Origin of the sequence: Rufibacter sp. DG15C, assembly GCF_001577755.1 — a bacterium.
Classification (GTDB): domain Bacteria; phylum Bacteroidota; class Bacteroidia; order Cytophagales; family Hymenobacteraceae; genus Nibribacter.
Genome location: NZ_CP010776.1, coordinates 4,032,860 through 4,090,530, shown reverse-complemented (window position 1 = coordinate 4,090,530; position 57,671 = coordinate 4,032,860). Strand labels below are relative to the sequence as shown.

Sequence of the window (57,671 nt, the reverse complement as noted above, 5' to 3'; positions counted from 1 at the left end):
CGCCGTAGCGCTTCAGAATGTCTTTCGCCTGGTACTCGTGTATATTCATGAGGTTAGGTTGATGTTTTTAGGTGCACGAAAGTAAGGCTTTCAGGGTTCTTTTCAAAACGAAGCCCGAACAGTCGTTAGTCAGGTGTCCTGAGTCGCGAGTCCTGGGTCTGGAAAATTGAATTGAAACTGAGTTTTTCATTAGACTAGTACATTATTTTTAGCCTGATTTCCAGAAAGCAAGCCAAAAACGAAGTGCATTCATTGCCTCACAACTCAAGACTCACAACTTGAGACTCATTTTCCCGTTTCCTGCACACAAGCGCGGTATTTGCAAATGCCAACCCTTCCGCGTTGTTTTGTACCACATGACCGACCAGAAACCAATATTGTTGGAGGCCCGCGGGCTGTTTAAGAGTTACGGCAAGCTGCCGGTGCTAAAAGGCATTGACTTGACCATCGGTGACGCCGAGGTAGTTTCCATCGTGGGGGCCTCGGGCGCCGGTAAAAGCACGCTGTTGCACCTGTTGGGCACTTTGGACTCGCCAGACGCCGGTGAGGTTTACTTGCAAGGGCAGAAAATCTCTGGCATGAGTAACAAAGAAGTGGCCCGTTTCCGGAATCAGAACATTGGCTTCATCTTCCAATTCCACAATCTCCTTCCTGAATTCACCGCGTTAGAGAATGTGTGTTTGCCCGGCTTCCTGGCCAACCGCCCAGAGAAAGAAGTAGAGCAGCGCGCCAAAGAACTGCTGGAGATGCTCAACCTAGGCGAGCGCTTGGACCATAAGCCCTCTGAGATGAGCGGCGGCGAGCAACAACGCACCGCCGTGGCCCGCGCCCTGATCAATTCTCCCAAACTCATTTTCGCCGATGAGCCTTCCGGTAACCTGGACTCCAAAAACGCCGACGAGCTGCACCATATCTTCTTTAAGCTACGCGAGGAACTGGGCCAGACCTTTGTGATTGTCACGCACAACCCGGTCTTGGCAGACATGGCAGATAGAAAACTCACCATGAAAGACGGCTACCTCCTGCAGCCCGAAGAAGCTGCTGAAGAGACTTTATAGACTATATTCTTTTGCCAAGCGCCTCGGCCCGTTTTTGGCCTGATTTCTAGAAATCAGGCCAAAAACGGGCCGAGGCGCCTTCATGTTCTCACTACCTTATTCGCTTCAGTTTCTAACAAATTGTTTGATCTAACCTGTTTATTTACAGTGGTTTACAAATTGCTAAAAATAATTTAGCAAACACTTGTAACTAATTGATTATCAGGGAGATTATTTGTGTTAAAAGTGGAATTAAAATGCACTATTCCCTTGACAGGTCTGTTATTATTCTGAACTGAAACTATAGAAAAATGCAAACAAAAGTGAATCAGGTTGCCAACGAAGAAAAAGTGGTCAAAAAGAACAAAATAGAGAGCTATGACATCTCTCGTTCTGATGAGACAATGCACTTGGCGATTGATTTAGCGAAGTTCATCAAAGAGAACAGACTTTATCAAAATATCCAAGGGAAGGAATACGTGAACGTGGAAGGCTGGCAGTATGCGGGTTCTCGCTTGGGCATTTTGCCTATAGTAGAGGAGTTAACCAGCATGACCGACAGCACCGAGATTAAGTACCTGGCTAAAGTAAACCTGTTGAACCTGCGCACTGAGCAAGTGGTGGGAGCGGGGTTTGCCATCTGCTCCAACAAAGAGCAAGGCCGCAAGTATTATCAAGAGTATGCGATCGCGTCAATGGCCCAGACCAGAGCCATTGGTAAGGCTTATAGGAACATCTTGGCTTGGATCATCAGAGCCGCTGGCTATGAGCCTACCCCAGCCGAGGAGATGGACTACCAAGGCAATGTGCAGGAGGTGAAAGCAGAGCAGCCAAGAGCGGCCGCGCCTGCCAAAACCATGAAAGCCGTGCCAGTAGAAGCCGAAGCCGTCCCAGTGCCAGTCGCATCTACGCCAGCTACAACGGAGGAAGAAGCGCCAGCAGTGAAATACGCCACGGCTAAGCAGAAAGAGGAGATTATCCGTTTGCTCAACAACCCGGTGATTACCCGTCAAGAGAAAACCAAAATGCTCTTGAACATCAACAAACTAGATGAAGAACGCGCCAAGCAATCTATCCAGAAGTTGAAAAAGGTAATTGAAGATCGGGAGCACGAACAATCTGCTGCTGCGTAAGTTAATACTTGAGTGAATGAATGATACTTGAAAGCCCGGCCCATGGTCGGGTTTTCTGTTTTTAGGGTATTTTGGAGAAACTAGGCTAAAAATGATATTAGAAGAAAGGAGCTTTTTCGTCCCCCTTTGAAGGGGGTAGGGGGATGACTACTTTATTTGATTTATCTTTCCGGCTCTACCAACCAACACCGTCCTCCCAAATCCTCCTTCCTTGCTTTCTGCCCCGGTTTGTCACTTTTCTCCTTGATGTTCAACCTAACCAAAAGAATCAAGAAGAAAAGAAACTCACTGCCGCTCAAACAGCTTTTCTTCGGATTCTGCACCTGGCAAATGCTATCTGTTTCATAGTAGGCTTGCGCCACTGCTGTTTGAAAAGCCATTACACGGTCCCTGCCCATGCTCCGGGCGCACAGCCAAGGCTGCCCTGCGCAAGGTCGGTCGGCGGGCAACTTGCTGTTGGAGACGCTGCAATGCGTTTGTGCGCTGGCGCGGTGGCAGAGGAAATGATTCAGGACCCGCGGCTCGCGACTCAGGACTCAAATTGGCTTGACCTCCCAGATTCAAAGTTGTAGCTTTGACATGGCTATGACAGACCATCACCACATCTTACAGCAATACTGGGGCTATGACAAATTCAGGCCGGGGCAGGAAGACATCATTGCATCGGTCTTAGCCGGACAAGACACCTTGGCTATCCTCCCCACTGGTGGCGGAAAATCCATTTGCTTTCAAGTGCCAGCGCTGGCGCAGGAGGGCGTGTGCTTAGTGGTGTCTCCCTTGATTGCGCTCATGAAAGACCAGGTGGAGAACCTGCGTAAACGCGGCATTGCGGCCGCTGCGCTCCACACCGGCATGCCGAAGCGCGAGATGGACATGATTCTGGACAATTGCGTGTTCGGCGCGGTTAAGTTTCTGTACGTCTCGCCGGAGCGCTTGCAGACCGAGCTGTTTCTGGAGCGGGTCAAGCGCATGAACGTTTGTCTGCTGGCCGTGGATGAGGCGCACTGTATTTCACAGTGGGGATATGACTTCCGGCCACCGTATCTGGAGATTGCCAAGCTAAGAGACATCCTGCCGAAGGTGCCCATATTGGCCTTGACTGCTTCTGCTACTACTGTGGTGAAGGCAGACATCCAGGAGAAGCTGGCCTTCAAAAAAGAGAATGTTTTTCAGCAGAGCTTCGCCAGAAAGAACTTGTCGTATTCGGTGCTGGCCGTGGAGGACAAAGAGGCCAGAATGCGCGAGATTCTACAGAAGATGAAAGGCACAGCCATCATCTATGTGCGCAACCGCCGCCGCACGCAAGAGTTAGCCGATTGGCTCCAGCGCCAGGGCATCAAAGCCGCCGCTTACCACGCCGGGCTGCCACACCAAGCCCGAACCACCGCCCAAACCGACTGGATTCAAGACAGAGTGCGCGTGATTGTGGCCACCAATGCCTTCGGGATGGGGATTGACAAGCCAGATGTGCGCCTGGTGGTGCACCTGGATTTACCTGATTCTCTGGAGGCTTATTACCAGGAAGCTGGTAGGGCAGGGCGCGATGGCAAGTACAGCTATGCCACAGTTTTGCTGGGCCCTGAGGACACGTCACTGCTCCTCAAGAAAACCACGGAGGCCTATCCTCCCATGGAAACCTTAAAGCGCGTGTACCAGGCCCTGGCCAACTTCTACCAGCTGGCCACGGGCAGCGGCGCCTTCCAGTCCTTTGACTTTGACATAGCAGAGTTTTGTCGGACTTACCAGCTTTCTGCCGTAGAAGTGCACCATTCGCTCAAGCAATTGGAGTCAGAGGGGCTACTGGTCTTGAACGAAGGCTTTTACAGTCCGTCCAAAGTATTCTTCCTGCTGGAGCACACGGCCTTGTATGAGTTCCAGATTATGAACGAGACGCTGGAGCCGGTCATCAAAGGCTTGCTGCGGTTGTACGGCGGCGAGATGTACCGCGATTTCGTGAAAATCTCGGAGGCGGGGCTGGCCATACATCTGGAACTACCAGAGAAAACCGTTCGGCAGCAATTGCAACATCTTCACCAACGCCAAGTATTGGTGTACGAGGCCCAGCACGACGGACCCCAAGTGCAATTCATTCAACCTAGGGCAGATGCCGCCAAAATGCCTCTGGACCAGAAGCGCTTAAATCAGTTCCGGGACCAGGCGCTGGCCAAAGCTAAATCGGTGATTGGGTATTTGGAGAATGGCAAGCAATGTAGGACGCAGCAGATATTGAAATACTTCGGGGAGGAGAGTAAGGAAAACTGCCGCATCTGTGATTACTGTCTTGCGCAAAAGAAGAGACTCCGGTTGGAAGAAAACAAACTGCACCTAGAAGCCAAGGTGTTGAGCCACCTGAAAGAAATGCCTTTGCATCCCAAGTCCATCGCCACGCATTTTAGTTCATCTGAGCAGGAGCTACTAGGTGATTTGCTGCAGGAAATGCTGGAGAATCAATTGCTACAGTATACCCCAGAAGGAAATCTAGAGCGGTTGAAGTAATATGTGTCTTTGGTTGAAAAAATATGTTAAATAGTTATTTGAATAGGGACTCCCGGGTGGATTCTTAGTACCAAGTATACACCGTTTTTGGGCTAGTTTTTAGAAAACAGGCTAAAAACAGAAGCGGCGGCCCCAGTAATGAGGCCGCCGCTTCTGTTGTATAGAAATAGAAGATACTAGGTCAAAGGAGTCTCATCCAGTTGCAAGGCCAGGACGCCGGGTAGTTGCTTGCCTTCCATGTACTCTAGCAGAGCACCACCGCCGGTTGAGACATACGATACATCATGCGTGTGGCCCATCTGTGCTACCGCGGCGGCAGAGTCGCCTCCGCCAATGAGTGAGTAGGCACCGTCCTTAGTAGCTTCCACTACAGCTTCGGCAATGGCTTTGGTACCACCGGCAAAGTTGGGCATCTCAAACACACCCATGGGGCCGTTCCAGAGAATGGTCTTTGAATTTCTAACCACCTCCGCGAAGGTAGCCTGGCTTTCTGGTCCTATGTCTAAGCCCATCCAGCCGTCAGGAATAGAGCCACTTCCTACTTTATCTGTGTTGGCGTTGTTGTTAAAAGCATCGGCTATGATGGAGTCTGTAGGTAGATAGATTTTCACGCCTTTTTCCTCAGCTTTCTTCATAAGCTCCAGCGTCAAATCCATTTTATCAGCCTCCAGCAGGGAGTTGCCAATGTGACCGCCTTGGGCTCTGGCGAAGGTGTAGCTCATGCCACCGCCAATGATCAGGTTGTCTACGCGGTCCAGCAATTGCTCAATCACCAGGATCTTATCTGATATTTTAGCGCCACCCATAATAGCGGTGTACGGACGATCAGCGTAGCTCAATACTTTCTGGGCGTTCTCCAATTCGGCTTGCATTACGGTGCCGCACACCTTGTCATGCGGGAAATAATCCGCCACGATAGAGGTAGAGGCGTGGGCGCGGTGGGCCGTCCCGAAGGCGTCGTTCACGTACACATCTCCCAAGAGGCTTAATTTCTCGGCGAAGATCTGGTTACCCGATTCCTCTTCTTTGTGAAAACGCAGGTTCTCCAGCAGCAGGATTTCGCCGGGTTGCAACGCGTTGGCCATTTCTACGGCCTCAGAGCCAATGCAATCACGCGAGAATTTGACCTGGGTCTGGAAAATATCTTCCAGCGGCTGAATCAAATGCTTCAAAGAATACTTCTCCTCTGGGCCACCCTTTGGTCTTCCCAAATGCGACATCAGGACCACAGAACCGCCGTCGTTCAAAATTTTTCTGATGGTGGGCACGGCCGCCTTGATGCGGGTGTCATCTGTAATCTCAAAGCTGCCGTTCAGGGGCACGTTGAAGTCTACGCGCACCAGTGCACGCTTGCCCTGGAAGTTGTATTGGTCAATGGTTATCATAGTCTCAGTGAAGGTTAGGTTCTTGCTACGGAAATAGACCTGAAACAGGTGCAAAGCAAATATAGTAATTCTATTTATAACCCTTGAGAAGGCGCATGGCCCAATCCCTCTCCTAAGAGTGGAGCTGTTTTTGGCCTGTTTTCTCAAAATCAGGCCAAAAACGGCTCTACAGGTATTTTAACCAGCGGAGTATTCTTACTCTGTAACTATAAATCTCAAGTTTCTAATTGGGTCCTTGCCGTAGGTAGAAATGAAATACATGCCGCTGGGGAGTTGCTTGGTCTCAATGTTAGCGGTCCCCGAAAATTTTCCAGTCAACATGACACGGCCTGTTACGTCCTTCACTACCATTTCAGTGGGTTCTGTCAAGGTAGTGTTAAGCGTAAGCACGCTTCCCCGCTTGGCTGGGTTTGGATACAGTAGTGGTTGTCTAACGGAAGGATTTTCTAGGCTTAGGCTTTGGGTGCTGGTGGCTTGCACTAATGACGCAGACAGGTTATTGCCAATGGGTTTCATGGTCTCATAAGTAGAGGCCGCGTTCCCAAGCTTTACCTCGTCCACGTACCATACCCGTTTAATAGACTGGGTGGAGTTGCCGCTGTTCCAGGTGCTTTTGTAGATGCCCAGCTTCCATTGGCCATACGGCCCGTTGAACATGGTAGGCACGCCTTGCAGGTTCAGTTTCTGCACGCCGTTTATCCAAACCTGTACAATGCCAGCGGTAAGATGCTGTTTGATATGGACCACCACTTCTGCCCATTGATCATAAGGGATGGCGCCCAGGTCATGGGCAAGGAGCGTGTTTCCGTCTGGAGTACGCCTCCTGATGATAAAGCGCCCGTTCTCTGTCCTGAGGCTGATCATGGGTGACCCGAAGCCGCTTCCCTGGTGCCATTGGTTAATAGCCTCATCGTCTGAGTCTAGTTTATAGTCTGCCGCTGGAAAGTAGCCGGCAAAGGAATGCCAGGTCTCCTGCTGGGCCAACGTTTCTGGGAAGCTAACCTCGGCGCGGGTACCGTCTGCTACGGGCGCGTCTCCGGCCCTAAGCTCCCAGCGGCCTACTTTCGCGCCGTTGAAGCAAGGGGCACTTGCCACCCCAAAGCCGTAGGTGGTGCTGGTCTGCAGGTGCAGGCTGGAAAACCCGGTGCCGCTCTCAAAACCTTCGTAGTACAACACCTTGGGCTCATAATGGGTGGAGGTGAGTTCCAGGTCAAAAGCCATGTCTGAAGTGTTGACCTTGGACTGGTGCACTTCCACGGCAATCACGTTGGTACCCGTCACAAACGCCGAAGCCGGGATGGTGAGTGTTTGCGTCTTAGTGCCGTCGTCGCTGGCGCTCAGGGTAGCTATCGTGGTATTGGTGATGGTGCCGGTGGGCATGTTGTGCCGAAAGACCTCTTTGCCGTTTAGATACACTACTGCGGCATCATCTAACCGGAGGTTGGCCGTAATCGTGCCATAGAGGGCCGGGTCTGCAATGGAAAAGGTCTTTCTAAAGTAAGTAGTGATGTATTTATTGCTGCCGTCAGGCCCGAAGCCTACTAGGGTAGCCGCATCCGTTATTCCGTATCCAAACTTGCCATTCCCAGATTTCCAGGACCCGTCGTTGAAGGCAAGGGTAGACCAGGTGGTGCCTGGGTTGGTGCCGTTATCCAGGTATTTCCAGGTAGAGCCAAATGAGAATAGCCCGGTAATGGGTGCTTGCTGCACGGTGGTGGTTTCTGTTGAAGACGCCAAGGTATAGGATTGGCCGACCGTGTAGCCCGCAGACAAGCCGGCACTGTTCACGTCCTGGATATTGGTGCCCGTTGCTTTTACATCCAACCGTAGGGTGCCTTGGCCGGTGGCGTTGGAAACGGTCACTTCATACGTTGAAGAACTAACGGCCCTCACCGCGCTCACCTGGCCCAACGCGGTGCCCGAGGAGGTAAGTGCAAAGTCTGCCGCATCCACGCCCGTGACCGCCTCTGAGAAAACAGTCCGGTAGGTGAGAAAGGTCGCCGTGGTGGACTCGGTTAAGGGATTCAACCTGGTAACACTGGCCACGGCAGGCGGCGTATTGGGCGCCGGGGCGGCCAATGTGCTGGCCTGTCCGGTTAACTCCAGGTCAAAGGCCATGTCTGAGGTGGAGATTTTTTGCTGGTGCACTTCTACAGCCAACACGTTGGTACCTGCCACAAACCCAGAAACGGGAAGGCTCACCGTGAGGATGTTGGTCCCGTTGTCTGAGGCCCCGTCTGCGGCCAGTGTGGAATACAGGATGCTGCCGGTGGGCATGTTGTTGCGGTGCACTTCCTTCCCGTTCAGGTAGATGACCACGCCATCGTCCCGTTTCATTTTTAGGGTAAAGCTGGTAAATGCCCCTGGGTCAGTGAGAGAAAAAGCCTTCCGGAAGTAGGTGGTGATGAACTTGCTCTTGGCGTTTGAACCGTAACTGACGCTGGTTCTAGCGTCACTGATACCGTAGCCAAACTTGCCGGTACCCGTTTTCCAAGCGCCGTCAGAGAAGGAGGGAGCGCTCCAGGCAGTGCCCTGGTTGGTGCCGTTGTCCAGATACCTCCAGGAGGAGCCAAACGGGATGAGGGATGTCTGCGCCGAAGCGCTGTGTGTAACTACAAATAAGAAATACATAAAGAATAGAATCCTGACCATATAGAATATAAATTGTTTGCATTAGATATGAGATAATAGAACCCAGGAGTTAGAATCCTACTTCACCGAGTCCTTTAGATTATTCAATACTTTTATTGAAATACTTATATATAAATTATAATTGAGGCCAACAGCCTAGGTAGCCACATAGTTCAAAATCATCTTAAATAAATGATTGATTTAGTGATAGTTATCAAGATTGTGATGGCCAGTTAGAAAAGAAAAAAGCCGTTTTTGGCCTGATTTCTAAGAATCAGGCCAAAAACGGCTTTTCAAAAAAAAAGTAATCGTTACTTGCCTGCTACAAAGGCTTTTACAACTTGCGCGAAGCGGGTAGACTCTTCAATGTCAGGGAAATGCGCGCTGCGTTCGTAAATCTTATGCGTGCTGTTAGGCAGTATTTGCTTTAAGCCAAGGGCTGTGTGCAAGCCCCCATTTTTGTCATGCAGACCGCTTATCAGCAGGGTAGGGGTAGTATGATTCTGGGCATGGTTTAGTAAGTCTGCCTTGTTGTTTTTAAGGTAGACCTTGGCCATGAGCCCGGTGTTGGTAAGCTTGCTTTCCTGCCACATTTGGCGGTTCAGCTGGGCCTTAGCCTGGTCTACAAACAGGAACTTGTCTACCGTGGCTGAATTTGCCAAGCCCCATACGCGGTTGTATTTGTTGGTCAAATCTGTGGTGTCTTTCAATACTTTTTCAATACCGGCCCTTAGCGTTGGGTCACCCACGGCATAGAAACCTTGGATCTGCACCAACATGTTGGCCGGAGAGAGCTCAGCGGGCGAGGAGAGGATCAGCTTTGCTACCTTGTCTGGATAAGCCACCGCATAGCGCAAAGACAATTCGGCCCCGAAAGAATACCCTAGCAGGGTGATTTTGGGGACGCCTAAAGAATCCTGTAAAGCTCTTAAATCACTGATCAACATGGCCAGGGCGTAATCTTCCGAATTTTTTGGCGCCTGGCTTCGGCCAGAGCCTCTTTGCTCATAGTAGATGACGGTGGCAAACTTCTCTAATTCTGGACCTGCGGTGCGTTCAAAGACATACTGGTTGCCACCGGGACCGCCATGAACCACCACAATGGGAATTGTTTGGTGCTGACTTCCTTGCACGTTTACCCAGTGCTTTATTCCGTTGAGGGTAATGAACCGTTCGCCGTCTTGCAGGGTATGCTTAGGCAAGGATTGGCTGGCGCTTTTAGGTTGAGCGCAGGAGGCAAACAGCACTAAAAGAAGGAGGCAGTTTAGGAGTTTCTTCATGACAAGTTTCATCATCTGTTAAAAGACCTTAATGACAAGTGACAAACCAAGATTAGCAATAAAAACAGGGATTTCTCTGCCTTTGCTCTATTCGAAATTTGCCAACCGCAGCTTGCAAAGAAAGGAACAATACAGGTAAATATAGAGAAAGTTGATTATTTCAACGAGTAGATTTTTTTGGCGGGAATACAAGTTCACCAATCCGTTTTTGGTCTATTTTACAGGAGATTGGCCAAAAACGGATTGGTGAACAGGGTGGAAGGTTTTACCTTGATTACTTAGGTGTTGAAAGTAAAGTTTTAATGCAGCAGCAGCAGCAGCACTCCTCGGCGTTTACTTGAAGAAGAGCAGCCGTAAGTGGTTTTCTTTATAAAATATGACTCAAGCTTACACCGCTTCCTCAGCCACAAATTCTAGTAAGTCGCCGGGTTGGCAGGCCAGCGCCTTGCAGATGGCCTCAAGGGTAGAAAACCGAATAGCCTTGGCCTTACCGGTTTTTAAAATGGACAGGTTAGAAAGGGTTAAATCTACTTTTTCTGAAAGCTCATTCAAGGACATCTTACGCTTAGCCATCATCACGTCCAAATTCACAACAATGGGCATGGCTATACGGTTAGGTCGTTTTCGTTCTGAAGGTCTACTCCCTTTTGGAAAATAGTAGCAATAATGTAAAGGACGGCGGCCATCAAGATAAACGCCTGGCTGTCGGCCCAGAACTGGTCTAGGTTGTCAACCACATACCTACGGCGTTCAAGAGATTGAGCGGTTTCTCTGGCAACGTAACTCAATAGGCCAATGGAGAAGGTAAAGTAGCTGATCTGCATGATCTGCCCAGATGCCAAGCTGTTGAAGGGTTTGGATAAGTTAAGTTCAGTAACAAGCTTCACCACTACATAAAACAAGTAGGCTTTGAGAACGGCAATCACCAGGATGAAGCTATACATGGCAAAAAAGACCCATTTGCTGCGGCTATACAAGTCGCTCAAGTCTAGCTTCTGGTAAAGGTTTTGGACAAACTCTGGTTGGAAGAGGCTGAAGATAAAATTCACCATCAGGCCTCCGGCTTCAATGCTCAAGCCCACGAAGATGACCCAAGCCACTATTTTTAAGCCAATGAATAGGTATTTTTTGGTTTCTGACATAACTGATAATTTTTTAATTCGACTTTAAAGTAATAAAAAAATTATTGATAAACAATAAAAATACATTAAATTAAGCTAAATACTAGATTAGAGATAAGCTTTGGATTAGGGTCCGTTCAACTAGATGTTCCCTAAAATGAAAAAGCCGTTTTTGGCCCGATTTCTAGAAATCAGGTTAAAAACGGCTTAAATGGTGTTAGGTAGTATTTGGCCTCTGAGGGCTATAAGAGATTACCGCTTCGGGAAGACGCCAGAGAACGTGATGCCAATGCTGTTGGCCGAGTAAGACATGTTGTATTCGTCTTTGTAAGTCATAGCCGTGTAAGACAGCCCTATAAAGCTGTAGGCCGCTTCAAAGATGAGGCCGTTGGCTCCCTTAAAATCGAAGTCGCCGCCCAGACCATCGGTTTTGAAGGTGATGCTTTGGTGGGAGGCCAAGCCTGCGCCAAGGCGTATTTTATCTGTGACCATGTAGTTACCGGTCAAATGTAAAGGAATGCGGCTTAAGCGTATGTGCGCATTGTCTGCCTGCGTGGTCACGTACTTAAAGCCTACCGTGGCCCGTAGTAAGAACTTATCCAATTTAGGGAATTCAAACTGCCCGCCTGCGTGGATGGAAACCCCCTGGCCCGCCGGGATTGACTGAGACTCACCGTTGGTAAACTGCACCTCGGCTACCTTGTCACCGCCAAACTCAAAGGCCCCTGCCAATAAGAAACGAACGGGTTTGTAGGTTCTTACCTGCATAGAATCTGAGGAAGTTTGGGCAAAAGAAGTGCCGAGTGCTACCAAGAGTAGAACTGGTAGAAGTAGAAGTTTTTTCATCGGGTATAGTTTGAAAGGTTTGGGTTGACGGGGGAAGAGCAAATATACTGTTTTTGAGATGTTGAAGTCAATGGCACGGCAGGTTCCAAAAAAATAATTTGGGTGCTATTTACTGGTAAGGCATACAAGCTGGATTATTTAACCTTAATTCCTTGGTGGGTGTCATATAGCATCTTGGTAATCTGCCCGCGTTCATCTGCCACAAAGGTGATGGAAGACCAGTAAGTTCTTAAGATGAATTCCTTGAAGTGTTTGTCTCCCTTGTCAATTGGAATTAGGCCGCCCCATTCAGACGTTAGTTGGCCGTTCTCATACGTGAGGTGTAATTCATAGTCTGGGCGGTAGAAGTTCTTGTCAAACTTATAGGTGCCAGCCAGCTTCTGGCCATAATCTGCCGGGACAGGTTTAGTGGTTAGGTTCAAGCGCTCAAAAGGTTCATTAAACACTATGGCCGCCATGGATTTGCCTACATCTGCTGGCAGCGAAATGTAATTGTTGGAGAGCACGATGACGCTGAGTTTTTCCTTCGGGTATAAGGCCGCATAGGCAGAATAGCCAGGAGCACGGCCGTTCATTTGGAACCTGTCACGGTTAAGGTGTTTAGAGACAAACCAGCCGTAGCCTACATTGTCTCCATAATTGGTGAAGAGGGCATTCCAGGACGCAGGACTCAACAGTTTCCCGTCTAAGGCTGCTTGGGTAAACTTTTGCAAGTCTGTGGTGGTGGAGTAGATGGAGGCGTGGCCAGTTTTAGAGGACCAACTGATGGAATAAGCAGATTCTACCTCATACAAGCCCGTTGGAGCATAGCCCTTGGCTACGTTTGGAATGATTTCTTTCTCACTTGAAGAATGGCCCGTGTTCTGCATACCAAGCGGCGAAAAGATGGCCTCCTTTAAGTACTCACCGAAGCCCTTGCCCGTCACCTTTTCAATAATAGCCGCCAGCAGAATATAATCTGACCGGCCATGGTTGTATTGGGTGCCGGGAGTGAACAGCAGTTCCTCATTTTTGAAGTAGGTGTACAGTTGTTCAATGGAGTGGTCAAACTTTGTGAGGCTGTCATAGTCTACCTTGCCATTCACACCAATGGCCGGTATACCTGAGCGCTGCGCCAGCAGATCATGGACCGTCAGCTTACTGCCGTAGACGTAGTCTGGCAAGAATTTAGAAACAGGATCCTTTATTGAAAGCTTTCCGGCTTCCTGCAGTTTATGAATGGCCACGGCCGTGAACGGCATAGACACAGACGCTAGAAAGAATTTTGTGTCTGGGGTGTTGGCCAGTTTGTATTCCCGGCTCATTGGGCCGTAAGCTTTGGAGAAGAGTATTTTCCCATCTTTGGAGATGAGGACCGTTCCGCTATAGTTGTTGGTCTGGACCAATGGCATCATCAAACTATCCACCCGCGCCTGCAAGGCTGTGCTCTTTTTCTGAGAAAATGCCGGATTTAGAATCAACAACACTGAAAATAGGAACGCTACTTGTTTCAGTTTCATCAGAAGAGAAGGATTGAGGTTTTGAAGGATTACAAGCCGGTAGTAGGACTGTGCCGAGCTTAAAATGACTTAAGTCTAAAGCAATCGGCCGACGTTTGAATATTATAGGGGGCCCAGAAACCGAAATTCCTTTTGAGGAAAATAAGGAATGAGGGCTTGCTTTTAATTTGCCAGCAGGTCCTCATTCCTATTAATTAATTGGAAAAGAATAGCCTTACCGATGTTGGTCTAGTAGGATGACATTGCCGTCTGGATCTGTGAGCATGATGCTAGCTGGCCCAGAGGTGGTTGAGTCTGCTTCGCTGAGTAAGTCAACTCCTTCGTTCTTTAGGTGCTGCTGGATTTCACGCACGTCTTCAAAGGACTCCACGTTTTGGGCGTTTTCATCCCAGCCTGGATTGAAAGTGAGAATGTTGCCTTCAAACATGCCTTGGAACAGGCCAATAAGGGCGTTTCCGTTTTTCATGATGAGGTACTTCTGCGCCATGCCGCCCGCAAAAACAACAAAGCCTAGCTTTTCATAGAACTGTCTGGACACCTCAAGGTTCTTGACGTTGAGACTCATAGAAAATGCTCCTAGATTCATAGTATAATATGTTTAAGCAAGGCTCATGACCTTGCTCAAGTTAAAAAGAAAAAGCTCTCTGTGATTTAAACTGGTTTCAAAACCATGACAGCGATGGACCTACTCCGTTGTTTTCCGGTGGCCTGAAATGGACATGACTTGGGCGTTGGGTTTTAGGTTGATCATGTCCAGCTTCCGGATAGACCAATCATGAACTCCGGTTGCGTTGCGCATGGACCAATCAAAGCCTCTATAGCCTTTTTGAAGGACAATTCCGGGCTCATTGGCCAAGGCCTTCCACTTGCCGATGAATACCTTGCCGTCTATCTGCCAGCGGTACGTTTTGTTGGCAAACACCTGAAGCTTTTCGGTGGCTTTGTTAAAATAATAGGAATCCGTTTCCTTGCCAGATTTTACCTCATTGTGATGGGCCTGTACTTCGCCGGTAAGCCAGTTGCCAATAAACCAGTTGGTCCAGAACAGTTGTCGTCTGGGTGTGACCACGCCGCTCCATTCATACCAATCATTGCCTAAGGCCTGGGCATTGGGATCAATGAGGTATTTTTTGTGCGAGTAGTCTACAGATACTTTTCCAGTGGCTTTTTGGACGCCTATTTCTTTTACTACGCCGGGCCTCCAGCCTACAGGAGTCCAGTAAAGCACCGAGTCGCCTACCGCGTAAGTACCAAATGCTGGCCATCTGTTGGGACCCGCGGGCGCAGGAGTAGGCTTGGGTTTGGGCGCTACCACCCCCGAATCTTTTTTAGGTGCGTCTGGCTTGGGTTGAGGGTCTACTGCCGGTGTAGGTTGCTTGCCCGCCATGGCCGTTTGCAGCAGGGCTTCAATGTCTTTGGCGCCGGCAAATTTAGCTTTGTCTAGGGCAGTGTAATTCCACCAGTCTTTTAAGGATGGATCAGCGCCTTGGTCTAATAGATACTTCACCACTTCAATCTTCCCGCTGCCGGCGGCGGCCATTAGAATGGAGGATTTAGTCTGTGGCGCTAGGTAGTGGATGTTGCCGCCGCCCGCCACAATGCTTTTCACTTCTTCCAGATTTCCGGCGCTGGCTTCACGGTACAAAGCCTCGTCTTTCATTTCTTGGTCATACTTAGCCCAAGGTCCCGTTTGCGCAAATAGTGGTTGCGTCAGGAACAAGACCGCAAAAAGTAGAAAAATTCCCCTTGTAGTTTTCATGGAGGAAATATAACTTTTTGACTTGAAAAATGAAATAAGCTGAGATTGATTTGACAGTTACCTCTTTGACTCTCAGCTTTTGGTAATTAGCTTGTCACCTTTTTTGATGCTCAAGCCTTGCAGAATGGTGACACTATTTATTTGACCGTCTTTCCCTGAGAACCTAAAGCTGAGGTCTTCCTTCTTATCAAAGAAAGAATGCTCTTTGTCTGCAAAGATTTCAACAGGCATACCGTTGTTGACGGAGAAGAAGAGCTGATGATTTGTACGGCTAATCTGCACCTGATAGGTAGGATTCACATCATAGTGATCCAGGTAGTTTTCCAAAGTTTCTACAGGAAGCTGCACCTCATTCAAAAACTGGTAAGGCTTGTTTAATAGGATGGAAAAGATGGCTTGGCCAAGGGATTCTATCTCGCGGTTATAGATGTTGTTGAGCAGAATCACGCTCATATCTTCTTCCTGTATACTCCCGAAATAGCTGGTAAAGCCTTCAATGTTTCCGCCGTGCGATACAACTTTTCTTTGATGCAATGAGTCTATCCAGCACCCAAGCCATAGCCATTTAATACAGGGTAGAAGCCAGTTGCAAGCTAGCTTTAGAGATGATTTGTTTTTATGTAAGCCTTAGTGCCACAAGAATAAATCATGCGCGGTGCTGTACATGGCCCCAGCTAAATAGGTGGCCGTAGAGTCCCAGGCAGCCGTGGGCATTTGGTTGTCTTTGGCGAACTTGCTGTACCCAGTGGCTTCGTGTGCGTTGTTCAATTGCGTGAAGGCAAAGCCTGAGTGGTTCATTTTTAAAGGTTCTAATACCAACTCCCGCACCACGCGCTCATAAGGTTTACCGGTTACCTTCTCAATAATCTGCCCCAGCAGGTGATAACCCGAATTGCAGTAATTGAACTGCGTGCCCGGCGCAAAATCAAGAGGTCTGGTGAGGTAGAAAGACATCAACTTCTCTTTACTAACCGGCATGCTCTTGTCTAGCTGATAGAAATCCGGGCTTCTGAAAATCTCATAGATGCCCGAGGTATGGCTGAGCAATTGCTGAATGGTGATGGTATGACTGGCTTTAAAATTAGGGAAGTAATGGCTTAGTTTATCTTGTAAAGAAAGCTTCTTCTGCTCGGCTAATTTGAGGACTACTACGGCGGTGAACTGCTTGGTAGTTGAGCCAATCTGATAGACCGTATTTGATGTATTTGGAATTTTCTCGGCCACATTCTGGTAACCGTATGCTTTCTCAAACAAGACCTTCCCCTTTTTAGTGACCAGCGCCGTGCCATTAAACTGATGCAAGGTTACCGCCTTGTCCAGCAAGGCCTCAATCTTGTTGGATTGGTCTTGCTGCGCCTCACAATTTACAATGATGGCAAAACAGGCGAGAAAGAGAAGAAATAAGGGTTTGGTGCAGAGGGGCTTTTGTATTGAGAACACGTAGTCCAATAGCTGAGATAAATGTCAAGAGCAGCTGTGCGCCAAATATGGCGTAAAAGACCCAGCTTTACACGTAAGTTGCAGAGCTATATTAGCAGGGTTCTATATACTTGAAGAAAAACCTTACAGGAGTATCTTTAATACACTTATGGACCTATAAAAAGCAGAAGCTATTATTGCTCAGGTTAGAACCGAACGTTCTATAAACCAAGGCCATAAGAATGGGGAACAATATTATTTCCACCGCAAGATCGGCACAGTATTTAAAAAAGGACTGCTTTACCTTTACATCAAGAATTAAACGCCATGCTTCACGCCATCTTAGCTTATATCAACCATCACCTGGAAGAGGAGATTTCGCTGGAACAACTGGCGCAGTTCTCTGGGTATTCTTCTTTCCATTTGCATCACAAACTAAGAGAAGAGATGGAAGAACCTATTGGAAGCTTCATTGAGCGGCAACGTATTCAAAAAGCCGGGTATCTGCTGTCTTTAACCAAAATTCCGGTGGCTGAAATTAAGATGCTGGTGGGCTATGACAATGACAGCGCTTTTAGCAGGGCATTTAAGAAAATCTACCAAGTGTCACCAAGTGCCTATCGCAAACAACAACGGCATCTGACGGGTCATCAAGAGACCTACGTTTCTTTGAAGGCCGAAGTAGTAAGATTGCCTGAGCAGAAAGCGATTGTATTTCCAACGCTTACCAATTACCTGACCAAAGACAGTTATTTAGTCTGGGATAATGTGGCCAGCTATCTACAAGACCACGGATTGAAGGAAGAAGACTTTGACTACTACAGCGTCTTGCATGATTGCCAGAATATAAATGAAGACAGTTTGTCTAGGTATGATGCAGTCCTTGTCTGTAAGAAGGATAGTAAGCAGGTAAACAGCAAATACTTCAGCACTGTCTTGCCCTCCGGAAAATTTGTAAAGTACAAGTTTTGTTGCCCTGTTTCAGAATACAAAAATATGGGGATGCACGTGAACCGACATCTACTAGAAGAATCTGGAATGGAGCATGTGCACGGTGCTTCCTATTTTAAATTTCAACAATTACCGCTCTCCCAACATTCAGATCATCTTTTAATAGAATGGTTTATCCCAGTTAAATAAAATTCAAAAATCATGGAAAAGAGAACAAGTAACTGCCTGATAGTTATCGGGCTGGCAGGGATGCTTTTTGCCTTCGGCGACCTGCTTATTCCCCAAGAGAATGTGTTGTTTGAAGCAACAAAAAGGCCTGACGCTTTCGCTGAACTCGTTACCTCTTCCAATTACAAGTGGTGGGGACTGCGCGGTTTTGTAGGGGTACTCATGGAGATGATAGGAACGGTGGGCCTATACTTGTACCTGCAAAAGTCTAAGGCAGAACGGCTCGCTTTTTACGGTTTGTTGCTGACCCTTACGCATCATATACTAGGGGTGGGGGTATTTGCAGTTGCCTTCTTCATGTTTCCGGCCTTGGCAGAGTTGCATTTGAACGGCGATGCCAATGCCTTAGCTTTTGCCGCCATTGAAGGTCCCTTAGGCGCGTACTTCGCTCTTTCACTAGCGTTTACTTTGATTGGATTGGGGGTAATGGCCGTAGCCGTGTACCGCAGTGGCCATTTGCCCCGGTGGAGCGGGTGGCTGGCTTTTGTTGGCTTTTTACTGATACCAGTACCCGGTGTAGTCGTTCAATTTGCTGCCAATTTTACATGGGGGATGGCGTATTGGTGGATGGCCTATCACATCAGAAAAAATGAACAGCCGGTGACCCAGAAGGAAATGAGAGGAGCAGACCAATCTATGCCTGCTTTACCAGAAATGGTTAGTTAATTAGCTTCACTCCTCTTAACCGAAATACCAGGCATAGAAGCTAAAATTTTATGCCTGGTATATGCCTGGTATTTTAATGGAAGAGCGCTACAACCGTTTAAAAAAACATTTTTGGGGCAGGAAATCTCCTCTTACAAGTAGATAAAGGATTAACTAGCCACAAAAAGGCTTGATAATCAATACCTGTTGATTATCTTCTCAAGCAACTACTATCTCATAAAGATTGGCTGGTGTTATTGTTGCTATTTCTTCAAGATGCCTTTTTCTACGCTTTCATTAATCAGTCCTTCCGCATAGTTCCAAATGGTGTCTGAGCCTTCCTTGATGACGCTCTTCTTCTCATACACTTTCGCATATTCCACCCCAAACTCCTGCCAGGTACCACCGTTGTTGGAGGTGTTCTGAAGCAAAGGCGCTAAACGGTCCATGGCTCTGGCAAATTTGGCCTCGTCTGTTTCTCCTGCCTCAAATTCCTCCCAGACGGCAAAAAACTCTTCTGCCTGCTCTTTGGGCAACAGCCCGAAAATGCGGTTGGCCGCCAGCCGTTCCTCGTCTGTATTGGAATGGCTTTTTTGGGTGTCATAAATGAACGTGTCCCCGGCGTCAATCTCCACAATATCATGGATTAACACCATCTTCAATACCTTTAGCACGTCTATGGGTTGGTTGGAGTGCTCTGCCAGTACTAGGACCATGAGCGCCAGATGCCAGCTGTGTTCGGCATCGTTCTCATTGCGGTCACTGTTGAACAGCTTAGTTTTGCGTTGAATGTACTTGACCTTGTCTATCTCTTTGATAAACTCAATCTGCTTTAATAACCTTTCATTAAGCATGGTAAAACCGGAATATAAGCTGGGATTAAATCGAGGAAAACGGTTAGTATAAACGGCGGGCGAGGCCGTTGGCAGAAGGGTAACGTTTATACTTTGTTAGGTGCAGCTATTTCTTTTTAAAGTATTCCCTTACTACTGAAAGATAATCAATATCTGTCCTTAATCCGTAGTCAAGCGTTGGCTCTTTTATCCCGTCGAAAAGGAGAATCCCTACTTTCCCTTCTTTCAAGTCCCTATTGATGAACTTCTTTTCTCCATTGCTATTTATCACTGCGAAGGTCTGGCTCGTTGTAATCACTGTGTTAAATCCTGCCTTTTCCAGAGTGTCCTTTATTTCATAAGCATAGTATTCAAAGTCGCTGATGACTTCATTGATGCCAGAGTCTTCTCCTTTCTCTTTTACTATTTTGTCGTATTCTGTCTGGGAGAGGGTGAAAAACACCACGCTTTTCCCCTTGATTACCAAGGTGTCGCTTATCATGTTGGTGTCCTTTTTGGCAGGTTCAACTGAGGTAGTCTATACAGCTTCTTGATTTTTATCAGCGGCAAATTGTGAAACTGACCGCTTGCAACTTAAAAGGGGAACGAAGAGAGCAGCTATCAATAATCTTTTCATGCAATTCTTTACAGTTGTACATAACGTAAACATCAAGCGGTAGGGATTCTCACTTGTGTCAAATGTAGCTCTTCCTAAAGCCAGCTTTGAAAAATCACTATAGGGTTCACTGCCAATCTGCTCGGTTTAAGATGTAGCTGCTTTCTTGCTTTACAAATCCAACTTTAGGATAATATTCCATAGCCGTAGGAACAGACAAGAGTAAGACCATTGATTTTTCTCCAACCCTATCTTTTGTTAACTGTATTAATTTTTTACCGATTCCTGCCTTTTTATATTCTTGCCTAACTGCAAGGTCTGCTAAATAGCAACTCCATACCCAATCTGTTATAGAACGCGAAACGCCAACCAATAAGTCATTGTGCCACGCTGTTACAATTAGATTGGAGTTATCAAACATCTTTTGAATTCTTTCTTTGTCTTGTGTCGGGCGAGGCAAGCCGCAGTTGTCATAAAGTTCAATAACCTGTTCTGCAGTAGGTTTATCATCGAAGCTGTATTTTATATCCATTGTAGTTAAATAATTTAAAACGTTTTAGTGCTTGCAGCTAACGGATAGTGCATGAGTCGTGCAAGGCCGTAGGCAGAAGACTAATGTTTAGTTGCGGGTGTTCTTATCTAGGTGTGCGTTCTGCGCTTCTGTCCTGGCCAATCTTCGCCTCTTCCCACTCCCGTCTCAACATGGCATACTGGAACTCGCTCCCCCATTTTCCTTTGAAATATATGTTTTCTACGAAATGCCCCTCCTGTCTAAACCTTAAGCTTTTCAATAGATTAACTGAAGCAATGTTGTCAGCGTCTACAATCTCAACCACTCGGTGTATTTCTTTATCGTCAAAAAGAAAACTCAGTACACCAAGCATCACTTCTTTGGCATAGCCCTTTTTCTGTTCAAGGTGTGAAATGGTAATACCGATTTCTGCAATCCTTGTATCATAGGAGTCGAGTTTGATGGCGCAATCGCCGATAAGTTGGCTTGTTTCACTATTTTCGATTCCATATTGTACCCATTCTCCAGCTTTCCCAAAATGCTTCGTGGAGTTGTCTTCAATAAACTCCTGAGCTTGCTCAATCGTCATCACATCGAAACCTTGGTATTTGGTGATTTCTGGGTTTGAGCGATATAGATGAAAGTCGGAAAGGTCTGCTAAAGCGATGTGCCGAATGTTAAGCCGTTCTGTTTGGATATTTAATTTTTTCACTGTCTGAGTTTCTGTAGGTGATGATTTGTTGGTTCGTTTTAAAAACGGCTGCTAACGTCTGGATAAACGCCACAGTGGCGTTTATTTCTACTACTTTTTAATTCATAGTGGCGTTTATCCGCCAAATATGGCAGATAAACGCCACTCAACTGCCGAATATACTATATAGCCTGCTTCTAATAAAGAAATTTCCGTTTTTGACCTACCTCCCCCAAAACAGGCCAAAAACGCTTCTTTGCTAACCCAGCCAATCTATTCCCGTTTCCTGCAAAGAAGCATTCTCTACCACTAGCGCCAAACACGCAAAAACCAGTATCTTTGCTGTAATGAAAATTGGAATCATCTTTGGTGGCCCGTCCCGGGAGCGCGAAATCTCTTTCGCCGGCGGTCGCACCGTCTACGATAACTTAGATAAGTCCCTGTTTGAGGCCGTTCCGGTGTTCGCCGACAGCCTGGGGAACTTCATTTTGCTGGATTGGAACTTCATCTACAAAGGCACCATCCGTGATTTTTACCCACCGGTAGAAGTGGTTCCGGCCACCGAGCACGGCTTGCAGATGTACCTGGAGTCCTTGGGCCAGTTGTCTGAGGAAGAAATCAACGACATCGCCAACCGGGTAGGCCAGCGCATGCATCCGCACCAGTTCAAGGAGCTGTTTGACTTCGCGTTCCTGACCCTGCACGGACCGTACGGCGAGGACGGAAGCATCCAGGGCTTGCTGGAGTGGTACGGGATTCCGTATTCGGGTTCTGGTATTCTGCCGTCGGCCATTGGTATTGACAAGATTGCCCAGAAAGCCCTGTTGAAACAGCACGGCTTCGCGACGCCAGATTACCGTATTCTGTCACAGACCGAGTGGCATGCCACCCAGGACAAAGCCGCGTTGCTAGATAGCCTGGTGGCAGACTTGGGCTTGCCCTTGGTGATGAAAGCCCCGCACCAGGGTTCTTCCATTGGCGTGTCTATCATCAAAGAGAAAAACCTGCAATTGTTTGAAGAAGCCATTGCGCGTAGCCTGTTCTCGCTCACCATCCAGAAAAAGGATTGGCTGAGCAAGTCTGAAGCCCAACAATTGAACTTCGTAAAAACGCTCACAGATATTAGAGAAGGTATAGGCTTGCCGGTGCAAACCGAAACCGGTGAACTCATCTATGCCCCTGAGGAACTGCTGAGCTTACTTTCAGGCTATTTTACAGAAAACGGCCCAGAATCGCTTACCCTCACCAATGTGGAGAGCGAAACGCAGGTGCTCATTGAAGCCTTCATCAACGGCCGTGAGTTCTCCTGCATTGTGGTACAAGACCAAACCGGTAAACCCATCGCCCTTCCGCCCACAGAGATTAGAAAAGGCGGTGAGGTATTTGATTACCGTTCTAAATACCTGCCGGGCCTAAGCCGGAAGATTACGCCTATTGACCTGCCTACTGAGCAGATACAAGAAATACGCCAGCAGTGCGAGCGCCTGTACACCAGCCTGGGCTTTAACGTCTATGCACGTCTGGACGGCTTTATCACAGAGTCTGGCGAGATTTTTCTGAACGACCCCAACACTACCTCGGGTATGTTGCCGTCGTCGTTCTTCTTCCACCAGGCCGCCGAGATTGGCTTAAACCCGTCTCAGTTCCTGACCTATATTATCAGAACATCTCTAGCAGAGCGCATCAAGTCGGGCAAGAACACCGCCGCTTTGACTCGCACCTTGCAAGGTCTGGAGAAGCAGATGCATGATGAGCGCGCGCACCGCCATGACAAACTGCGCGTGGGCGTGATTATGGGCGGTTACTCCAGTGAGCGACATATCTCTGTGGAGAGTGGTCGTAACATCTATGAGAAGCTGTCTTCGTCTACCAAGTATGAGCCCATTCCCATTTTCTTGACCGGTGATGACCAGACGCACCAGCTGTACCAGATTCCTATCAACATCATGTTGAAGGACAACGCCGATGACATTAAGGAAAAGATTGATGCCTCTGAGGCGGGCGTGCCTGCGCACCAAGTTCTGGCCCAGATAGCCGAGTCTGCCTCTAGCATTACTAGCCTGTACGCCGGCAATACCTTAAAGAAACCCCAGCGCCTGACTTATGAGCAATTGGCCGGTCTGGTAGACGCGGTGTTCATTGCCCTGCACGGCAGACCAGGCGAGGACGGCGTGTTGCAGTCTGAACTGGAGAAATTCCATATCCCATACAACGGGTCTGGGATTCAGTCTAGCCAGGTGACCATCAATAAGTTTGAGACCAACAAGATTCTTCGTCAGAACGGCGTGCCGGTGGCAGACCACATGCTGGCCTTCAAGAAGGATTACCAGGAGAATCCAGAAGCCTTCTTCAACCAGATTGAGCAAAGCTTCCGGTATCCGTTTATTGCCAAGCCCGCAGATGATGGCTGTTCATCGGCGGTGAAGAAAATAAAGACCAGAGAAGAGCTGGAAGCCTTTGCCGAGCTCATATTTCGGAGCAACGTGGAGATTCCGGAAAGCCCGGCGCGGGTGCTGAACTTGAGCTTCAAGGAAGAAGTGCCCATGAAAGGCTATTTCTTAATTGAGAACCTCATCTCCAGAGAAGGCGCGAAGCATTTCCTGGAAATTACCGGCGGTCTGTTGACCAGTTACGGCCCAGACGGACGCGTGCAGTATGAGGTGTTTGAGGCTTCTGAGGCCCTGGCCGAAGGGGAGGTGTTGAGCCTGGAAGAAAAATTCCTGGCTGGCGAAGGTCAAAACATCACCCCGGCGCGTTATGCCAGAGACCCAGAGGAACGCCAGCGTATCTCTGATCAGGTAAAACAGGATTTGAAGCGGGTGGCTGAGATTCTCAGGATTGAAGGTTACGCCCGGATAGATGCCTTTGTGCGCGTGCACCCAGACAACAGCGTGGAGACCATCATCATTGAGGTGAACTCCCTGCCAGGTATGACGCCGGCCACGTGCATCTTCCACCAGACCGCTATCAACGGCTATAAACCTTATGATTTCATTGACCGCATCCTGCAGTTTGGCATGGAGCGAACCAAAAAAGTAATCTCTTAGATGGCTAATTTCCTCAAAGCCCAGACCGCGGGCGATCTAGTGAAGCACCTGTTCATCATGTTGGTGTTGGTGCTGTTGCTGTTGTTCTTGTTTTTCTTTGTGTACCTGCCCAGCACCACCAACCACGGCGACACCATCACTGTGCCTAAAATCACGGGAATGACCGTTGACGAGCTGGAAGATTTCCTGGGCGACAAAGACCTGCGCTATTTTGTGAGCGACTCAACTTACCAGCAGGGCGTGGCCCCGTTCTCGGTGGTGACTCAAGACCCCAAGCCAGGTGAGAAGGTGAAGTCGGGCCGCAAGATTTACATCAGCATCAACATGAAGAACCCGCCACTCATCAAAATGCCGAAGCTGATTGACGGCTCGGTGAAGAACGCGGAGATGATTCTGAAAAGCTATGACTTGCTTCTGGGCGAAATCAAATACGTGCCAGACTTGGCTGAAAACGCCGTCTTGAAGCAGTTTGTGAACGGCCGCGAGATTAAGCCCGGCGAGCCCGTGGCCAAAGGCTCCCGCGTGGACCTGGAAGTAGGAAACGGCCTGGGCAACGAAGAACTGGAAGTACCTGACTTATTAGGTATGCCACTAGACGAAGCAACAATCCTGATAACCGGTCAGAACCTGCAGATGGGAACCGTTATTTACATGGCAGCCCCTAACGGAGAACCAGACGGCACCGTATTGAAGCAACGCCCTGTACCCGGCGAAGGCGCCATGATTAGAACGGGCCAACTGATTGACCTCTGGGTAGCTGGTCCGCAACCGGTAGCGCCAGTGCAGTAGTAGACACAAGACGCAAGACACAAGATACAAGACTTTTGCGTTACCCGTTTTTGGCTTGTTTTCTGGAAAATAGGCCAAAAACGAATAGTTGACTCAGAAAGTATTAGGCTGGGAATGACGGTGTTGTAGAGGATTATATCATAGTAATCTGAGTATTTACCGCCGCCATTGTTGGTGTTATCATCAACAATCCAGATTCTAAAACGCTAGCAAACTTGTTGGCAAAATAAGGCATATTACCAAAGCGTTAGAGAAAGCAGACATACTTAAAGAAACCTATGCGTAGAGGACTGATGCTTGTGGTGGGAATGTGTCTAGGGTGGCAAACTCAGGCACAAGTTTTAACTCCCCTCACGCAGCAGTCCTCTCGTGTTTCAAGTCCTCCTAGTAAGGGCGGGGCAGGAGCCATCCCGCTGCCTTTGGCCTCAGGTGACACGCTTGCATTGCCGTTCTTTGACGATTTCTCCAAAGGCGAAGGCGCTCCAGATCCCGCCCTCTGGGTAAACCGCGGCGGCGTGGCCGGCACCAACCGATACGCGAAGAACGCGCCCACCATCTTCTCCGCCACCTTTGACGGACTTAAAGCCGACGGCCAATCCTACGGGGGCACCAATGCCGTAGGCCCCACGGACACGCTCATTTCCAAACCACTTTACTTAGGCAAGCTAGCTCCTAAAGATTCATTATATCTGAGTTTCTTCTGGCAGGCGGGTGGCTTACTGGATGCGCCTAATTTCTCCAGTGGTACGCTCTATTCTCTGCAATTGGAATTCAAGCAAGCCAACGGCACCTGGACTACCGTCTGGTCGCAGAAAGGCAACGGCCGCAGCACTGACTTTGCCGCAGTCATGCAGGCCATCAAGGAGCCAGCTTACTTCTTTGACGGATTCCAGTTCAGGTGGGTGAGCAGTGGCAGTCAAGGCGGCTTGCGCGATGTCTGGCACCTGGACTATGTGCAACTAAACCAGAACCGCCGCAACGGCGATTTGAGTAACTTGGACGTGGCGTTGACGCAGCAGATGCCTTCATTGCTGAGACGCTATACGGCCATGCCCATCTGGCAATTCTTGGTGAACCCGGCAGGGGAGACCAGAACGGAAGTGGGTTCTATCATCAGAAACCTGAGCGCCTTGCCCGTAGCCATCAGTTGGCGGGGATTAACCAAGAACTTAACCACCCAGGCAGTAGACACGTTTTTGAAAGCCAGTGCGCCCATCAACGCCAATGCCACGCTGGCCATTCAAGGCGCGCCCTCGGCATCCTTTCTAAGTAGCCAGAGCCTACCTTACTCGATGCAAACCACGCTCTTCCTGACCACCAAGGAGCCCAACCGGTTGACGCTGTACAATGACACCCTGCGCCGCGAGACGCACTTGCAGAATTACTACGCCTATGATGATGGCACAGCAGAAGCGGGGTTCAGTTTTCCGTCCAGCAATGCCGTCCAGATTGCCTATCAGTTTGAACTGAACAAACCCGACAGGCTGGATGCCGTCCGGATATACTTCACCGGCAACAATTCGCCTGGGACGGTTTTGTCTTTGCGCCTCTGGCGCGATGTGAATGGCAAGCCTTCTGAGCAGTCCTTCTATGAGCAGACGTTTACCGTGCCGGCCGCTTCGGGGTTGAACCAGTGGCTGGAGATTGCCTTGACGCAGCAACAGCAAGTAAACGGCCGGTTTTATGTGGGTTACCGCCAGCCCACCGGATCTACCTTCGTGAACGTGGGCTTCGACCTGAATGAGACCGCCGAGGGCAAAATCTACTTTACCAATGGCACCTCGGCCTGGGAAGGCTTGACCAATTTTAATGGAGCCTTGCTCATACGTCCAGTAGTTTCTGGCACGGTGACCAGTAGTTTAGAAGAAGAGCAGTTGGTGTCTACCAACTGGGTGTACCCGAACCCAAGCGCCGGGCAGCTTACCTTTGCCCAGCACTTTGAGCGGGTGGAAATCTATTCCCTGGCAGGTCAGAAACTGCATACCCTGCAGCAAGTGAGGCAAGGCCAGCCATTGCATATACAACATTTGTCTAATGGCGTATATTTGTTGAAAGGCTACACAAAAGATAAAATCAAGACCACTAAAATCATCCTACAGCTATGATAGTAACAGACATAACCGCCGCCGAATTAAAACAACGCCTGGCTAACAATGAAACTCCTATTCTCTTGGACGTACGCGAGCCTTGGGAACATGAAGAGCAAAGCATTGCCGGTTCTCAGTTGATTCCGCTTGGCACCTTGCCAGAGCGAATTTCTGACCTAGAAGAGTACAAAGACCAGGAGATCCTGATCCATTGCCGCTCTGGCGCTCGTTCGGCCACTGCCCAAGCCATGCTCAAGCAACAAGGCTTCACCAACGTACGCAACGTGTTAGGAGGCATCATCGCCTATAACGAAGCCAAGTAAGTGTAGTTAAGTTTTATAAGACGAATCCCCGTTTTCGCCTGTTTTCTAGAAAATAGGCGAAAACGGGGATTTCTTGTTTGGGATTTTCGTCAAATCCAAACCAGGAGAAGACCCTATTGTCACGTGATAAAACGGTAAAAATGACTGAATGGAATTCTAAAAGATTGAATATTACTTCTATGGTAATCTCTCTTAGAAACTGATCCCATCCCCTAGAAGATAAGTGAATCCATTTGGGCTCGAACCAAATTCCTACCGTATGTAAACCATTTGATAAGAATCCGTTTTTGGCCTGTTTTCCAGAAAAGAGTTAAAAACGGCTGCCTTCCCAATCTCATTCCTCTCTGAAAAATAGCACATCAGCATATTACCCGATTAGCACATTAAATCAGTCAATCAGAAAAGGCGCGGGGCTAAAGCAAAGAACAAAGATGATTAAGGCTAGCCAGCCCAGCCATTTCCTGGAAGTGCTCAAAGGGCGTTCGTCGGGGCAGGGGGGATGGAAGACGCCCATGAACTTTGCCAAAATCAGCCCGAAGACCAACCAACCGTTGTAGCCCTGCGCCTCAGGCATAAAGATGGCCAGCGTCACATGCCCTAGGAACACGCCGGCCACCAGGAAGAGACTTTGCCTGAATTCGGGGAAGAGGGGCTTGAACACAATCATCAGATACGCCAGATAGGCTCCCCACATCCAATAGCTTTCCTCCAAGGGAATGGCCGCTGGAATCAAGCCTATCCCCGCATAGAAGATAAAAATAGCGAAGAGCAGGGGTGATAGCCTATTAAAACGCTCATAGCCCAGCATTCCGTACATGATGTGCCCGCCATCCAATTGCCCGATGGGGAGTAGGTTCAAAGCCGTGAAAAACATAGCCAGGAACCCTGCAAACAGATAGGGGTAGTGCATGAGCTCATACCGGTTGGGCAAGAGGGCCGGGTCAGCCACTACGCGCTCAAAAAAGATAAACAGGAGGTTGCGCCCCAAGGACATGTTACCGCCCTGCTGATACACATAGTCGGCGTACTTGCTGCCATATACCATGTACTCTGGATGGATGGAGTAGATATGCTCTGGCGGCGGAAGGTGCGTAAACCCATACCACAGCAACGGTAAGGCCACTGCAAAGCCCGCTAAAGGCCCGGCAATGCCAATGTCAAAAAACTCCTTTCTAGAGAAGATGCGGTCCTTAATCTTAATGAACGCACCCATAGTACCAATACTGGACGCAATGCCTAGCCACAGGGGTATGTAATAGGGCAGCGTGACCTTTACCTTGTAGTACCTGGCCGTGAAGTAGTGACCAAACTCATGCACCGTCAAGACGCCTAGGAAGGGTAATGAAAAGGCTAAGCCTTGCAGCAATTGCGCGCGCGTAAAAGCGCCGCCCCAGCTAAAGCCAGTGGCGTCAAACAAGAATAGCCTACCCGTTTGCCATTCCGCGCCTGCCAAGGTGGTAGTGACTAGCGTGGTAATGAACAGTAGGATTTGTAAGGCTACCTTACCCTTCATGGGTGGGCAAGGCTTCGGTCAAGGCTTGGTTAATGGTCAAAGGAGGTGCCAAATGCAGCGTCTTGATACCCAACCGCTGCGCACTCTCAATGTGCTGAATGCTATCGTCAATGAACAGGGTCTCTTCGCGCTTTAGGTCATTTTCTTCTAGGATCTGTTCAAAGACGGCCGCGTCTGGCTTGCGCTTGCCCACCAAATGCGAGTAGTACACCTGGTCAAACAAACTATCTAAACTTGGCATCTCAAAGCTCTGGGCAATGATTTCATTGAAGGCCAACATGTGGATAGCGTTGGTATTGCTGAGGAGATACAGCTTATATTTCTTGCCCAACTCACGTAACAAGTCAATTCTTTCTGATGGGATGTCCAACAGCATGGCGTTCCAGGCTTCGTCAATCTGGGCGTCGGTGGCCTCAATGTTGTACTCCTGCCGTAGCATCTGCCGGAAGGCCTCTGAAGAAATCTGGCCCATCTCATATTGGTCAAAGAGTTCAGACTGAGATTTTTGGCTGAAGGCTACCTGGTCGTTTACCTTGCTGAAGGCACGCAAGGCGTCGGTGCTTTTAGCATAGTCCAGGTTGATGATGACTCCGCCCAAGTCGAAGATGATATTTTTTATTGAAGAAAAGTCCACGGAGAGAGTACGTTTTGTTTTGATTTCTAACGTACAAATTTGTAAAATTGCACTCCCAAATCAAAGAAACGGTTTGGACGGGCCTATAGCTCATTCGGTTAGAGCAACTGACTCATAATCAGTAGGTGCTTGGTTCGATTCCAAGTGGGCCCACCTGATAATCAGCCACTTACGAGGTAAAACTTGTAGGTGGCTTTTTTATTTGCAAGTATTTTCCAAGTAATTGGTTAAATCTGCTTCGGAAACCTGCTAAGTTGAAACGGTAAGGTTTTTCGAAGCAGAGTCTAATAAACCCTAAGACACTGCACTTGGATCTCATTGTTTTCAAAATCAGTCTCAGTAAACCTACTAGCACAAACTAGGTATTAAGTGGCGCATCATGGTTTATACAGAGTGCATGAAGAACATTTAGGTATATCAATACAGGAGAAACAAGATAGTCCGCCTTTTGATAGATTGCCGGCACCTTGTAAAGATTCCCCTACCCGGTCAAATTGAAAGCATTTCGGGACCGGGCCGCGCATCCTGGATTTATATAGTAGGTGCAACTACATAGGTCCCTAAGTGAGATTCATATTTACCCTAACTATTGTATTTTCCCCTCACATTGCGCTTACCTTTATATTGGAAAAGCTATTAACTTCACAAGCATTTATATGAGCCAACCTAAAGGATTACTCATTTGCCTGCAAGTATTCTCCCTTATCCAGTAAGCACGCCAATGAGAAAACCATTACTTTATCGCCTAGGGATCTCATTCCCCTTGTTCCTAGTTTTGCTTGCATCCTTGTGTGCAGGGGCAACCCCCCGTACCGCCGGGCCTGCCAATTTCTCACCCATTAAGAATGGCGTCTATACAAACCAATTTTGGGGTATTGCTTTTTTGACAGGCCCTCCTCAGAAACCTGGTAACATAGTAGCGAGCGCTATGTTGTGCTCGGATGGGATAGTCTACTTCAGCGTACCTATCCAAGTTGGCGTATATGGTTTTATCTGGTCACTCCCAAACGGCTGGGCCATACTCTCTGGGCAGGGCACAAACAGGATCCAAGTGCAGTTGCGGGCTAATACTTTCGGGGTAATATCCGTCTATGCGCCCAACGAATTGGGCGACAGCCCGCCCGCCACCCTGGCATGGCCCAGTGACATGGGGCCAGCCATTGGGAATACCGTAACAGGAGAGCAGGAGGTTTGTGCCGGAGCTACAGCCTCTTTATTGACTGGCGGGATACCTGCCGGAGGACCCTACACATACCGCTGGGAGAGAAGTACCGCAGGAAGTTCCAGCGGATACACCCCGGCTGCGGGAGTCAACAACTCTAAGGACTACTCACCCGGCGCACTTGCGGTCACCATCTGGTTCCGGCGGAAGATCATCACCACAGACGGCTGCGAGGCGGCAAGCAACACAGTGAAAGTAGCGGTTTCGGCTCCGCCTATCAAGCCTTCAATTGTCAGGGAGGGGAATACACTCACCTCCAGCGTAGCCGGCGCCTCTTATCAGTGGATCTTAAATGGCAACAACCTTTCCGCCACGACGAAGGAATTGGTCATTGCTGCAAGCGGGTCCTATCAGGTTCGAGTAGTTTCTGAAAAAGGCTGTCTCTCTGCTATCTCTAACCCTCAACAGTTCAACTTACAACCGACAGGCATTAAAAGTGATAGTGAATGGAAAGCTTTTCACCTTGTGCCGAACCCAAGTGGAGGAAGGGTGGGCTTAGAGACGGACAGGCCGTGGTTCAAGGCAGAACTGATGGTGATTGACGCCATGGGCAAGGTCATTTACAAAGAGTTTTTCCAATCTATAAGTACTAAAGAGGAGATTGACTTGGGCAATCTGCCAATTGGCTCTTATTCCGTCCAAATCCGCTCGGGAGAAGCAATGATCTCAAGACGCCTTCTCATCGCCAGGTAATAACTTTACCTAGAGGCACATCTAATGCCTGACCGGTAGTCCTATATTATATTTAATATTCAATGCAGCATTTTAACACAAAGCAGAAATTTAGATTCAGCCTTATCACCCTCTTGTTTTTGGCTTTAACAACAAGAGGGTCGTTGGCACAGATTGCCGTGGTTGAGAAGTGGGACAAGACGTTCGGCGGCGAGGCAGATGAGTTGTTATCCTCCATGATAGCAACCCCGGACGGTGGGTATGTGCTTGCCGGGCACACTTTGTCAGGTGCCGGGGGAGACCTGACGACGGGAAGTGACCCTGGAGTAGAAAGCTGCTGGCTAGTGAAAATCCGAGCTGACGGCTCAAAAGTATGGGATAGGACATATAAATCGGGCGGAAGCCTCCTAAAGCCCGTTGTTATAGCTACCAGTGATGGGGGATTTCTCATTGGTGGGACATTGGATGGTGGTGTAGCTTCTCATTACAGGTCGGAGGATGCTAAAGGTTCGCGGGATTACTGGGTTCTGAAGCTCGACGGCAACGGAAACAAGGAATGGGACCGGACCCTTGGAGGTTCAAATATAGATGACTTTAAGACCTTGGCGCTTGCCCCAGACGGGGGCTACCTGGTGGGCGGAGTTTCTTGGTCGGGCGTCTCCGGTGACAAGACGTCTGGATTGAGGGGAGGGGTTGACTACTGGGTCGTCAAACTGGACAACAAAGGGAAAACCGTCTGGGACAAAACGTTTGGTGGGGCGGGCAGTGATGAACCGGGAAGCATAACTCCAATCCCAGGCGGAGGGTATTTGTTAGGCGGATCTTCTGCCTCAAACGTGGGTGGAGAGAAATCCGAGCCTGTCAAAGGGTGGCGCGGGATGTCTGACTTTTGGATTGTCAAAATCGACGAGGACGGCAATAGGATATGGGACAGAACCATTGGGGGAACAGGGTCTGATTTCTTCGCCTCTCTAAGGCTATTGCCAAGTGGCGAAATGTTGCTAGGCGGAACTTCCAACTCTCTGAAAGGGGAGGACAAGAGCGAGGATTCCCCAGGGAACTACCAGAATGGGGAGCCTGGGAATGATTATTGGGTTATTAAGCTATCGGCCAATGGCGACAAGCTGTGGGACAAGACGATCGCAGGTGATAACAGCGATAACCTAATCTCACTGGACTTGACGGCTGACGGGGGGATATTGTTGAGTGGCCGTTCCTACTCGGGTGCATCCTTTGACAAAATGGAATTGAACCGCGGGGATTTTGACTATTGGGTGGTCCAACTAAACCCGCAGGGCGTCAAAATGTGGGAAAAGGCATTCGGCGGTCCGAAGAAGGATTTCGCCACAGCGGCACTTGTCACCCCGGACGGAGGGTTCCTGGTCGGGGGGTACTCCAACTCCTCCAAAGGCGGTGAAAAATCAGAAAACGCAAGGTATGGGTACGGCCTTCACGACATGTGGGTGGTGAAGGCAAATGTCACTGGCCTCATTTCAACCTTGGTGCCTGTCACAAAGGTGTGGGACAGAAGATTCGGCGGCAGCCAGTCAGAAATCATGTCCTCAATGGTAATGACGCATGAGGGTGGATTTATGCTCGGCGGCTCTTCTCCCTCCCCTGTGAGCGGTGATAAAACTTCTTTCATACAAGATAGGGATATATGGATAGTTAAAACTGACAGGAGCGGCAATAAAATATGGGACAAGACATTTGGGACGGGTACACACGATGACTTAACCACGATTGTCAAAACACCTGACGGTGGGTACCTTCTGGGCGGGACGTCATCGGGCCCAGCGGGAAGTGGTAATAAGACCGCACCTTATAGAGGCTTTACCCATTTTTGGATGATCAAAATTGATGGCGATGGTAATAAGATATGGGAGAATTCATACGGCCCTTGCACGTTGAAAAGTCTGATCATGACTCCAGACGGAGGATATCTCCTAGGTGGCAGCGCATATAGGGGTGTTGAGTACGATAAGACGGATCCAGGTAAGGGAGGGTTTGATTATTGGATTGTTAAAACAGACAGCAAGGGCGTAAAGCAGTGGGACAGGACATTCGGCGGTTCCGGTGAAGAGGAACTCAGGGCTATAGTACCTACGGTTGACGGGGGATTTCTCCTAGGGGGGAGCTCTAATTCTATGGCTGGGCTGGACAAGTCCCAGTCATCTAACAAATGGGATTTATGGTTAGTAAAGCTTACAGCTGACGGGAATAAGGTTTGGGATAGAACCTTCTATGCCGAAGGTGACAATAAGCTGACGGCGCTAACCGCAACCTCCGATGGGAATTTCCTGCTTGGGGGGACCAAGCCCTTTGACAATTCTGACTCTCAGGATTACTGGGTTCTGAAAGTGAATGAGAATGGAAACACTGTATGGGATAAAACCTTCGGAGGGCCCTCGTTTGATAACCTGGGAAGCATTATTGAAACGAGCGACGGGCGCTACCTGATAGGCGGGAGATCAGAGTCTCAGGGGCACCGCGACAAGACAGAAGCTAAAAAAGCATACATCGCTTCAAACTTTTGGGTCTTGATGCTGGACGCGTCGGGGAAGAAACAGTGGGATAAAACACTGGGGAGTGACGGCGGTCAAAATTTGAGCTGTATGTTGGAACTGCCAAACAAGAATTTTTTACTCGGCGGAGTATCTCATTCAATTGTAGGTGGGGACATAACGCAGGATGGTCGGGGGTTTGACGACTTTTGGATCGTTGAAATAAGCGAGGATTATAAATCCGTTACTGGTACGCCTGATTTTGATATCCAAAGTACCAGCCAATTAATAGTTTATCCCAATCCCTCGCGAGGGGAATTCCATGTGAGGCTTGCAGACCCGACAGGCAGGGCCGGTGCCGTCACACTCGTCTTGTATGATGAGGTGGGCAGGATGGTGCTGACCCAGAAGGCGTCCGGGGCGCTACTGTGCGAGGGGGTAGGCATTAATGCCCGTGGGCTAGGCAGAGGGATGTATTACCTGAAAGTCATCGGCCTGGACGAGACCATGACAAAGAAGGTGTTGATCAACTGACACAATATATTCTTAAAACAACTGGGAACCAAGGGTGTTAATAAAAATTAAGCCACGGTTCCCATAATATTACCTAACGAGCTCCACCCATCCTTTTTTCAGTTCGCCTGCGATTTCAATGTTGTAAAAGTATAAGCCCTCTGCACTGTTGTAGGCTTCCCAGCCTTTCGTTCCATCCTTCAGGTCTGCCACCAGCGTGCCCCATCGGCTATAGATCCTCATCCGGACAGGGGAGTCTTTGGGCAGGTTGGCAACCGTGAAAACGTCGTTCACACCGTCACCGTTGGGGGTGAAGATGTTGGGGATGGAGACCTGCGTCACACTGACGGGGAGTTTCATCCTGGCGACAACCATGTCTATCGTGTAAAAGTCCTTCGTCTCAGGTCGGGAGGCGGCCTTGGTACGGACCTGTAGGTCGTCAAACGAAATATCACCTCTGAACTCCCCCAGGACGTAGGCGCTTCCGGCACCGTCCAGCTGGATGTCGGTCCCCATCACGAAACCAGGCCCCCCGGCCTGTCTCACCCACTCCAGCCTGCCCTCCCTGTCCTGGCAGATGACGACAGCCTCCGCTTCGCCGGTACTCAGATTCAGCACCTGGTCCCCCACTTTTGCCGTACCGGAGATGTAGCCGGTGGCATATACCCGGCCATTCCCGTCGATGGCGATGGCGGGACAAAATCCTTCCTCGATAATGGAGGAGACCTGATAGGGTTTGCCGGAGCCGTCAAACTTGGCCACATAGGTACCCGCCCCGTTGTTCGCCCGTATGCCACCCACCTCCGGGTCAACGGCATATAAAAGGAGGTGGGGATTCCCTTTTACGTCGACCTCCACGTCCATGGAGGTCTCCCCCAAATATCCTGAGACCACCCTGTGCCAGGCCTGCCGGCCATCCGGGTCCAGCTTCACTAGGTACACGTCCTGTGCCTTGCTCCTTACCTGCTCTCCCTTGAAGCTCAGGGTCCCCCGGAAGATGCCGGTGTAGTAGATATTGCCGGATGCGTCGGTAGTAAGGCCGGCAGCCTCCACGAAGTCCCGGGTCAGCTGGTCCGGCCCTTCCAGGAAGTTGATGCTAGCCACCTGCGTGTTGCCCCAGAGCACCTCTCCGGCAGGGCTCAGCTTCACCACGAAAAGGCCGACGCTCCTTCCGTCGTTCTTGAGTACCGTGCTCCCGATCCGCATCTCCCCCTTGAACGTTCCCTGGAAGATGACGTTTCCCAGTGGATCCACGGCGATCTGCGGCCAGTCGGGCCTGGCAAGGCCGCTGTCGTAGCTCTGTCTGAGCCAGACGAGGTCCCCGGACGGGCTGAGTTTTGCCAGGAAGAACTCACGGTCGCTGCCGTCAAGGTGCAGGCTGGCCCCGCCTATCTCATGGTTGTCGCCCGGGTTCGCCTTGGTGAAGAACCCGACGATGTATACGTTCCCCTGCGGGTCGAGCGCGAAGTCGATGGCGTCCTCGCCCCCCTTTCCGCCGTATCTTCTCACCCAGGAGAGCCTTCCGCCCTTGTCGTACTTGGCCAGGTAGACGTCTGGGTTCCCTAGCGGGGAGGTGGACTCGAATTCCCTCCCATCGAATATCACGTTGTGCAAGAAGTTGCCCACTACGTAGGTGTTTCCAGCCGCGTCGACCTGTATCTTCCGGGCTAAGGCACCAGCGTATTGCATGGTTGTGCCCGCCGTCTGCACCCACTCAAAACTCTGGGCGGTGGCGTGTAAGGCAGAGAGGGAAAGCATGAGCGCTGAAATAAGGATTGCTTTCCTTATGTAAGGTTGAATGGACATGTGCTGGGCAAAGGGCGTTTTCGGAAGAAGTTGTTTGATAAGCTGGTTCTAAGATAAGGAACTTTAGCGGAGTGCATTTATAATGGCAGGGTATGTTTTGGAATTAAAGCCATAGGCAGCTAACCAGTAATTATCCTTAATACTTTGAAGTATTGATGTTTAGCTCATCTTAGGGAATTTCACCTTTGAAGGTTTGGGTGAACTATCCTGAATGGAATCGGTAAATATACCACCGTGCCAACTGTTTTATTGCAGCCATTAAGAAATCCCATATCTACATAGTCCTATTTTTACTCTTAGCTATTAGCTGTAAAGAGACAGAGGTCGTCCCACAAAGACTTCAGACATCACACCACTGAGTGGGCACCTCACCCTGGGAGACCCCAGCAACGCCACCACAGACCTTAGCAACTTCAATAACTATCTAATGGAGAAGCCTCAGTAAACGCTCTCCTACAGCCGGGACAGAAGCAGGCCCAACTGGGTGGGCTGGCACCTGACTAGGGACTGGATTGGCGATGCCACAAGGCAGGACGACTTCCGGCCCGACAAGAGCCTGCCGACTAGATAGTATAGGATGATGGTCATTACACCGGCAGCGGCTTTGACATGGGCCATAACACGCCCTCAGCAGACAGAACCAAGACCCTGGAAGACAACTCGGCCACCTTCCTGATAACCGACATGGTCCCGCAGGTCCCCAGCAACAACCAACAGACGTGGGCGGGGCTGGAGGACCACACGCGGAACTTGGCACAGGCAGGGAACGAGGTGTATGTGATCATGGGAAGCTACGGGGTGGAAGGCGCAGGTAGCGACGGCACGAAGAACACCATTGACAACGGTAGGGTGACGGTGCCTAGCATGATCTGGAAGGTGATAATGGTTATTCCGTTAGGGGACAATTACGTGAGTCGGGTGACCGAGAATACCAGGGTCATATCGGTGAACACGCCCAACATCAACACGGTCAACTCTTCATGGGGCGGCTACAGGACGATGGTGGATGCCATAGAGGCGGTGAATGGGTATGATCTGCTCACTGAACTGCCAGACGACATAGAGGCGAGGCTGGAGTCAAAGACAGAAAAGGGACCAACCTTCTGACTTTCCACGATTAGCCCCAAACAGGAGAATTTGTGATTTAGATGCCTACCTATTTTCGTACACTACGGTAAAGACGCGTTCGTTGACCTTCATCTCTATCGGGTCACCCTCCCCGTCGTACCTGTAAACCACGTTGATAGGGTTGATCACACCGTTTCCATTTGTGTATTTGATGCTCACGGCGTTGTTGGGGCTGAGGAAGGAGATCAGCGACCGCCGCCCTCTCTGCGCCCCGGTGAGGACGTCAAAGATGTTCTCTTCTGTCGGTCCGCCGTTTGTGTGGAAGTGGTGATGACCGAAGTTGGGGGAGCCCACGACGCGCAGCGGGTTCCTGTGGCCGTCGAAGACCGCCTCCATCGTGCCATAGAGCCCGCCCAGTTCCTCTAGGGAGGTCGACCTATACAGATCCTGCCGGATGACGTTCCCCGAAGCGTCATAGGTGAGAAGGTAATGTGTGGCGAAAGTGTGCGGCTCAGGCCAGTCCATCCGCTCCAGCACGCTCATCCGCTCCATCCTGCCGGTTGCGTCATAGAAGAAGACGCCGGTCTCTATCACCGTGTCGTGCAGCCCCAGCGTGGTGGAGGTCGCCAGCCTTCCGGCGGCGTCATACGTGTACTTTTCTTGCTTGGAACCCACCTGCACCTTTATGAGCCTGCCTGCCGGGTTGTATTCATGGCTCAAAGGCGCGTAATGCCTATACTCCTTCAGCAGCCCCGACTCGTCGTAGGTGAAGGTGCGGGGGGCGTCCGGCTGCCCGTCCTGTCTCAGCGTGTTGATCTCGGTGATGACCTTCTTTGTCGGCTTTGGATCCTCCTCGGTACACGACACAGCCGAAATTAACAAAAGCAGGAAGGGTAGTACTCTTTTCATGTGAGTGGTTGTAATCCATCGCAAAGGTACTTCTTTTGCAAGACAACTGAACACGCCGACCTAGGTTAAATGGCTGATGGGGCGTACTTTTGCAGTCTGGCACTGAGTACATGGTGCTTTTCACAGTCATGCCCACCTTATGAAGAGCAGACTCTATTTTGTACTTGCGTCACTACTAATCTTTTCAGGCTGTGAGTTGACGGACGAAGGACCCACTCTCCCAGTTCCCAAGGTATTCGGTCCGACGGGCAACGTCATCCTTTATCCGACCCACACTGGTTACACCATCAGGTGGGAGGTGCCGGATTCCACACAGTATGTGGAGATGCAGATGATTGCCACGACCGATAGTATGCTTTATAAGAAGGGTGCAAAGGCCTTCGACGGGTATCCCGTCACCTGGCGTGGCGCCAACACTTCTAGGACCCAGGGAGCTTCCATCGGGGTCACGAACGACCCTCAGAGATTCTACGTCGCCTACCGCCTGCGGTACGCCATCATCAAGAACCCCTACCAGGCTGACGAGACCAGACAGGAGAGCGCATGGTCCGACATCCACTACTACCGTCTCTATCCCTTCACTTCGCTTCCCTACCTGTCACTGGACTTTACAGGTAATTTTGATTTCATTACCCAGCCGCAGGGTAATGACCTCAGCGGTCCTGTTAGAAGCGCAAACACCATTAACCTGGACTCACTCATAATGTCGAAGGGCTACGATCTTAGAAAACTGAAGATGGTCAAGCCGACCGGAGGCACCGTGAAGACCCTAGAGGGTGGTTTTAGCAAGTACCACTCCATTGGGGTAGGTTTCAAAGACATAGGGCTTTCCGCCGACCCCGTCGCCTCCTGGCTGGCCGCCTATCAGCCACAACAGAACCCCAGCCTTACGGTGTCTACCAATCATCACCCAAACCGGAACCTGTACGACGACATAGGTGGTAAGAAGTCTCACATGTACATTTCCTACTGGCTCGGGTCAAATGGGGAAAGGGTGCCATCAGGAGAGAGGCAGAAGCTCGCTGTGAGCGTGAAGATGAACTGCTATTTTGAGGAGTAGCCTGCGGGTTTCAAATAATCGGCGGAAGCAATTGGGCATGCAGGCTACACTCCTTACCAGAAAACACTATACCAAAAATGAGTCATAGCAAAAGAAGGGCTACGGGGACAAGGATGAGGACATTTCCCCAAGGAGGTTAAAAAGCGACTTCTCATTTCTCATAGGCCGATGGGTGTTTCAATCCGATAAGAAAGACATAATCGAGAACAACAGATGGGCCAAATTCACCGAATATATCGAGCCGTTTGACTGCTAATTCATAGAGGGGAAGGTTGTTATACTATACCAAGCAGGCATGGCCAATAGGAAGTTTGAATATGACCTGGTTGAGCGGTATGGCTGGCTATATGTCGAAATCCGCTATGGTAATTCGGTAACCCCGCATGAGATGTTTTCTGCTGCAAGGACGATAGAGGTATCCTCCGCTACTAAAACATGGCTGGTGTTACGGGTTTTAGAGGGCGACCGAACCAAGGAAGAAGTTAAAACTGATGCCACCATGAACTTCTCTAGAAGATAGTATTGGGTACTGCTTAATTTTAAGAGCAAGCAAATATCGATTGTGTTTATTAAACACTATTTCCCTGCCTAATTATCCATCCAGACTCCTTTGTTTAATCATTAGCTCGTTTATCTGTTTAAGAAAAAATTGCATCACATCAATGGAGAAGGTCCATATATTGGAGTCTTCCCAATTTATAGTAAGGATTTCTTATCCTGCACCCAACTCTATATTTAAATATTACTTCTTGGCTGGACCAACAAATCCGGACTGACAAGCGTGATCCCACCGTTGGATTACCTGCACAAAGCGGTTACGGTGCGCGTGCACTTGGATGATACAGATGAGAAGAACGGGGCCCTGCGGGTCATTCCTAAAACCCATTTCAGCATTCTAGCGCATGATGAAATAAACACCCTGCGGGAGGCTGCTGAAAGCAAGTGCTGCAAAGTATTGAAAGGAGGTGCACACCTAATGAAACCACTTACCCTGCATGCATCCTCCAAGACTGTAAATGAAAAGCACCGCCGCGTGATCCACCTGGAGTTCAACTGCTTGGATCTGCCGGAAGGATTGGAGTGGTTAGAACGGGAGAGAATCTAACAGCATAAAATCTGAGGGTCCCTCAAAACGAAAGCTTGACGAATCCTCAGATTCATTCTTCTTATTTGGAATTGGCCATGGCTATAATCTCAGCCAGATCTACTTGTATAAAGTTTGATATTTCCCTGTCTGCGTCCACCAGATAATGAGCCACTTACGAGGTAAAACTTGTGAGTGGCTTTTTTGTTTCCCTTTCGTTTAGAAGCTAAATTCGAGGAATTCGCAATTTTTCTGCAAAAAAAACGCCTTTTGCCTCATTAATCCTGCTTCAAAATTGGCCTAATCAGTATTCTTCACTAAGCGAATGGTCTTAGTGCCAGACTCTGTTGTCATTCTAACAAAATAAAGTCCTGCTGTCAAGTCAGTTCCGTCAATTTCAAGGTGAACCATTGCGCTCTTGTTGACCTTGCCTTTGCCTATTGTGCGAATGTGGTTACCCCTACCATCGAAGAGGTCAGCCGAGAATTCAGAATCCCATTGGAGAGAAAAACGAAGATTGGTGTTGCGAGTGAAAGGATTGGGGAAAGCTTCTGGCGCTTTGATAAGCTCATTACTAACAACAACTGCCTGGCTAGAGGCGGCCATAGTTCCTGCGTCAGAAACCAGAAAGCCCACTGCCTTCAAGGCAGAACTGCTCACGTCCGTGGCAACCAATACAGTCTCTGAGGAGAAGCGGTTTTTAGTGCTGCTAACATAGTTGTACAAACCGCTGAGCAAGGTGATGGGTGAGCTGAAAGTGATGTTGGCAAGCGAAGACTCCCGGTAGAGCAGATCGCCCCCGTTTTCCTTGGAGGTATAGGCTACCCTTATTTTCCCAACAGCCTCGTTCAGCAAGGCGATGGGCCTGGTGCCTTCATATTCTGAGACTTCATACAAAGGATCCCATGCCCCAGACGGGCGGCGCACCAGCAGGGCTAGCTTCGTAAAGTCCGGCGCATCATACCCGGTCTTCACCGCGCAATAGAGGGTGCCGTCCCCAGCTATGGCTATGTTAAGGTGATCATCAGCCATGCCAGCGCCCATGTTCAAAGCCGAGGCGGCAGCGGGACTTTCGTCCGCCGACCAAGAGGAAGGAGACGCCCCATCTGCGTGAGTCCTAAATCCGAACCGCTTAGTGTTTTGATTAGACCAAAGAACGCCTACTTTCCCAGGCATGGCAACCAAGCTTGTGATGTCATCTGGTTTGGTACCGGTGGCCACCACTATGGGTAGGTTCCAATTGGAATAGGGAGCGTCGGACCACCGTATGTTTACATTTCCTGCATCATCGTCAGAAGCGATCCACATGCGGCCAATGCCGTCAATGTCCATGGTGGCGGTCTCCGCGCCGTCCTCAAACTCAATGGATGCTCTGGCGGTCCGCTGGGTCCAGAGTTGGTAGGTGCCCAAGGAGGCATTGTACTCCAGAGAAACAAGGTAAGAAGTATTGTCACCCCGGAAGAGGAGCACATGGGTCAGGCTGCCCACCGCCTTGCAGTCGGCGCGGGCCTTGGTGCTAGAGGAAAGGCGTAGCAGGCGCGTCCAAGAGGTTCCGTCTAGCCGCCAAAGATAGATGCCATCTGAGGTGGTTAGGACCGTCCAATACTTGCCAGCGTAAGACCATACTTTGGACTGCGGTTTGTCTGCAGTATTAGTAGTGATGGATGTGGGAGTGAGATGAGTCACTGCTGCAAATCCAGTGCCTCCAGAAGTAGGAGCCTGAAGGGTGTAGCTCTCGCCTGAGGAAAAGCCGCCAGAGATAGCATTGGAAGAGGCGTCTGTAATGCCATTGCCTGACGTTTTAAGGTCCAGCCTCAAACTGCCTGCTCCTGCGGTGTTCATCCCCACGTCATACTGCGACCCCGCCGTGCCTACACTGGTAATTCCTGTGATTGTGCCGGAGGCGGTGTTGGTGGTGGCAAGGCTGAAGTCACCGGTAGATACCCCTGTAACTCTTTCTGAGAAGGTGACTCTGAAGGTTACCGGACCAGGAGGTGTCACGGAAGAGGTAGGATTCTGACGTAAAATACTTACCACGTAAGGAGGGGTGACATCTCCTCCGCCAGATCCAGTCTGGCTAGAGGACAATTGCAGGTCAAAGGCCATGTCTGAAGTATTGATCTTGGACTGATGGACCTCAACGGCGATTACATTAGTGCCACTCACAAACGCTGAAGAGTTGATGGTAAATGTGAGGGTTTTGGAGCCGTCCCCACTGGAGCTGATAGCGGTTAGGGTATTATAGGTGATAGTGCCAGTGGGCATGTTAATGCGGTGCATCTCTACGCCGTTTACGTATATGACGGCGCCATCATCCAGTCTTATATTAGCAGAGATGGATCCCAGCGTGCCTGGGTCTGGGAGGGAGATGGTTTTTCTGAAATAGGTGGTAATGTATTTATTGCTAGCATCAGGACCATAGCCTACCAGAGTGGCCGCGTCCACGATGCCATACCCAAACTTGCCCACTCCTGTTTTCCAGGCTGAGCTGTTGAAGGTAGGGGATTGCCAGGCGGTTCCTTGGTTGGAGCCATCGTCTAGGTACTGCCAAGACGATCCAAACGGTACCATGGTATTCTGAGCTTTCGCATTTGAAACAAAAAGTGCTATCAATGCGACAAGGATAAAGAAGCCTTTTCTCATATCAATTTCACTTAGTCAACCAAACACATATCAATCAAGGGGCAACATCCGAAGAGAACGGATCAAAGAGGAGATTCCTGCGCAAAGCGCCTATTTTAAAGGTTATTGGTGCTAGGAAGGGGCTTGCGTAGGCCTCGCCATGGGCGCAATGTGGCGGTAAATTTAACCCAGTAAATAGCAGGCTTAGATGGACTGCAAACTGTAGAGGAGCTAGTGGCAATTAGCTAATAGTCTATACGAAATGCCATTGCTCCGGTTAATGAATACCTACTGAATTGATAATAAGGCTTTTCAGAACTGGGGGTTGACTACTTGTCTTGGTTAGAGGAGCTTGGATTGGTTACTCAGGTTCCTCGCCTGAGAACAGATAATGTTAGAGTGATTGTGTCTTTAATGGTATAGTGCAATAATGGGTGTGTAAAGGCTTCTCTTGGCACTCAATAAAACAATAATTAATAAGTTTTTCTGGCAATTATAATAAATCCTTGGTCAGGCGTCCTTGGCAACGAAACTACTATCTAAATTATTGTAAGTAATTAAACTTCAATTACTTGATATACAAAGCACTTCAAAAAAGGTTATGGTGGATTTAAAGAAAGTGTTGTGTCTAATAAAGAAAATTAACCTGTTTTTGTAATGTTTTAATGCAAAATAGCAGGAATAGGTGGTCTTTGAAAAATGTATAAATTTTGTTCCTAACTTTGCCACTACGGAACTGATAATAAGATTGTTGCAGGTTTTCAGGTAATAATTTTTGACTAAGTTGAAGGTTAGAATGCAAATACATGTAGAATGCTCAAGACAGTCAATATGAGTTTAGTGCAGAATTAATAATAGTAAAACTAAAATAGATAGGCGTATATGAGGCACTTTTAGAAGGAAGTAGTGAGGTCAGCTTTCGCTGACTGATTTTTAAACGCTCGGGTCACCCCAATATTACACGATGCCCGGGAGTCAAACCAAACCTTTTACGAAAACCCCTTTATTAACCGAGTTAAACATGAAGTTCAACACCAAATATATCGTATTGCCTTTACTAGTAGGTTTCATCTCAACTTCTTGTGAAAAAGACGAGCTAGAAGAAATGAGCCCAACCTCAGAAGTGTCTTCCACTTCAAATCTTTCTGCCAATTTGATTTATGAAGAGACCATGGAAGGTTCTTCACCTTTCTCTACCGCTCATGGTATGGAGGTAGGCACCATGGATTATGCCTTGCAATTTGTAAACACTCCCGTATGGAGAGGCACCAAGGCGGCCCGCTTTGAGATCAGAAAGGACCAGCCGTTGGTGAATGATGGCAAGAGATCTGAGATTACCATCGTGAAAGGCGCTGAAGGTGACATAACTAAAAATACCTGGTATTCATTTGCCGCTTACTTCCCATCTAAAGGGTACGAGTACGACACGGAGCGTGAGATTATCAACCAGTGGTACCAGAGCGGAAGCCCCTCTACTACGATCAGAACCCAGAAAGACAGAATTACTTTTGAGGTGGGCAACACGCCAGAGACTAGAGTAATCCACGACCTGGGCGCCATCAAAAAAGATACATGGACTGAGTTTGTCCTGCACTTCATCCACTCTCATGGTTCTGACGGACTAGTAGAGATCTGGTTGAATGGCGTGAAGGTGAAGACCATTACCGGTGGTAACATGTATGATGATGTTCTACCTAAGTGGAAAGTGGGTCTTTACAAGTCGGCGTTTAAATACGACGAGACAATCGTGACCAACCGTGTGCTTTACCTAGACAACATCAGAGTGGGTAACGGCAACGCCACCTTCGCTGACATGACTTCTGGTACTGGCTCAGGAACTACTGCTACAACCGGCGGTACTACTACCACTGGCGGCACTACCACTACAACAGGAGGTACCACCACCACTACTGGCGGAACGACTACTACCGGTGGCACAACTACCACCACTACCACTGATGTGCAGAAAGTAGTAAGCTTTACTCTTGTGAATGCCTCTACTAACAAAGACATCATCACTATCCCGAATGGCGGCGTGATAGACATCAGTAACATAGGCACCAACAAATTCAACATCAGAGCCAACACGGCCAAGGCTGGCGGCGTGGTGAAGTTTGTAATGTCTGGTGCTGATAGCGAGACAAGATTAGATGACGCAGTTCCTTATGCCTTATTTGGCGATGACAGAGCTGGCGATTACTACTCTTGGAGCGCTCCAACCGGAAGCTATACTTTGACAGGTACTACCTACACAGGCACCAAGTCTAATTTAGGAACGGTCACTGCACCGGCGTATAGCATTAAGTTCACAATTCAGAAGTAACAAAAATTAATAATGTGATTTCCACTAAGGGGCGGCTGTTTCAGTCGCCCCTTTTTATGTATTCTATTTTGCAGCCAATGGTTAGTTGTATCACCAGTTCAGGCATTTAATCTGATTGAAAAGCATACTGAGAACAATTTTTTGAGCAGAGTAGGGCCGTTTCCAGCTAGGCATACTCCAGCATAGAATTTCCGCATAATCCTGCTCAACAGGGCTAGAATTCGCTTTAAAACCAATCCCTTCGTTTTTGGCCTGTTTCCCAGAATACAGGCCAAAAACGAAGGGATTCTCTATAAATGATTGATGCCTCTTACAATAACCCCACGCTTAATTCAGGCTTGGCCTCAACGCTTTCTTAGAAAAGATAATTCAAATTGACCATGGCGCGTTTGTTGGCGGTGCTGGCGTGATGGCCTTCGGTGTGGGTTATGGGCAATTGCAGGGTTGCCTCAAGGCCTACCTTTTTCACATACACGTTCAGACCCAAATTGGCAAAGAAGGCGTCTCCGGGTTTAGAGTCATGCAGGTCACTAAATTTATCTGCCAGCGCGTGTTCATAATAAAGGCCCGCGCTCGGTAACAGAGTTAGCACGTTTTCTAGCTTGTACCAATAGAAGAGGTTACTAGAGCCGCTAAATCGGTCCCCAAAGCTGTAGCCGTCACTGTTCTCAGAATTAAAGCGGTAAGTGAAATCATTGTTGAGACCCATTTTGCCGTAGCGGACCGTGTAAATGACGTTCACCAAAAAGTCTGTACTACCTGTTCCGGGCTGTAGACTGGTGCTATAACTTTCTTCGCTTCGGTGTAAGGAATGCGTGCCAGTAGGCAGTTTTACCCCGCCTCCCAATTGTAGGGAATGTTTAAATGCATGCCGAGCACTGTCACCAGTATTAAACAGGGAATAGTTGACCAATAGGGTGATATCTCCTAAGCCAGAATACTTAGTGGTGCCCCTAGAGCTGCGCTCTTCATTGAAGGCATACGGCACAAAGGCCAGCACCTGCACATCTTTCATGGGCACGTATCGGCCCCAAACTTCAGCGGTAGAATACACTTCCTCAATTATGTCTTGATGCGTCATGGGCACGCCGTCATGTTCATGGGTGTGCATGGTCTGGATGGTATAGCTACGGGTAGTAAAGCGGGTGCCTACAAAGTTTTTGTGGAACTGGGGCAGTATGCCCAAATAATTGCCGCCCATGGTGCAGCCACCGTCACAGGCGTAGCTGCTAAAACTAAAGGTGAACAAGAAAAGGCTAAGGAGTAAAATCTTTTTCATGACTTGGGATGGCTAAAGAGTTAATGACAATAAGCTGGTAAAAGGTGCTAGCAGTAGAGGAGAATGCCGCTAACGCTATGCCCTTGGTTTTTCTGGTTATCAAATGGAGTCCTTGCCACAGTATCGCTTATGACCTTATGGTTTGCCAAATGTCTGCGCAAGCCTAGACCCAGAATATGACGAATGTCATTATTAAAAGAGATTTAGGTCTTCTATTGAAAGTCTTTACAAGTTTACCTTTGGCTTACTAATCAACCCAAATAATTAGCCTTACTCTAAAGACCATCCTTATGAAAAAGAACTATTTACATTTAAAATCCAGCCTTAAGCGGCTTGCTCCCCTGTTTATAGGCGGCGTGTTGCTCTTAAGCTGTTCGTCAGAAAAGTCTGAAGGCTACGCTGACCAATACAAGAAAGAACAGGAAGCCACCGCTGATGCTGCTGCACCTGCTGAAGAAGTGGTGGAAGACAATGGCATGGGCATTGGCCCTGTGTCTACGGTACAAGTAGGGGCAGACATTGATCAGGCATTGGCCACCAGCGGCAAGTCTCTGTTTGAAGGCAAATGCTCTGCTTGTCACCAATTATCTGATCAGAAAATAGTGGGTCCAGGCTTAGCGGGTGTTACAGACCGTCGCAAGCCAGAATGGGTAATGAACATGATCATCAACCCAGAGGAGATGACCAAAAAAGACCCGACCGCTAAAAAGCTACTAGCCGAGCACCTAACCCAGATGACCAACCAGAATGTGAACGAGCAGGATGCCCGCGCCCTTCTAGAGTATCTGAGACAGAACGATAAAGCTAACTAAGGCATTTTTCCCAACCCATATCCATATGGAAACTCGATTCAACCAAATTTGTAAATCAGCCCCTAAGGCAGCAGTGCTAGCTGCCGTGGCCATGGGCTCCCTGTTCCAGGGCTGTAGTAAGACACAAGGTTCTGAGGGGGGCGCCACTGCCTCGGCACTATCCTCAGATGCGGCTTCACAAGTGTATGTGGCGCCCGGTAAGCATGATGAGCTGTATTCGTTCTTGTCAGGTGGTTTCAACGGGCAGGTGTCTGTGTACGGGCTTCCGTCTGGCAGGCTCTTAAAGATCATCCCGGTTTTTTCTCAGCACGCAGAAAATGGCTACGGCTACAATGAAGAGTCTAAGGCTATGTTGCAAACCTCACATGGCTTTGTGCCTTGGGATGACTTGCACCACCCTAAACTCTCCCGCGCCAACGGCACCACAGATGGGCGCTGGCTATTTGTAAACGGCAACAACACGCCTCGGGTAGCCCGCGTGGACCTCACCACCTTTGAGACGGTGGAGATCATGGAAATTCCTAACAGTGCCGGTAACCACTGCTCGCCATACCCTACCAACAACAATGAGTATGTGATAGCGGGGACTCGCTTTAGTGTGCCCCTGGACATGAAAGGCGGTACCAAAGACGTAAGTTTGAAGGACTATGAGAAGGAGTTTAGAGGTTCTATCTCCTTCATTAAAGTAGACCAGGAGAAAGGCGACATGGACCTGGACTTCCAGATTCTGGTACCGGGTTTTGACTATGATTTGGCCAACGGCGGCAAAGGTCCTTCTGAGGAATGGGTGTTCTTTACTACCTACAACTCTGAGAAGTCTGGTACCTTAAAAGAGGTAGGCGCGTCACAGAATGACAAAGACTACTTAGCGGCTATAAACTGGAAACTGGCGGCTAAATACGCGAAAGAAGGCAAAGCCCGCGAAATGCCCGCGTACTACTATCACAACAAGATGGACAAAGGCACCCACATGGCCAAGTCAACCATCAAGAGAAAAGTGCGGTACCTGCTGCCCGAAGACTGCCCAGGTATGATGTACCTTTTGCCAGCGCCTAAGTCGCCTCACGGTATTGACGTAGACCCAACCGGTGAGCACATGGTAGTAAGTGGAAAATTAGCCTCTGCCATTCCTGTGTTCTCCTTCTCAAAAATGCAGGCTGCCATTAAAAACAAGCAGTTTGACGGCGAGAAAAACGGCATTCCAGTGCTTAAGTATGAGTCTGTTTTGGCCGCCGAAGTGAAAGAGCCAGGCCTTGGACCGTTGCACACAGAGTTTGACGGAAAAGGAAACGCTTATACCTCTATGTTTGTGTCTTCTGAGATTGTGAAATGGAGATTAAAGGACTTTAAAGTAGTAGACAGAATACCAGTGTATTATTCTGTGGGCCACTTGATGATTCCGGGTGGTGACACCAAAGAACCGTATGGCAAATACTTGGTGGCCATGAACAAAATCACCAAAGACCGCTATTTGCCAACCGGTCCAGAACTAGCCCACGCCGCGCAATTGATTGACATTAGCGGTGAGAAGATGAAAATGCTCTTAGACTTCCCAACGGTGGCAGAACCACACTATGCACAGGCCATCAAAGCAGATATGATTGCGCCTAAGAGTGTGAAATTCCACAAGCTGGATGAGAACAGACACCCGCACGCTGTCAAAAAAGAGGCAGACGTAAGTGTGAAGCGCCAAGGCAACGTGGTACATGTGAACATGACCGCCATCAGAAGCCACATGACCCCAGACAACATTGAAGGCATCCAAACGGGTGACACGGTTTACTTCCACGTGACCAACCTAGAGCAAGACTGGGACGTGCCGCATGGTTTTGCCCTAATGGGTGCCAATACTTCTGAAACTCTGATTATGCCAGGCGCTACGCAAACCCTTAAATGGGTAGCCAAGAAAGAAGGGGTGTTCCCGTTCTATTGCACTGACTTCTGCTCTGCCCTGCACCAGGAAATGCAAGGGTACGTGAGGGTTTCTCCTAAAGGATCTAACGTTCCCATTGCGTTCTCTACCGGCAAGAAAAAACCTGCCACGGTAGCTGCTAAATAAGTAAAAGATGGAGGTGGAAACGCAAGTGACCACCTCCAAAACTTATGATTGATTTTGGCCTGTTTTCTAGAAAATAAGCCGAAATCAACCCGCATGTAGAAGAAGGATGCCTCTGGGAATGTCGTTTTAGGCTATTTTCTAGAAAACAGGCCAAAAATGGCACTACCCAAGGGCATCCTTTCTACTTTTTCCCTTCATCTAACCGCAACAAGATGAGAACCTCTTTTAGAGTCCTAATGGCTGTAGCCGCCTTATCGCTAGGTTTATTGTTCCTCTTTCCTATGTGGAAGATTTACCTGACCGCCCCTCAATACCCAGAAGGGCTGGAACTGCACATCTGGGTGAACAAGCTCTCTGGCAACTCAGAAGGAGTTCTGCAAAACTTCAACATCCTCAATCATTACATCGGGATGGAGCCCATCCACGCTGAATCCTTTGCTGAGCTAAAGTATATGCCCTACATAGTCATTGGGTTTATGGTGACCGGCCTCTTGGTCGCTTTGCTGGGGAAACCTAAACTGGTCCTTACCTGGTCACTACTACTTACGGTGGCGGGTTGTGCCGGTCTTCTTGACTTCTACCTTTGGCTCAATAGATTTGGCACCAACCTTAGTCCCATGGCCCCCATTAAAGTGCCAGGCATGACCTACGTGCCGCCTTTCTTGGGCAGTAAACAGCTGCTTAATTTTAGTGCTTTTTCTATGCCTTCTTGGGGTGGTTTTGGGATTGGTCTGGCCATTGCCCTTTCTCTGGCGGTGTATTTTTTCACAAGAAACTCTAATCAAAAAACTATCATCTCCCCTAAGAAATCTGTTCTGGTATGAGAGTGTTTCTTCAAGTACTTGCGTTGTTGGCAATGAGTGTAGCTTTGGCTAGTTGTTCCAAAGAGCCGCAAGCCATTCCTTATGGATCGGCTAACTGTGTTCACTGTAACATGACGGTGGCAGATAATCGGTTTGGAGCTGAACTGGTGAACGACAAAGGCAAGCCTTACTTCTTTGACTCTTCTGAATGCCTGATGGCCTATGTAAACGAGCATGCAGCAGAGGGTGATAAAGCTGCTCATTTATTGGTTACAGATTACACGCAAACACCTACTTTAATCAATGCCCAAGAGGCGCTTTTTTTACAGTCAAAGGCAATTGCCAGCCCAATGGGCATGCACTTGGTGGCCATTAAGAGCAAAGCGGTGGCTGCCCAAATGCAGCAAGAGCAAGACGGTAGAATCCTTACCTGGAACCAGGCCTTAGAGGCGGTGCAAAAAAATGAGAGACCTGAGTAAGCCAACATATTTTTATCTGTGCGTTTTGCTTCTGCTGGTTGGGGGGCAGAACGTGTTTGGTGGTACCCTCCAAGTATGCGCGTCCTGTCCTATTAAATCTGTGAAGCAGGCCGTCAACCTAGCCAAGCCAGGCGACCGAATTGTGGTTAACGGAGGTATTTACAAAGAAGCGGGCATTGTGATTGCAAAATCCATTCAACTAATAGGGCAGAACAATCCCGTAATTGACGGAAACTTCAAAGGACAGATAATTACCATTTTGGCAGATGGGGTAGTAGTGCAGGGTTTTACCTTAAAAAACGTGGCTACCAGCTATACCCGTGATGATGCCGCCATCAGGGTCATTGAAAGAAGCAATACCAAGATTCTGCAGAATACCATTGTAAACACCTACTTCGGGATTTACCTGCAGAACGCAGACCACAGTGAGATACGCGGCAATGTTGTTGTTGGCAAGGATGTGACAGGATTAAACGAGTCTTCTCTGGGCAATGCCATCCACTTGTGGCAAAGCAACAATGCCGTCATTACCGGCAACAAGGTGCGCGGTCACCGTGACGGCATTTATCTGGAATTCGTGAAAAACAGCCGCGTCAAAGACAACCTTAGCCAGCATAATCTGCGCTACGGTCTGCATTTTATGTTCTCAGATGGCAACGTGTACACGCATAATACCTTTAAAAGAAACGGTGCCGGCGTGGCGGTCATGTACACTAGCAACATTGTCATGGAGCGCAATACGTTTGAGGGCAACTGGGGACCTGCGTCTTATGGTTTGTTGTTGAAGGACATCAGGGATAGTAAAATTCATCACAACACCTTTAGGGAGAATACCACCGGTATTTACATGGAGGGATCTAACCGCCTAGACGTGCGCAGCAATACGTTTGACCGAAACGGCTGGGCCTTGCGCCTCCTCAACAGTTGCATGGATGACGTCTTCCAATACAACAACTTTACAGGAAACTCTTTTGATGTAGGCACCAACGGCAACTCAGCCCTCAATCGCTTTGAGAATAACTATTGGGACAAGTACACTGGCTATGACTTGGACAAAGACAAAGTAGGCGACGTGCCTTACAGGCCCGTGAGCCTCTACAGCATGTTGGTAGAAAAAGTACCTTCTTCTGTAATGTTCATGCGTAGTTTCATGGTAGACCTAATGGACAATGTAGAAAAGGTGTTACCCAGTTTTATACCGGACCAATTGATAGACAAGCGGCCCATGATGAGGAAGATTGACCATGATGACAATAGAAAACTTACGCAAAAGCTACGGTAAGCTGCCCGTGCTCAAGGAGGTGAGCGTGCAGTTTGAGGCAGGGCGCGTGATCTCTATCATTGGCCCTAACGGATCTGGCAAGACTACCATGATTAAATGCATCTTGGGCATGGTGCTGCCAGACGGCGGTGACATTAAAATAAATGGCCAGAGTGTCCTGCACCAGCATGCCTATAGAAGCCAGATGGGATACATGCCCCAGATTGGCCGCTATCCAGAGAATATGAAGATCAGGCAGATCATCTCCATGATAAAAGATATACGGAAGGACGCCCCAGAGATTGACGAAGAGCTGGTTGGCTTGTACGGGCTGGAAGAAATGTATGACAAGCGCATGGGCTCGCTATCTGGTGGTACCAAGCAAAAGGTGAGCGCCGCTCTTTCTTTTCTATTTAACCCCCAGATTCTGATTTTAGATGAGCCCACCGCCGGTTTAGACCCAGTCTCCTCTGAAATCCTGAAAGCCAAAATCCTGAAGGAGAAAAAGAAAGGTAAGCTCATTCTCATCACCTCTCACATCATGAGCGAGGTAGAAGAAGTAGCCGATGAGGTCATGTGCCTCATGGACGGCCAACTGAAGTTCCATGAAACCATTCTGGCCTTAAAAGCCCAGACCCAAGAAGAACGGTTGAGCCGGGCCATTGCCAAAATTATGAACGGAGAGGACTAAGCCATGGGAAAGATCATTAAATACGTCTTCTATGACATTGTGCGCAACAAAGTAGTGCTAGCTTACACAGCCTTTCTGTTGCTGCTTACCATAGGGTTATTCAGTTTGGGTGGCCAGCCAGACAAAGCAGTGCTTAGCCTTTTGAACTTGGTTCTGCTCACGGTGCCCCTCATAAGCATTGTCTTTGCCACCAGCCACTTCTACAATTCATATGAGTTTATGGAGCTGTTAGTCGCGCAGCCTATTCACCGCAGTAAGATATTTATGAGCGAATACCTGGGTGTGGCGTGTTCCTTGTCTGGGGCCTTTGTGCTGGGCGTGGGTTTACCCTTGCTTTTGCTAGGCGCCTCCGTGACTGGATTTTACTTATTATTAACGGGCGTTCTCATTACGTTTATCTTTGTGGCCATGGCCTTTTTGGCATCTGTAATCACACGCGACAAAGCCAAGGGAATAGGGGTGGCATTATTACTGTGGTTTTACTTTGCCTTGATTTATGACGGCATCGTGTTATTTATCCTCTTCTCTTTTAGTGATTACCCATTAGAGAACCCTACCCTGGCGCTTACCGCGCTTAACCCAATTGACCTAGGCCGAATCATAGTGTTGTTGAACCTGGATGTGTCTGCCCTGATGGGATACACCGGTGCACTCTACAAAAGTATCCTTGGCAGCCTCTGGGGAATATCACTGGCCTTCGGGTTGATGCTGCTCTGGATTTTGGTGCCGGTGTTTGCGTCAAAAAGAATTTTCTCTAAAAGAGATATTTAGGGGATTGTTGGTTGTCAAAATGAATGAATATTGGTTTGGGGTAAGGGAGCGTATACCGAAAGGTCTGCGCTCTTTTATTTAGTGGATAAGGTTAGTGCCGTTTTTGGGCTCTTTTTTGGGAAACAGGCCAAAAACGGAAGGCAATCTGCACGTTATTATGGTATGTAAAAGATTGCTTGATGTACGTTTATCCTGATAGCCTACTTTAGCGAAAGTCTAATTGATTAGTGACATTCACATTTCCTCAAGGTTTAAACCTCACGCTTGTCCATGGCTTTTTTGAACCCTCATAATAAACGTAATTGGCTTTTGGTAGCACTGCTTCACTTACTGGTGGTAGCTTCTTTAGGCTTGGTATTGCGGTACATGATGGTGGGTACTGTGCCTGGGGTGAACTACAAATATTTGTTGCATGCGCACTCGCATGTGGCGTTACTGGGGTGGCTGTATTCTGCGGTGACCGTTGCCTTGCAAGTAGTGTTTTTGCCGCCAGAAGTGCATTCAAAAAGAACCTATTCCTGGCAGTTTTGGCTGTCACAAGTGGCCGTGCTGGGCATGCTGTTTAGTTTTCCGGTGCAGGGCTATGCTGCCGTTTCCATCACGTTTAGCACCGCACACATTCTGCTGAGTTATTGGTTTATCTACCAATTTTTAAAAGATGCCAAAGTAGAAGGTATAGCAAAGGGTCAGCATCAAGTTTCGTTTCTGTTTGTACAGGCGAGTTTGTTCTTTTTAACTATTTCCTCTTTGGGGCCTTGGTCCTTGGGGCCAATTATGGCCACTGGTCACAGCGGAAGCTCTTTGTACTACAATGCCATCTATTTTTACCTACACTTCCAGTACAATGGCTGGTTCACCTTTGCTGTGCTGGGCCTGGTCTTTTGGCTTTTAGAGTACAGGCAAATTCCCTTCAGTTTGGGAAAGGGAAGGGCTATTTTTTGGATGCTGTTCTGGGCATGTTTGCCCGAGTACCTGCTGTCTATATTGTGGACCAAGCCCGCAGGCTGGGTATATGTGCTAAGTGGGATTGCGGCCGTCGGTCAGCTGGTAGCTTTAACTCAATTAATCATGCTGCTCTGGCCACAGCGTAAAACTTTGCTTCTGCTTTTTGCCCCGTGGTCCCGTTTTCTAATTACAGGTGCTTTGGCGGCTTTGGCGCTTAAAACCTGTATGCAGGTGGCTACCGCCTTCCCGTACTTTGCAGACCTCGCTTACCAAATCAGGAATTTCATAATTGGGTACCTGCACTTGGTGTTGATTGGGTTCATCAGCTTTTTTCTCTTCGCTTTTTTTGAGGTAGGAGGTTGGCTGATGATTAAAACCAAACTCTCCAAATGGGGCATTGGGCTATTTGTGCTGTCATTCTTAACCACTGAAGGACTGCTCTTTCTTCAAGGGATTTTCTCTTGGGTACAATTTGGTTCACTCCCTCAATACCACCTTCTCTTGTTCATTGCCAGCATCTTCCTGCTCGTAGGAATGCTGTTGTTCTTTTTGAGTCAACTAAGAAAAACTCCACTGGATTAATCTTTCTAAAAAGCAGAACGCACCAGCTTCGGGAAAACTTGATAAGTGTCTTTTCCTTTCCATTTTCTCACTTTTTTGCTTAATCATTTTAGGCCTGTTTTTACCAAATCAGGCCTAAAATGAGACTACACGCTTGACTCTATTCTTTGTCTTGATCTTGATGGTAAAATGCTTTATGCAGTTACTATGCAAGTGGACCAAGTGATGACAACTGTCACTTGCTGGGCTAACTTCTGTCATATGCCTTCAGGCCAGATCTAGGTAAACTTGAATCATCAGTTAAGGCAAGGTTCAGAAGATTTAAAATAATTAAAAACGTCAATTGCAGTTAGTAAGGAGGCTTTTTAAAACCAATGTTCTAATAAAATAATAAAATACCTTTTTGTCTTTTAATTGATAATTTTGCTTTTTACCTTTAGCTCAATGATTTAAAAGACTTAACCAATTACTACCATGAGTACTACAGAAACCATAGACATTTTAGACGTCACTGCAATTGAACCTCGTTTAAAACACCCTACCATTTTTGAGTGGTTTGACCAGTTGTCTGGGGGAGAGGCATTCATTATTCACAATGACCACGACCCTAAGCCGCTCTACTACCAATTGCTTGGGGAGCGGGGCAATGTGTTTAAATGGGAGTACCTAGAACAGGGCCCCGAATTGTGGGAGGTTAAGATCTCAAAACTCACGCCCGTGGAGGAAGAGAGCATTGGAGAACTGGTCGCGAAGGACTTTAGAAAGGCCCAGGTTTTCAAAAAGTACGGGATTGACTTCTGCTGCGGAGGAAAGAAATCCATCACCCAGGTCTGTGAAGAAAAAGGTCTGGACGCTGCCACCATAGAAGAGGAGTTAAACGCCCTAACAGATTCTCCCTCCGTCTCAGAAACCGATTTCCAAAGCTGGGACTTGTCTTTTCTGGCAGATTATATTGTCAATATTCATCACAAGTACGTGCGGGAAGCCATTCCGGCACTATATGAGTACACCGCCAAGATTGCCCGCGTGCACGGTGGCCGGCATCCAGAACTGATAGAAGTAGCCAAGCATTTTACCAATGTGGCTAATGAACTGGAAGCCCACATGCCCAAAGAAGAGCGCGTCTTGTTCCCTTTTATCAAGCAGGTCAATGAGGCCAAGCAAAAAGGCGAGAAGCTGGACCGGCCGGCCTTTGGCACGCTGCAAAACCCCATCAACATGATGGAGATGGAGCATGAGGCCGCTGGCACTGAACTGGAAGCTATCAGGACCCTTACCCATAACTATGCCTTGCCCGAGGATGCTTGTGCCACGTACCAAGTGGCCTTTGCCAAGTTGCAAGAGTTTGAGGATGATTTGTTCCGTCACATCCACTTAGAGAACAACATCTTGTTCCCTAAGGCGCTGGAAATGGAAAAAGAAGTTTTGAAATAGAGGGAAAAGGGCGGGCTAAAGGGGCCTGCCCACTTTCCTGTAACTTTAAAGGGTCAAGGCCCGCCCAAGCCATGGACACACCTATAAAACCTCAAAAAAGAGCCAAAAGCCTGGTCCCGCTTAGTAGGGAGCATCACTTTGGTCTGCTGTTCTGCTGGAAATTAAGACAAGGCTTAAAACTCAATACCCAACTGGAAGTGATGCGTGCCTACGTGCGCTATTTCTGGGATACTGTTCTAAAAAGCCATTGCCTGGAGGAAGAATGGCTTTTAGCCCGCCTGCTGCCCCAAGACCACGAAGTCCTGCAACGACTCAAAGAAGAACACCGCTTGATTGAGGAATTAATACGCCTTATCCAAGAAGGAAGCCCCAAGAACAAAGAGTTGTTCAAAGTACTGGAGAAAGACCTTACTGACCACATCCGGTGGGAGGAACGCGAGCTGTTCCCTCATTTGCAAGCTTTAGTACCCGCAGATGAGTTGGAACTGGCCACCAAAGTACTGGACCACCAACATGCTCCTAGGGAAGATGCCTTTTCCCCTGAGTTCTGGATTCCAAAAGCCAAAGCCGCTTAGCCATGGAAATTGCACCCACTACCAAAATCTCTGCCCTCATCAAGGAGAACCCAGCCGCCATTGACGCCATTGCCTCCATCAACCGGCATTTTGAGAAATTGCGCAACCCAATGTTGCGCAAGATTTTGGCGTCAAGGGTGACCATCTCAGATGCGGCGCGCATAGGTGGTTGCCAAGTAGAGGATTTCTTTAAAAAGCTGGTGCCTTTGGGCTTTGAAGTGAAAATGGAGCCTGTTCAAGAAGTAACCATAGAAAACCCCTCAAAAGGAGCTTACCCTCAATTTTTAAAGAGGCTTTCTGCAGATGGTTTCCTGTATTTAGACGTGCGGGAAGACATAGCCACCGGCAATGATCCCTTTCAGCGCATTATGGCAGCGGTTGAAAAAGTGAATGGGCAAAATGCATTGGTGCTCCAAAACACGTTTGAGCCAACACCTCTCCTTCAAATCCTGCAAAAACGCGGGTTTAAAAGCTATTCAGAAGCCAAAGGTTCTGATCTGGTATACACGTATTTTTGGCGCGAGAGTGAAGAGGCAGTTGTTGTTACGGCAAACAAAAAAGAGGAAGAAACAAACTTTGCCCAACTACTGGCACAGTTTGCCGGCAACCTAAAGGAGATAGACGTGCGCCAATTAGAGATGCCATTGCCTATGGTCACCATACTTCATGAGTTGGAATGGTTGCCTACGGGGCACGCCTTGTATGTCAGGCATAAACGGGTTCCGCAGTTTCTATTGCCACAGC

At 48.7% G+C, this 57,671-nt stretch carries 49 protein-coding genes and 1 tRNA gene (2 of these 50 running past the window's edge); 28 read left to right on the top strand and 22 right to left on the bottom strand.

What is annotated here, in order from left to right; all coding sequences use genetic code 11:
* Nucleotides 1-49 carry the 5' end (the start) of an ADP-forming succinate--CoA ligase subunit beta gene (sucC, locus tag TH61_RS17520; protein WP_066512246.1) on the bottom strand. Its footprint begins 1,148 nt before the window's first position, so 49 of the gene's 1,197 nt are visible here — the first part of the coding sequence; it begins with the start codon at nt 47-49; the stop codon falls past the left edge of the window.
* A gap of 307 nt (nt 50-356) precedes the next feature.
* Between sucC and TH61_RS17515 the strand changes: the two genes are divergently transcribed.
* The 3 genes from TH61_RS17515 to TH61_RS17500 all read left to right on the top strand — a co-directional run bounded on the left by TH61_RS17515 (nt 357) and on the right by TH61_RS17500 (nt 4,666).
* Nucleotides 357-1,058, top strand: a complete 702-nt coding sequence (locus TH61_RS17515; protein WP_197464069.1) for an ABC transporter ATP-binding protein — start codon at nt 357-359, stop codon at nt 1,056-1,058.
* A 290-nt stretch (nt 1,059-1,348) separates the two neighbouring features.
* Nucleotides 1,349-2,170 (top strand): hypothetical protein, encoded by an 822-nt coding sequence (locus tag TH61_RS17510; protein WP_197464068.1) that lies wholly within the window; start codon nt 1,349-1,351, stop codon nt 2,168-2,170.
* 579 nt (nt 2,171-2,749) lie between these two features.
* Nucleotides 2,750-4,666 carry an ATP-dependent DNA helicase RecQ gene (locus TH61_RS17500; protein WP_369796903.1) on the top strand — a complete coding sequence of 639 codons (1,917 nt, stop codon included), beginning with the start codon at nt 2,750-2,752 and terminating at the stop codon, nt 4,664-4,666.
* A gap of 176 nt (nt 4,667-4,842) precedes the next feature.
* Here TH61_RS17500 and pgk read toward each other — a convergent pair whose 3' ends face one another.
* From pgk to TH61_RS17445, 11 genes are all read right to left on the bottom strand, one after another.
* Nucleotides 4,843-6,051, bottom strand: a complete 1,209-nt coding sequence (gene pgk / locus TH61_RS17495) for a phosphoglycerate kinase (protein WP_066513029.1) — start codon at nt 6,049-6,051, stop codon at nt 4,843-4,845.
* Nucleotides 6,052-6,246: 195 nt separating this feature from the next.
* Nucleotides 6,247-8,682, bottom strand: coding sequence for a heparin lyase I family protein (locus TH61_RS17490; protein ID WP_066512240.1), 2,436 nt, complete (start codon nt 8,680-8,682; stop codon nt 6,247-6,249).
* A 311-nt stretch (nt 8,683-8,993) separates the two neighbouring features.
* Nucleotides 8,994-9,962, bottom strand: coding sequence for an alpha/beta fold hydrolase (locus TH61_RS17485; protein ID WP_066513026.1), 969 nt, complete (start codon nt 9,960-9,962; stop codon nt 8,994-8,996).
* A gap of 387 nt (nt 9,963-10,349) precedes the next feature.
* Nucleotides 10,350-10,565, bottom strand: a complete 216-nt coding sequence (locus TH61_RS17480) for a helix-turn-helix transcriptional regulator (protein ID WP_066512234.1) — start codon at nt 10,563-10,565, stop codon at nt 10,350-10,352.
* Between the two features lie 2 nt (nt 10,566-10,567).
* Nucleotides 10,568-11,104, bottom strand: a complete 537-nt coding sequence (locus TH61_RS17475; RefSeq protein WP_066512231.1) for a DUF2975 domain-containing protein — start codon at nt 11,102-11,104, stop codon at nt 10,568-10,570.
* 231 nt (nt 11,105-11,335) lie between these two features.
* A complete protein-coding gene (locus tag TH61_RS17470) occupies nt 11,336-11,929 on the bottom strand; it encodes a hypothetical protein (RefSeq protein WP_231862262.1) in 594 nt (197 codons plus the stop codon).
* Between the two features lie 134 nt (nt 11,930-12,063).
* The gene (locus TH61_RS17465; protein WP_066512228.1) at nt 12,064-13,428 is read right to left on the bottom strand and encodes a serine hydrolase; all 1,365 of its coding nucleotides are present in this window, start codon (nt 13,426-13,428) and stop codon (nt 12,064-12,066) included.
* Nucleotides 13,429-13,642: 214 nt separating this feature from the next.
* Nucleotides 13,643-14,014 carry a VOC family protein gene (locus TH61_RS17460; RefSeq protein WP_066512226.1) on the bottom strand — a complete coding sequence of 124 codons (372 nt, stop codon included), beginning with the start codon at nt 14,012-14,014 and terminating at the stop codon, nt 13,643-13,645.
* Nucleotides 14,015-14,113: 99 nt separating this feature from the next.
* Entirely contained in the window at nt 14,114-15,187 is a 1,074-nt protein-coding gene (locus TH61_RS17455; protein WP_157600751.1) for an ankyrin repeat domain-containing protein, read from the bottom strand.
* 72 nt (nt 15,188-15,259) lie between these two features.
* Nucleotides 15,260-15,721: a hypothetical protein gene (locus TH61_RS17450; protein WP_157600750.1), complete on the bottom strand. Its 462-nt coding sequence runs from the start codon at nt 15,719-15,721 to the stop codon at nt 15,260-15,262.
* A 93-nt stretch (nt 15,722-15,814) separates the two neighbouring features.
* Nucleotides 15,815-16,627, bottom strand: a complete 813-nt coding sequence (locus TH61_RS17445) for a serine hydrolase (protein ID WP_197464067.1) — start codon at nt 16,625-16,627, stop codon at nt 15,815-15,817.
* A gap of 306 nt (nt 16,628-16,933) precedes the next feature.
* Here TH61_RS17445 and TH61_RS17440 point away from each other — a divergent pair, with 306 nt between their 5' ends.
* Nucleotides 16,934-17,746, top strand: a complete 813-nt coding sequence (locus TH61_RS17440) for an AraC family transcriptional regulator (protein WP_066512209.1) — start codon at nt 16,934-16,936, stop codon at nt 17,744-17,746.
* Between the two features lie 12 nt (nt 17,747-17,758).
* Entirely contained in the window at nt 17,759-18,451 is a 693-nt protein-coding gene (locus TH61_RS17435; RefSeq protein ID WP_066512206.1) for a DUF6796 family protein, read from the top strand.
* A gap of 242 nt (nt 18,452-18,693) precedes the next feature.
* On the opposite strand, the gene TH61_RS17430 is transcribed toward TH61_RS17435, so the two are convergent.
* From TH61_RS17430 to TH61_RS17415, 4 genes are all read right to left on the bottom strand, one after another.
* The gene (locus TH61_RS17430; protein WP_066512204.1) at nt 18,694-19,284 is read right to left on the bottom strand and encodes an HD family hydrolase; all 591 of its coding nucleotides are present in this window, start codon (nt 19,282-19,284) and stop codon (nt 18,694-18,696) included.
* Between the two features lie 106 nt (nt 19,285-19,390).
* Entirely contained in the window at nt 19,391-19,765 is a 375-nt protein-coding gene (locus TH61_RS17425; RefSeq protein ID WP_066512203.1) for a hypothetical protein, read from the bottom strand.
* A 241-nt stretch (nt 19,766-20,006) separates the two neighbouring features.
* Nucleotides 20,007-20,411: a GNAT family N-acetyltransferase gene (locus TH61_RS17420; protein WP_066512198.1), complete on the bottom strand. Its 405-nt coding sequence runs from the start codon at nt 20,409-20,411 to the stop codon at nt 20,007-20,009.
* Nucleotides 20,412-20,514: 103 nt separating this feature from the next.
* Nucleotides 20,515-21,102 carry a GNAT family N-acetyltransferase gene (locus TH61_RS17415; RefSeq protein ID WP_071887869.1) on the bottom strand — a complete coding sequence of 196 codons (588 nt, stop codon included), beginning with the start codon at nt 21,100-21,102 and terminating at the stop codon, nt 20,515-20,517.
* A 326-nt stretch (nt 21,103-21,428) separates the two neighbouring features.
* Between TH61_RS17415 and TH61_RS17410 the strand changes: the two genes are divergently transcribed.
* The 4 genes from TH61_RS17410 to TH61_RS17395 all read left to right on the top strand — a co-directional run bounded on the left by TH61_RS17410 (nt 21,429) and on the right by TH61_RS17395 (nt 27,327).
* Entirely contained in the window at nt 21,429-24,128 is a 2,700-nt protein-coding gene (locus tag TH61_RS17410) for a D-alanine--D-alanine ligase (RefSeq protein ID WP_066512196.1), read from the top strand.
* Entirely contained in the window at nt 24,129-24,917 is a 789-nt protein-coding gene (locus TH61_RS17405) for a PASTA domain-containing protein (RefSeq protein WP_066512195.1), read from the top strand. It begins immediately after the preceding gene.
* 278 nt (nt 24,918-25,195) lie between these two features.
* Nucleotides 25,196-27,022, top strand: a complete 1,827-nt coding sequence (locus TH61_RS17400) for a T9SS type A sorting domain-containing protein (protein ID WP_082780422.1) — start codon at nt 25,196-25,198, stop codon at nt 27,020-27,022.
* Nucleotides 27,019-27,327 carry a rhodanese-like domain-containing protein gene (locus TH61_RS17395; RefSeq protein ID WP_066512191.1) on the top strand — a complete coding sequence of 103 codons (309 nt, stop codon included), beginning with the start codon at nt 27,019-27,021 and terminating at the stop codon, nt 27,325-27,327. The genes TH61_RS17400 and TH61_RS17395 overlap by 4 nt, the downstream gene beginning before the upstream one ends.
* 388 nt (nt 27,328-27,715) lie before the next feature.
* On the opposite strand, the gene TH61_RS17390 is transcribed toward TH61_RS17395, so the two are convergent.
* Together TH61_RS17390 and TH61_RS17385 are read right to left on the bottom strand one after the other, a co-directional pair.
* Nucleotides 27,716-28,840, bottom strand: coding sequence for a site-2 protease family protein (locus TH61_RS17390; protein WP_066512188.1), 1,125 nt, complete (start codon nt 28,838-28,840; stop codon nt 27,716-27,718).
* Nucleotides 28,830-29,474: an HAD family phosphatase gene (locus tag TH61_RS17385; protein ID WP_066512187.1), complete on the bottom strand. Its 645-nt coding sequence runs from the start codon at nt 29,472-29,474 to the stop codon at nt 28,830-28,832. The genes TH61_RS17390 and TH61_RS17385 overlap by 11 nt, the downstream gene beginning before the upstream one ends.
* A gap of 79 nt (nt 29,475-29,553) precedes the next feature.
* Between TH61_RS17385 and TH61_RS17380 the strand changes: the two genes are divergently transcribed.
* The 3 genes from TH61_RS17380 (at nt 29,554) to TH61_RS17370 (ending at nt 34,406) form a co-directional block, all read left to right on the top strand.
* Nucleotides 29,554-29,627: transfer RNA gene (locus TH61_RS17380), tRNA-Ile, on the top strand.
* A 568-nt stretch (nt 29,628-30,195) separates the two neighbouring features.
* Complete coding sequence (locus tag TH61_RS17375; protein WP_157600749.1) at nt 30,196-31,389, top strand: T9SS type A sorting domain-containing protein; 1,194 nt, start codon at nt 30,196-30,198, stop codon at nt 31,387-31,389.
* Between the two features lie 119 nt (nt 31,390-31,508).
* On the top strand, nt 31,509-34,406 hold the full coding sequence (locus TH61_RS17370; protein WP_197464065.1) for a T9SS type A sorting domain-containing protein: 2,898 nt from the start codon (nt 31,509-31,511) through the stop codon (nt 34,404-34,406).
* Nucleotides 34,407-34,475: 69 nt separating this feature from the next.
* Here TH61_RS17370 and TH61_RS17365 read toward each other — a convergent pair whose 3' ends face one another.
* Nucleotides 34,476-36,191, bottom strand: a complete 1,716-nt coding sequence (locus TH61_RS17365) for a gliding motility-associated C-terminal domain-containing protein (protein WP_066512179.1) — start codon at nt 36,189-36,191, stop codon at nt 34,476-34,478.
* A gap of 484 nt (nt 36,192-36,675) precedes the next feature.
* On the opposite strand from TH61_RS17365, the gene TH61_RS18435 reads away from it, so the two are divergent.
* Entirely contained in the window at nt 36,676-36,762 is an 87-nt protein-coding gene (locus tag TH61_RS18435) for a hypothetical protein (RefSeq protein ID WP_255360038.1), read from the top strand.
* A 38-nt stretch (nt 36,763-36,800) separates the two neighbouring features.
* Nucleotides 36,801-37,298, top strand: coding sequence for a DNA/RNA non-specific endonuclease (locus TH61_RS17885; RefSeq protein WP_066512174.1), 498 nt, complete (start codon nt 36,801-36,803; stop codon nt 37,296-37,298).
* Between the two features lie 45 nt (nt 37,299-37,343).
* Here TH61_RS17885 and TH61_RS17355 read toward each other — a convergent pair whose 3' ends face one another.
* Complete coding sequence (locus TH61_RS17355) at nt 37,344-38,168, bottom strand: RHS repeat protein (protein WP_066512173.1); 825 nt, start codon at nt 38,166-38,168, stop codon at nt 37,344-37,346.
* 139 nt (nt 38,169-38,307) lie between these two features.
* On the opposite strand from TH61_RS17355, the gene TH61_RS17350 reads away from it, so the two are divergent.
* Together TH61_RS17350 and TH61_RS17340 are read left to right on the top strand one after the other, a co-directional pair.
* Nucleotides 38,308-39,228 carry a hypothetical protein gene (locus tag TH61_RS17350; RefSeq protein WP_066512171.1) on the top strand — a complete coding sequence of 307 codons (921 nt, stop codon included), beginning with the start codon at nt 38,308-38,310 and terminating at the stop codon, nt 39,226-39,228.
* Nucleotides 39,229-40,009: 781 nt separating this feature from the next.
* On the top strand, nt 40,010-40,333 hold the full coding sequence (locus TH61_RS17340) for a phytanoyl-CoA dioxygenase family protein (protein WP_231862260.1): 324 nt from the start codon (nt 40,010-40,012) through the stop codon (nt 40,331-40,333).
* A 279-nt stretch (nt 40,334-40,612) separates the two neighbouring features.
* Here TH61_RS17340 and TH61_RS17335 read toward each other — a convergent pair whose 3' ends face one another.
* Entirely contained in the window at nt 40,613-42,883 is a 2,271-nt protein-coding gene (locus TH61_RS17335) for a T9SS type A sorting domain-containing protein (RefSeq protein ID WP_066512163.1), read from the bottom strand.
* Between the two features lie 1,072 nt (nt 42,884-43,955).
* On the opposite strand from TH61_RS17335, the gene TH61_RS17330 reads away from it, so the two are divergent.
* Nucleotides 43,956-45,257, top strand: a complete 1,302-nt coding sequence (locus TH61_RS17330; RefSeq protein WP_066512161.1) for a polysaccharide lyase — start codon at nt 43,956-43,958, stop codon at nt 45,255-45,257.
* A gap of 355 nt (nt 45,258-45,612) precedes the next feature.
* On the opposite strand, the gene TH61_RS17325 is transcribed toward TH61_RS17330, so the two are convergent.
* Nucleotides 45,613-46,536: a hypothetical protein gene (locus TH61_RS17325; RefSeq protein WP_066512152.1), complete on the bottom strand. Its 924-nt coding sequence runs from the start codon at nt 46,534-46,536 to the stop codon at nt 45,613-45,615.
* Nucleotides 46,537-46,826: 290 nt separating this feature from the next.
* Here TH61_RS17325 and TH61_RS17320 point away from each other — a divergent pair, with 290 nt between their 5' ends.
* The 11 genes from TH61_RS17320 to TH61_RS17270 all read left to right on the top strand — a co-directional run.
* On the top strand, nt 46,827-47,348 hold the full coding sequence (locus TH61_RS17320; protein WP_066512151.1) for a cytochrome c family protein: 522 nt from the start codon (nt 46,827-46,829) through the stop codon (nt 47,346-47,348).
* Nucleotides 47,349-47,373: 25 nt separating this feature from the next.
* Nucleotides 47,374-49,407: a Sec-dependent nitrous-oxide reductase gene (gene nosZ, locus TH61_RS17315; RefSeq protein WP_066512150.1), complete on the top strand. Its 2,034-nt coding sequence runs from the start codon at nt 47,374-47,376 to the stop codon at nt 49,405-49,407.
* A gap of 281 nt (nt 49,408-49,688) precedes the next feature.
* Nucleotides 49,689-50,231: a hypothetical protein gene (locus TH61_RS17310; RefSeq protein WP_231862259.1), complete on the top strand. Its 543-nt coding sequence runs from the start codon at nt 49,689-49,691 to the stop codon at nt 50,229-50,231.
* Between the two features lie 32 nt (nt 50,232-50,263).
* A complete protein-coding gene (locus TH61_RS17305; RefSeq protein ID WP_231862258.1) occupies nt 50,264-50,689 on the top strand; it encodes a nitrous oxide reductase accessory protein NosL in 426 nt (141 codons plus the stop codon).
* A complete protein-coding gene (locus TH61_RS17300; RefSeq protein ID WP_066512145.1) occupies nt 50,673-51,971 on the top strand; it encodes a nitrous oxide reductase family maturation protein NosD in 1,299 nt (432 codons plus the stop codon). The genes TH61_RS17305 and TH61_RS17300 overlap by 17 nt, the downstream gene beginning before the upstream one ends.
* A complete protein-coding gene (locus TH61_RS17295; protein WP_066512144.1) occupies nt 51,934-52,641 on the top strand; it encodes an ABC transporter ATP-binding protein in 708 nt (235 codons plus the stop codon). Before TH61_RS17300 ends, TH61_RS17295 begins: the two co-directional genes overlap by 38 nt.
* A 3-nt stretch (nt 52,642-52,644) precedes the next feature.
* Nucleotides 52,645-53,412: an ABC transporter permease subunit gene (locus TH61_RS17290; RefSeq protein WP_066512139.1), complete on the top strand. Its 768-nt coding sequence runs from the start codon at nt 52,645-52,647 to the stop codon at nt 53,410-53,412.
* Nucleotides 53,413-53,721: 309 nt separating this feature from the next.
* Nucleotides 53,722-54,939: a hypothetical protein gene (locus tag TH61_RS17285; RefSeq protein WP_157600748.1), complete on the top strand. Its 1,218-nt coding sequence runs from the start codon at nt 53,722-53,724 to the stop codon at nt 54,937-54,939.
* 453 nt (nt 54,940-55,392) lie between these two features.
* Nucleotides 55,393-56,352: an iron-sulfur cluster repair di-iron protein gene (gene ric, locus TH61_RS17280; RefSeq protein ID WP_066512134.1), complete on the top strand. Its 960-nt coding sequence runs from the start codon at nt 55,393-55,395 to the stop codon at nt 56,350-56,352.
* Nucleotides 56,353-56,423: 71 nt separating this feature from the next.
* Entirely contained in the window at nt 56,424-56,927 is a 504-nt protein-coding gene (locus TH61_RS17275) for a hemerythrin domain-containing protein (RefSeq protein WP_066512128.1), read from the top strand.
* Between the two features lie 2 nt (nt 56,928-56,929).
* Nucleotides 56,930-57,671 carry the 5' portion of a DUF2249 domain-containing protein gene (locus TH61_RS17270; protein ID WP_066512125.1) on the top strand. The gene runs 89 nt beyond the window's last position, so 742 of the gene's 831 nt are visible here — the first part of the coding sequence; it begins with the start codon at nt 56,930-56,932; its stop codon lies off the right edge, out of view.

Coding starts and splice junctions, on each gene's coding strand:
- TH61_RS17310 (WP_231862259.1), top strand. CDS start 49,689: ATGTGGAAGATTTACCTGACCGCCCCTCAATACCCAGAAGGGCTGGAA.
- TH61_RS17480 (WP_066512234.1), bottom strand. CDS start 10,565: ATGCCCATTGTTGTGAATTTGGACGTGATGATGGCTAAGCGTAAGATG.
- TH61_RS17390 (WP_066512188.1), bottom strand. CDS start 28,840: ATGAAGGGTAAGGTAGCCTTACAAATCCTACTGTTCATTACCACGCTA.
- TH61_RS17400 (WP_082780422.1), top strand. CDS start 25,196: ATGCGTAGAGGACTGATGCTTGTGGTGGGAATGTGTCTAGGGTGGCAA.
- pgk (WP_066513029.1), bottom strand. CDS start 6,051: ATGATAACCATTGACCAATACAACTTCCAGGGCAAGCGTGCACTGGTG.
- TH61_RS17305 (WP_231862258.1), top strand. CDS start 50,264: ATGAGTGTAGCTTTGGCTAGTTGTTCCAAAGAGCCGCAAGCCATTCCT.
- TH61_RS17455 (WP_157600751.1), bottom strand. CDS start 15,187: ATGAAAACTACAAGGGGAATTTTTCTACTTTTTGCGGTCTTGTTCCTG.
- TH61_RS17465 (WP_066512228.1), bottom strand. CDS start 13,428: ATGAAACTGAAACAAGTAGCGTTCCTATTTTCAGTGTTGTTGATTCTA.
- TH61_RS17275 (WP_066512128.1), top strand. CDS start 56,424: ATGGACACACCTATAAAACCTCAAAAAAGAGCCAAAAGCCTGGTCCCG.
- TH61_RS17440 (WP_066512209.1), top strand. CDS start 16,934: ATGCTTCACGCCATCTTAGCTTATATCAACCATCACCTGGAAGAGGAG.
- nosZ (WP_066512150.1), top strand. CDS start 47,374: ATGGAAACTCGATTCAACCAAATTTGTAAATCAGCCCCTAAGGCAGCA.
- TH61_RS17475 (WP_066512231.1), bottom strand. CDS start 11,104: ATGTCAGAAACCAAAAAATACCTATTCATTGGCTTAAAAATAGTGGCT.
- TH61_RS17335 (WP_066512163.1), bottom strand. CDS start 42,883: ATGGTACCGTTTGGATCGTCTTGGCAGTACCTAGACGATGGCTCCAAC.
- TH61_RS17470 (WP_231862262.1), bottom strand. CDS start 11,929: ATGAAAAAACTTCTACTTCTACCAGTTCTACTCTTGGTAGCACTCGGC.
- TH61_RS17395 (WP_066512191.1), top strand. CDS start 27,019: ATGATAGTAACAGACATAACCGCCGCCGAATTAAAACAACGCCTGGCT.
- TH61_RS17330 (WP_066512161.1), top strand. CDS start 43,956: ATGAAGTTCAACACCAAATATATCGTATTGCCTTTACTAGTAGGTTTC.
- TH61_RS17460 (WP_066512226.1), bottom strand. CDS start 14,014: ATGAATCTAGGAGCATTTTCTATGAGTCTCAACGTCAAGAACCTTGAG.
- TH61_RS17350 (WP_066512171.1), top strand. CDS start 38,308: ATGAAGAGCAGACTCTATTTTGTACTTGCGTCACTACTAATCTTTTCA.
- TH61_RS17375 (WP_157600749.1), top strand. CDS start 30,196: ATGAGAAAACCATTACTTTATCGCCTAGGGATCTCATTCCCCTTGTTC.
- TH61_RS17485 (WP_066513026.1), bottom strand. CDS start 9,962: ATGAAGAAACTCCTAAACTGCCTCCTTCTTTTAGTGCTGTTTGCCTCC.
- ric (WP_066512134.1), top strand. CDS start 55,393: ATGAGTACTACAGAAACCATAGACATTTTAGACGTCACTGCAATTGAA.
- TH61_RS17885 (WP_066512174.1), top strand. CDS start 36,801: ATGGGCCATAACACGCCCTCAGCAGACAGAACCAAGACCCTGGAAGAC.
- TH61_RS17420 (WP_066512198.1), bottom strand. CDS start 20,411: ATGGATATAAAATACAGCTTCGATGATAAACCTACTGCAGAACAGGTT.
- TH61_RS17300 (WP_066512145.1), top strand. CDS start 50,673: ATGAGAGACCTGAGTAAGCCAACATATTTTTATCTGTGCGTTTTGCTT.
- TH61_RS17500 (WP_369796903.1), top strand. CDS start 2,750: ATGGCTATGACAGACCATCACCACATCTTACAGCAATACTGGGGCTAT.
- TH61_RS17405 (WP_066512195.1), top strand. CDS start 24,129: ATGGCTAATTTCCTCAAAGCCCAGACCGCGGGCGATCTAGTGAAGCAC.
- TH61_RS17325 (WP_066512152.1), bottom strand. CDS start 46,536: ATGAAAAAGATTTTACTCCTTAGCCTTTTCTTGTTCACCTTTAGTTTT.
- TH61_RS17365 (WP_066512179.1), bottom strand. CDS start 36,191: ATGTCCATTCAACCTTACATAAGGAAAGCAATCCTTATTTCAGCGCTC.
- TH61_RS17510 (WP_197464068.1), top strand. CDS start 1,349: ATGCAAACAAAAGTGAATCAGGTTGCCAACGAAGAAAAAGTGGTCAAA.
- TH61_RS17430 (WP_066512204.1), bottom strand. CDS start 19,284: ATGCTTAATGAAAGGTTATTAAAGCAGATTGAGTTTATCAAAGAGATA.
- TH61_RS17355 (WP_066512173.1), bottom strand. CDS start 38,168: ATGAAAAGAGTACTACCCTTCCTGCTTTTGTTAATTTCGGCTGTGTCG.
- TH61_RS17295 (WP_066512144.1), top strand. CDS start 51,934: ATGATGACAATAGAAAACTTACGCAAAAGCTACGGTAAGCTGCCCGTG.
- TH61_RS17435 (WP_066512206.1), top strand. CDS start 17,759: ATGGAAAAGAGAACAAGTAACTGCCTGATAGTTATCGGGCTGGCAGGG.
- TH61_RS17515 (WP_197464069.1), top strand. CDS start 357: ATGACCGACCAGAAACCAATATTGTTGGAGGCCCGCGGGCTGTTTAAG.
- TH61_RS17490 (WP_066512240.1), bottom strand. CDS start 8,682: ATGTATTTCTTATTTGTAGTTACACACAGCGCTTCGGCGCAGACATCC.
- TH61_RS17290 (WP_066512139.1), top strand. CDS start 52,645: ATGGGAAAGATCATTAAATACGTCTTCTATGACATTGTGCGCAACAAA.
- TH61_RS17410 (WP_066512196.1), top strand. CDS start 21,429: ATGAAAATTGGAATCATCTTTGGTGGCCCGTCCCGGGAGCGCGAAATC.
- TH61_RS17320 (WP_066512151.1), top strand. CDS start 46,827: ATGAAAAAGAACTATTTACATTTAAAATCCAGCCTTAAGCGGCTTGCT.
- TH61_RS17425 (WP_066512203.1), bottom strand. CDS start 19,765: ATGATAAGCGACACCTTGGTAATCAAGGGGAAAAGCGTGGTGTTTTTC.